The sequence below is a fragment of the Streptomyces sp. NPDC107559 genome, assembly GCF_055657365.1.
In genome coordinates, this window is record NZ_JBVKBD010000008.1 from 1 (window position 1) to 55471 (window position 55471).

At 70.7% G+C, this 55471-nt stretch carries 53 protein-coding genes and 4 pseudogenes (1 of these 57 cut by a window edge); 31 read left to right on the forward strand and 26 right to left on the reverse strand.

The annotated features are described in order from the left end of the window. The 8 genes and pseudogenes from ACZ7OY_RS23435 to ACZ7OY_RS23470 all read left to right on the forward strand — a co-directional run. A partial coding sequence (locus tag ACZ7OY_RS23435; protein WP_471913149.1) for a YncE family protein occupies positions 1-414 on the forward strand: 414 nt, incomplete at its 5' end. 166 nt (positions 415-580) lie between these two features. Continuing rightward, the gene (locus ACZ7OY_RS23440; protein ID WP_471913150.1) at positions 581-928 is read left to right on the forward strand and encodes a CU044_2847 family protein; all 348 of its coding nucleotides are present in this window, start codon (positions 581-583) and stop codon (positions 926-928) included. Position 929: 1 nt separating this feature from the next. Further along, the gene (locus tag ACZ7OY_RS23445; protein ID WP_471913151.1) at positions 930-3122 is read left to right on the forward strand and encodes a VMAP-C domain-containing protein; all 2193 of its coding nucleotides are present in this window, start codon (positions 930-932) and stop codon (positions 3120-3122) included. Further along, positions 3119-4090 carry an AAA family ATPase gene (locus tag ACZ7OY_RS23450; protein WP_471913152.1) on the forward strand — a complete coding sequence of 324 codons (972 nt, stop codon included), beginning with the start codon at positions 3119-3121 and terminating at the stop codon, positions 4088-4090. Before ACZ7OY_RS23445 ends, ACZ7OY_RS23450 begins: the two co-directional genes overlap by 4 nt. A 5-nt stretch (positions 4091-4095) precedes the next feature. Next, positions 4096-5577 (forward strand): annotated as a pseudogene (locus ACZ7OY_RS23455) (SAV_2336 N-terminal domain-related protein); the annotation flags it as partial. Between the two features lie 719 nt (positions 5578-6296). Further along, positions 6297-7944 (forward strand): annotated as a pseudogene (locus ACZ7OY_RS23460) (ATP-binding SpoIIE family protein phosphatase). A gap of 247 nt (positions 7945-8191) precedes the next feature. After that, positions 8192-8941, forward strand: coding sequence for a maleylpyruvate isomerase family mycothiol-dependent enzyme (locus tag ACZ7OY_RS23465; protein WP_471913153.1), 750 nt, complete (start codon positions 8192-8194; stop codon positions 8939-8941). A gap of 188 nt (positions 8942-9129) precedes the next feature. After that, positions 9130-9717 carry a Dabb family protein gene (locus tag ACZ7OY_RS23470; protein WP_471913154.1) on the forward strand — a complete coding sequence of 196 codons (588 nt, stop codon included), beginning with the start codon at positions 9130-9132 and terminating at the stop codon, positions 9715-9717. A gap of 30 nt (positions 9718-9747) precedes the next feature. Here ACZ7OY_RS23470 and ACZ7OY_RS23475 read toward each other — a convergent pair whose 3' ends face one another. The 3 genes from ACZ7OY_RS23475 to ACZ7OY_RS23485 form a co-directional block, all read right to left on the reverse strand. Further along, positions 9748-10773 carry an alcohol dehydrogenase catalytic domain-containing protein gene (locus ACZ7OY_RS23475; protein WP_471913155.1) on the reverse strand — a complete coding sequence of 342 codons (1026 nt, stop codon included), beginning with the start codon at positions 10771-10773 and terminating at the stop codon, positions 9748-9750. A gap of 1 nt (position 10774) precedes the next feature. Then, entirely contained in the window at positions 10775-11179 is a 405-nt protein-coding gene (locus ACZ7OY_RS23480) for a nuclear transport factor 2 family protein (RefSeq protein WP_471913156.1), read from the reverse strand. A gap of 76 nt (positions 11180-11255) precedes the next feature. Beyond that, entirely contained in the window at positions 11256-12248 is a 993-nt protein-coding gene (locus tag ACZ7OY_RS23485) for a LysR family transcriptional regulator (RefSeq protein ID WP_471913157.1), read from the reverse strand. Positions 12249-12335: 87 nt separating this feature from the next. Here ACZ7OY_RS23485 and ACZ7OY_RS23490 point away from each other — a divergent pair, with 87 nt between their 5' ends. Continuing rightward, positions 12336-13367 carry an EamA family transporter gene (locus ACZ7OY_RS23490; protein ID WP_471913158.1) on the forward strand — a complete coding sequence of 344 codons (1032 nt, stop codon included), beginning with the start codon at positions 12336-12338 and terminating at the stop codon, positions 13365-13367. Beyond that, entirely contained in the window at positions 13288-13584 is a 297-nt protein-coding gene (locus ACZ7OY_RS23495; protein WP_471913462.1) for a hypothetical protein, read from the forward strand. The genes ACZ7OY_RS23490 and ACZ7OY_RS23495 overlap by 80 nt, the downstream gene beginning before the upstream one ends. Positions 13585-13644: 60 nt before the next feature. Here ACZ7OY_RS23495 and ACZ7OY_RS23500 read toward each other — a convergent pair whose 3' ends face one another. Beyond that, entirely contained in the window at positions 13645-14235 is a 591-nt protein-coding gene (locus ACZ7OY_RS23500) for a TetR/AcrR family transcriptional regulator (protein ID WP_471913159.1), read from the reverse strand. 98 nt (positions 14236-14333) lie between these two features. Here ACZ7OY_RS23500 and ACZ7OY_RS23505 point away from each other — a divergent pair, with 98 nt between their 5' ends. Further along, on the forward strand, positions 14334-14765 hold the full coding sequence (locus ACZ7OY_RS23505; RefSeq protein WP_471913160.1) for a tautomerase family protein: 432 nt from the start codon (positions 14334-14336) through the stop codon (positions 14763-14765). Then, positions 14758-15792 carry a zinc-dependent alcohol dehydrogenase gene (locus tag ACZ7OY_RS23510; RefSeq protein ID WP_471913161.1) on the forward strand — a complete coding sequence of 345 codons (1035 nt, stop codon included), beginning with the start codon at positions 14758-14760 and terminating at the stop codon, positions 15790-15792. The genes ACZ7OY_RS23505 and ACZ7OY_RS23510 overlap by 8 nt, the downstream gene beginning before the upstream one ends. 6 nt (positions 15793-15798) lie before the next feature. On the opposite strand, the gene ACZ7OY_RS23515 is transcribed toward ACZ7OY_RS23510, so the two are convergent. After that, positions 15799-16485 (reverse strand): alpha/beta fold hydrolase, encoded by a 687-nt coding sequence (locus tag ACZ7OY_RS23515; RefSeq protein WP_471913162.1) that lies wholly within the window; start codon positions 16483-16485, stop codon positions 15799-15801. 236 nt (positions 16486-16721) lie between these two features. Further along, entirely contained in the window at positions 16722-17858 is a 1137-nt protein-coding gene (locus tag ACZ7OY_RS23520; RefSeq protein WP_471913163.1) for an ROK family transcriptional regulator, read from the reverse strand. A gap of 89 nt (positions 17859-17947) precedes the next feature. Between ACZ7OY_RS23520 and ACZ7OY_RS23525 the strand changes: the two genes are divergently transcribed. After that, positions 17948-19243, forward strand: a complete 1296-nt coding sequence (locus tag ACZ7OY_RS23525) for a DUF1479 domain-containing protein (RefSeq protein WP_471913164.1) — start codon at positions 17948-17950, stop codon at positions 19241-19243. A gap of 154 nt (positions 19244-19397) precedes the next feature. Here ACZ7OY_RS23525 and ACZ7OY_RS23530 read toward each other — a convergent pair whose 3' ends face one another. The 4 genes from ACZ7OY_RS23530 to ACZ7OY_RS23545 all read right to left on the reverse strand — a co-directional run bounded on the left by ACZ7OY_RS23530 (position 19398) and on the right by ACZ7OY_RS23545 (position 23128). Next, complete coding sequence (locus tag ACZ7OY_RS23530; RefSeq protein WP_471913165.1) at positions 19398-20375, reverse strand: CU044_5270 family protein; 978 nt, start codon at positions 20373-20375, stop codon at positions 19398-19400. Further along, the gene (locus tag ACZ7OY_RS23535; protein WP_471913166.1) at positions 20368-20985 is read right to left on the reverse strand and encodes an RNA polymerase sigma factor; all 618 of its coding nucleotides are present in this window, start codon (positions 20983-20985) and stop codon (positions 20368-20370) included. The genes ACZ7OY_RS23530 and ACZ7OY_RS23535 overlap by 8 nt, the downstream gene beginning before the upstream one ends. A gap of 779 nt (positions 20986-21764) precedes the next feature. Next, positions 21765-22754: an MBL fold metallo-hydrolase gene (locus ACZ7OY_RS23540; protein WP_471913167.1), complete on the reverse strand. Its 990-nt coding sequence runs from the start codon at positions 22752-22754 to the stop codon at positions 21765-21767. Next, positions 22751-23128: a PaaI family thioesterase gene (locus ACZ7OY_RS23545; protein ID WP_471913463.1), complete on the reverse strand. Its 378-nt coding sequence runs from the start codon at positions 23126-23128 to the stop codon at positions 22751-22753. The genes ACZ7OY_RS23540 and ACZ7OY_RS23545 overlap by 4 nt, the downstream gene beginning before the upstream one ends. A gap of 568 nt (positions 23129-23696) precedes the next feature. Between ACZ7OY_RS23545 and ACZ7OY_RS23550 the strand changes: the two genes are divergently transcribed. Together ACZ7OY_RS23550 and ACZ7OY_RS23555 are read left to right on the forward strand one after the other, a co-directional pair. Continuing rightward, positions 23697-24890: a hypothetical protein gene (locus ACZ7OY_RS23550; protein WP_471913168.1), complete on the forward strand. Its 1194-nt coding sequence runs from the start codon at positions 23697-23699 to the stop codon at positions 24888-24890. A 164-nt stretch (positions 24891-25054) separates the two neighbouring features. Continuing rightward, entirely contained in the window at positions 25055-25426 is a 372-nt protein-coding gene (locus tag ACZ7OY_RS23555) for a cupin domain-containing protein (RefSeq protein ID WP_471913169.1), read from the forward strand. A 429-nt stretch (positions 25427-25855) separates the two neighbouring features. Here ACZ7OY_RS23555 and ACZ7OY_RS23560 read toward each other — a convergent pair. After that, a pseudogene (locus ACZ7OY_RS23560) lies at positions 25856-26017 on the reverse strand (MmyB family transcriptional regulator); the annotation flags it as partial. Here ACZ7OY_RS23560 and ACZ7OY_RS23565 point away from each other — a divergent pair. Then, positions 26013-26108 (forward strand): annotated as a pseudogene (locus tag ACZ7OY_RS23565) (NAD(P)H-dependent oxidoreductase); the annotation flags it as partial. The pseudogenes ACZ7OY_RS23560 and ACZ7OY_RS23565 sit on opposite strands and share 5 nt — an antisense overlap. 265 nt (positions 26109-26373) lie before the next feature. After that, entirely contained in the window at positions 26374-27048 is a 675-nt protein-coding gene (locus ACZ7OY_RS23570) for a DUF4097 family beta strand repeat-containing protein (RefSeq protein ID WP_471913170.1), read from the forward strand. Positions 27049-27063: 15 nt separating this feature from the next. Here the strand turns inward: ACZ7OY_RS23570 and ACZ7OY_RS23575 are convergent, their stop codons facing one another. Then, a complete protein-coding gene (locus ACZ7OY_RS23575; protein ID WP_471913171.1) occupies positions 27064-27957 on the reverse strand; it encodes an endonuclease/exonuclease/phosphatase family protein in 894 nt (297 codons plus the stop codon). Between the two features lie 130 nt (positions 27958-28087). Here ACZ7OY_RS23575 and ACZ7OY_RS23580 point away from each other — a divergent pair, with 130 nt between their 5' ends. Beyond that, positions 28088-28912, forward strand: a complete 825-nt coding sequence (locus ACZ7OY_RS23580; protein WP_471913172.1) for a hypothetical protein — start codon at positions 28088-28090, stop codon at positions 28910-28912. A gap of 132 nt (positions 28913-29044) precedes the next feature. On the opposite strand, the gene ACZ7OY_RS23585 is transcribed toward ACZ7OY_RS23580, so the two are convergent. Then, positions 29045-30187, reverse strand: coding sequence for a DUF3103 family protein (locus ACZ7OY_RS23585; protein ID WP_471913173.1), 1143 nt, complete (start codon positions 30185-30187; stop codon positions 29045-29047). Between the two features lie 254 nt (positions 30188-30441). Beyond that, positions 30442-31170: a FadR/GntR family transcriptional regulator gene (locus ACZ7OY_RS23590; RefSeq protein ID WP_471913174.1), complete on the reverse strand. Its 729-nt coding sequence runs from the start codon at positions 31168-31170 to the stop codon at positions 30442-30444. Between the two features lie 240 nt (positions 31171-31410). Here ACZ7OY_RS23590 and ACZ7OY_RS23595 point away from each other — a divergent pair, with 240 nt between their 5' ends. Further along, entirely contained in the window at positions 31411-32163 is a 753-nt protein-coding gene (locus ACZ7OY_RS23595) for a hypothetical protein (protein WP_471913175.1), read from the forward strand. 47 nt (positions 32164-32210) lie between these two features. Here the strand turns inward: ACZ7OY_RS23595 and hchA are convergent, their stop codons facing one another. Both hchA and ACZ7OY_RS23605 read right to left on the reverse strand, forming a co-directional pair. Next, positions 32211-33089 (reverse strand): glyoxalase III HchA, encoded by an 879-nt coding sequence (gene hchA / locus ACZ7OY_RS23600; protein WP_471913176.1) that lies wholly within the window; start codon positions 33087-33089, stop codon positions 32211-32213. Positions 33090-33256: 167 nt separating this feature from the next. Then, positions 33257-35686 carry an ADP-ribosyltransferase domain-containing protein gene (locus ACZ7OY_RS23605; RefSeq protein WP_471913177.1) on the reverse strand — a complete coding sequence of 810 codons (2430 nt, stop codon included), beginning with the start codon at positions 35684-35686 and terminating at the stop codon, positions 33257-33259. A gap of 285 nt (positions 35687-35971) precedes the next feature. On the opposite strand from ACZ7OY_RS23605, the gene ACZ7OY_RS23610 reads away from it, so the two are divergent. From ACZ7OY_RS23610 to ACZ7OY_RS23620, 3 genes are all read left to right on the forward strand, one after another. Next, complete coding sequence (locus tag ACZ7OY_RS23610) at positions 35972-36535, forward strand: DinB family protein (RefSeq protein ID WP_471913178.1); 564 nt, start codon at positions 35972-35974, stop codon at positions 36533-36535. 247 nt (positions 36536-36782) lie between these two features. Then, positions 36783-37526 (forward strand): hypothetical protein, encoded by a 744-nt coding sequence (locus tag ACZ7OY_RS23615; protein ID WP_471913179.1) that lies wholly within the window; start codon positions 36783-36785, stop codon positions 37524-37526. 5 nt (positions 37527-37531) lie between these two features. Then, positions 37532-38011, forward strand: a complete 480-nt coding sequence (locus tag ACZ7OY_RS23620; protein ID WP_471913180.1) for a hypothetical protein — start codon at positions 37532-37534, stop codon at positions 38009-38011. 169 nt (positions 38012-38180) lie between these two features. Here the strand turns inward: ACZ7OY_RS23620 and ACZ7OY_RS23625 are convergent, their stop codons facing one another. After that, on the reverse strand, positions 38181-39011 hold the full coding sequence (locus ACZ7OY_RS23625) for a helix-turn-helix transcriptional regulator (RefSeq protein WP_471913181.1): 831 nt from the start codon (positions 39009-39011) through the stop codon (positions 38181-38183). 151 nt (positions 39012-39162) lie between these two features. Between ACZ7OY_RS23625 and ACZ7OY_RS23630 the strand changes: the two genes are divergently transcribed. Next, positions 39163-39942: an SDR family NAD(P)-dependent oxidoreductase gene (locus tag ACZ7OY_RS23630; protein WP_471913182.1), complete on the forward strand. Its 780-nt coding sequence runs from the start codon at positions 39163-39165 to the stop codon at positions 39940-39942. Positions 39943-40022: 80 nt separating this feature from the next. On the opposite strand, the gene ACZ7OY_RS23635 is transcribed toward ACZ7OY_RS23630, so the two are convergent. From ACZ7OY_RS23635 to ACZ7OY_RS23645, 3 genes are all read right to left on the reverse strand, one after another. Further along, the gene (locus ACZ7OY_RS23635) at positions 40023-40454 is read right to left on the reverse strand and encodes a PaaI family thioesterase (protein WP_471913183.1); all 432 of its coding nucleotides are present in this window, start codon (positions 40452-40454) and stop codon (positions 40023-40025) included. A gap of 179 nt (positions 40455-40633) precedes the next feature. Beyond that, positions 40634-41536, reverse strand: a complete 903-nt coding sequence (locus tag ACZ7OY_RS23640; RefSeq protein ID WP_471913184.1) for a methyltransferase domain-containing protein — start codon at positions 41534-41536, stop codon at positions 40634-40636. 133 nt (positions 41537-41669) lie between these two features. Then, positions 41670-43121: an amidase gene (locus ACZ7OY_RS23645; protein WP_471913464.1), complete on the reverse strand. Its 1452-nt coding sequence runs from the start codon at positions 43119-43121 to the stop codon at positions 41670-41672. Positions 43122-43316: 195 nt separating this feature from the next. Between ACZ7OY_RS23645 and ACZ7OY_RS23650 the strand changes: the two genes are divergently transcribed. Continuing rightward, positions 43317-44153, forward strand: a complete 837-nt coding sequence (locus ACZ7OY_RS23650) for a LysR family transcriptional regulator (RefSeq protein ID WP_471913465.1) — start codon at positions 43317-43319, stop codon at positions 44151-44153. A gap of 14 nt (positions 44154-44167) precedes the next feature. Here ACZ7OY_RS23650 and ACZ7OY_RS23655 read toward each other — a convergent pair whose 3' ends face one another. Then, positions 44168-45382, reverse strand: coding sequence for an SGNH/GDSL hydrolase family protein (locus tag ACZ7OY_RS23655; protein ID WP_471913185.1), 1215 nt, complete (start codon positions 45380-45382; stop codon positions 44168-44170). 38 nt (positions 45383-45420) lie between these two features. Between ACZ7OY_RS23655 and ACZ7OY_RS23660 the strand changes: the two genes are divergently transcribed. Beyond that, positions 45421-45561: a hypothetical protein gene (locus ACZ7OY_RS23660; protein ID WP_471913186.1), complete on the forward strand. Its 141-nt coding sequence runs from the start codon at positions 45421-45423 to the stop codon at positions 45559-45561. A gap of 42 nt (positions 45562-45603) precedes the next feature. Here ACZ7OY_RS23660 and ACZ7OY_RS23665 read toward each other — a convergent pair whose 3' ends face one another. From ACZ7OY_RS23665 to ACZ7OY_RS23675, 3 genes are all read right to left on the reverse strand, one after another. Continuing rightward, complete coding sequence (locus ACZ7OY_RS23665) at positions 45604-47127, reverse strand: FAD-dependent monooxygenase (RefSeq protein WP_471913187.1); 1524 nt, start codon at positions 47125-47127, stop codon at positions 45604-45606. A 55-nt stretch (positions 47128-47182) separates the two neighbouring features. Further along, entirely contained in the window at positions 47183-47881 is a 699-nt protein-coding gene (locus ACZ7OY_RS23670) for a TetR/AcrR family transcriptional regulator (protein WP_471913188.1), read from the reverse strand. An 82-nt stretch (positions 47882-47963) separates the two neighbouring features. Next, the gene (locus tag ACZ7OY_RS23675) at positions 47964-48542 is read right to left on the reverse strand and encodes a YrhB domain-containing protein (protein WP_471913189.1); all 579 of its coding nucleotides are present in this window, start codon (positions 48540-48542) and stop codon (positions 47964-47966) included. Positions 48543-48657: 115 nt separating this feature from the next. On the opposite strand from ACZ7OY_RS23675, the gene ACZ7OY_RS23680 reads away from it, so the two are divergent. Beyond that, positions 48658-49398: a DUF6193 family natural product biosynthesis protein gene (locus ACZ7OY_RS23680; RefSeq protein ID WP_471913190.1), complete on the forward strand. Its 741-nt coding sequence runs from the start codon at positions 48658-48660 to the stop codon at positions 49396-49398. A gap of 37 nt (positions 49399-49435) precedes the next feature. Here ACZ7OY_RS23680 and ACZ7OY_RS23685 read toward each other — a convergent pair whose 3' ends face one another. Then, positions 49436-50203 carry a hypothetical protein gene (locus ACZ7OY_RS23685; RefSeq protein WP_471913191.1) on the reverse strand — a complete coding sequence of 256 codons (768 nt, stop codon included), beginning with the start codon at positions 50201-50203 and terminating at the stop codon, positions 49436-49438. A gap of 179 nt (positions 50204-50382) precedes the next feature. Between ACZ7OY_RS23685 and ACZ7OY_RS23690 the strand changes: the two genes are divergently transcribed. From ACZ7OY_RS23690 to ACZ7OY_RS23710, 5 genes are all read left to right on the forward strand, one after another. Next, positions 50383-51117: a L,D-transpeptidase family protein gene (locus ACZ7OY_RS23690; protein ID WP_471913192.1), complete on the forward strand. Its 735-nt coding sequence runs from the start codon at positions 50383-50385 to the stop codon at positions 51115-51117. Positions 51118-51125: 8 nt separating this feature from the next. After that, positions 51126-51827: a response regulator transcription factor gene (locus tag ACZ7OY_RS23695; protein ID WP_471913193.1), complete on the forward strand. Its 702-nt coding sequence runs from the start codon at positions 51126-51128 to the stop codon at positions 51825-51827. Further along, the gene (locus tag ACZ7OY_RS23700) at positions 51824-53656 is read left to right on the forward strand and encodes a sensor histidine kinase (RefSeq protein WP_471913194.1); all 1833 of its coding nucleotides are present in this window, start codon (positions 51824-51826) and stop codon (positions 53654-53656) included. Before ACZ7OY_RS23695 ends, ACZ7OY_RS23700 begins: the two co-directional genes overlap by 4 nt. A gap of 223 nt (positions 53657-53879) precedes the next feature. Next, complete coding sequence (locus ACZ7OY_RS23705) at positions 53880-54110, forward strand: hypothetical protein (protein ID WP_471913195.1); 231 nt, start codon at positions 53880-53882, stop codon at positions 54108-54110. Positions 54111-54244: 134 nt separating this feature from the next. Then, positions 54245-55024, forward strand: a complete 780-nt coding sequence (locus tag ACZ7OY_RS23710) for an eCIS core domain-containing protein (protein WP_471913196.1) — start codon at positions 54245-54247, stop codon at positions 55022-55024. Between the two features lie 118 nt (positions 55025-55142). On the opposite strand, the gene ACZ7OY_RS23715 is transcribed toward ACZ7OY_RS23710, so the two are convergent. Continuing rightward, positions 55143-55471: the 3' portion of a COG1470 family protein gene (locus ACZ7OY_RS23715; RefSeq protein ID WP_471913197.1), read on the reverse strand. The gene runs 1051 nt beyond the window's last position; 329 of the gene's 1380 nt are visible here — the last part of the coding sequence; its start codon lies off the right edge, out of view; the stop codon is at positions 55143-55145.

The window sequence follows — 55471 nt, forward strand, 5'->3', positions numbered from 1 at the left end:
CTGAACGGTCGTGTGGTGGTGGTGGATGCGGTGACGGGGTCGGTGGTCGGGACGCTGGAGGATGTGGGGTTGTTGCTGCGGGGTCTGGCGCTTTCTGCGGACGGGGCGTCGTTGTATGTGGCCGATGCGCAGGCGCAGAAGGTGCTGGTGGTGGATGTGGGGCAGGGGGAGGTGACGGGGTCGGTGGATCTGCCGAATCCGTTCGGGCTGGCCATGGCGGGGGACGGGCGTCGGCTGTTCGTGACGTTGCCGGGGGAGCGCAGTGTGGCGGTGGTGGATCCGGTGACGCGGGCGGAGAGTCGTGCGCGGATCCGGCTGGAGTGCGCTCCTCATGGTGTCTGTGTGTCCGCCGCCGGCGATCTGTTGTATGTGACCGATCCTTCCACGGACACGGTGACCGCCGTGGAACTGTGAGAGGCCGACGCGCGGATCACAATGCACCCGTGACTGCTTCCTCCGGGGCCTTCGGCCGATGCCCGGCCCCAATTCGGCGGAAGCGGCGGGCGATCCGGAGCAACTGTCCCGGCGGAGTGCCCTGAACCCCCTCGCCTGTGGGCAGTTGATCGGCACAATGGTGTGCATGCCCGACTACATCGAAGTCAACCTGGCGGGGGCGGACATACGCCTGGAACTTGCCGAGGTGGGAGAGCCTCTTGGGGACGAGGGGGAGTGGACGCCGGTGTCGAGCGGCGGCGCCAGGGTGACGGCGATGGCTGCCGACGCGCTCCGGGCCACCCTGCGTCCGTTGGGACCGCTGCTTCAGCAGGTTCACGACGGGATCACGAACACCGGCAACCCGCCGCAGGACGTCTGCGTGGAGTTCGGCGTGCAGATCGGTCAGGATCTGAAACTGGGCATCGTCGGTGGCAGCGGCCAGGCCACCATGAAGATCACGGCGACCTGGCGGTCCGGCGGTCAGCCGAACTGACATGGGATGGTTCAGACAGGACGGTTGCCCCAGGCCCGTCATCTCGGTCCTCAGACTCGATCCCTCGCGCACCGGGCGGGGAGCGGGCAAGGCGGCGGGTACGGCGGTGCTGCTGGCACCGCGTCAGGTCCTCACCTGCGCGCACGTGGTCAACGACGCCCTGGGACTCCAGCCGCTGACCACCGACCGGCCGGCGGCGGACGGTCTGGAGATCGTGTTCCACACTTCGGGCGCCCCCCGACGGGCGGTGGGGCAGGTGACCGTGTGGGTACCGCCCCGCCGTCTGGCGTCGGGAGTCTGGCACGGCGATCTGTGCGTGCTGGAGCTGGCGGAGCCCGCGCCCGAGCAGGCCCAGCCCGTCAGCTGGCTGGACATGGCCGAGGGGCAGCGAGTCCGGGCCTGGGGTCCCGACGGCAGGACCGGCGGCTTCGCCGACACCGAGGTCAAGCTGGCCGACGAAGGCATCTACTACCTGGACGGCGCGCTCTCCGGAGCGGCCATCGCCCCCGGCTTCAGCGGTGGTCCGCTGTGGTCCCGGTACGACCCGGCGGTGGTCGGTCTGGTCGTCGCGAACCGCGAGACGCACGGCGCGCTGACCGGGCAGCAGGTGCTGCGGCGCAGCTGGGCGCTGCCCTGGCAGACCATCCGCCTCGAACTGCTGGCCGCGGGCGCGCACGATCTGGTCGAAGTCTGCTCGACCGCCGACACCCTGCGCGCCGACCCGTTCCGAGAGGCACTGGCGCCCCTTCTCTGGGAACTTCTCGCCGAACCGGCGGCACGGACGGAACACTCCAGGACGCTGGCGGCCGAACTGGGCTACAACCCGCCGGCGGACACCTCCTCGCCGAGCGTCGAGGAACTGGTGAACCTGCTGGCCATGACGGAACGTGCGCTCGCGACCCTGACCGAGTCCCTGTCCTCCGCCTACGCCGCCGGCACACGGCCCCCGGCGTTGGAGCGCTTGCTGATGGCGGGCAGAGCGAGCGGCAGTGCCCGGCTTCTGTCCCTCGGCGAGCACCGGAGTCTGGTCGAGAAGCTCAAGCGGATCGCCGCGAGCGATGCCTCGTTGCTTCCCCGTGCGGCACGAGAGGCGCTGCGGTACACACCGCTGCCCGCCGGACTGCGCGGTGCGCGTCTGTCACCCGAGGAAGTCGATGCGGCGGTGAGCGAACTGGAGGCGCTGCCCGACGGGGATCCGCTGCCCGACGGCGGCCCTGCGGTTCCCGCGCTGCTGAAGCTGATCGAGTTCGCCGCGGCGGCGCCGGCCGCCCCGCTGCGCACGGAGCTGCGGGTCTGGAACCAGCGGGTGGCGCGCCGCCTGGGCGTACACACGGCGGCTCTCGCCCAGCGCAGGGCGGACGCGACGGCCTGGGCGGCACAGCGGCCCGCTGCCGTGACCCGCATCATCGCTCAGATCAGTACCCTCCCCTCGGACCCCGCGGATCACCATCGGTGTCGCCTGTGGCAGGTGCGGGCCGGTGAACCCCCGGTTCCCCTCCCCGTCGACGAGCCGGGCCCGTTCACGACGGCCGGGATCGGCGCCCTCATCCGTGAGGCCGCCGAGTGCGCCGAGGCGGAGAGCGGCCAGGAGGTCAGGGACGTGGACGTCCTGGTGGACCGGGCAGGGCTGCATCTGCCGGTCGACGAATGGGACGCGGGCAGCGCCATCGAGTGGCTGGGGGGCGGCTCCGAACCACTCGGCATCGGCTATCGCGTCGCTCTGCGATGCCCCGAGATCACCGCTCACAACCCCAAGCACGCCCATATGATGCGCGCCCGCTGGCGGGACGCGGACTCGGCCGAGTCATTGACCGTGGGTGAGGAGATCGCGCATCCCGCGCAGCTGTACCGCACGCTCAGGACGTCGCACGAGCGCACCGGCAAAGTCGTTCTGCACGGCCCCGCCGAGGTCCGCAGGACACTGATCGAGATATGCCTGGCCTGTGGCGTTCCCGCGGTCCTCTGGGACCGGGCGGCCCAGTCGCACGAGGACGCCCACCACCTCGACGAGGTGCCGGCCCACGCATTGCTCCGTCAGCTCCCGGAACGCGTACGCGAGTTCCGGGGGAAGATCTGGATGGAGCCCGAGCGCTACCGCGCCCGCCCGTCGCTCGCATGGGAGACGGAGGATTCCACTCCGCCTCCCGCCCGGCACCGCTTCACGGATCCAGCGGAAGGAGCACAGACCCGATGACCGATCTCGGTGCCCTCGAGGGCCCGCGGGTCCCCGACGGCGACAGCTGGCGACTGTTCCGGGGCGACGGCCGACAACGGGACATCGTCCTGCCGCCGGCACCGCCCTGGCGTCGGTTCGACCGGAGCACTCGCATCACCGAACGGCCGTACCTCATCAGCGCAAGGGAAGCCGATGTGGTGAGCGCCGCCCTGCACCTGCGGCGCCCCCTGCTGGTGACCGGGCATCCGGGCACGGGAAAGTCCTCGCTGGCGTACGCCATCGCCCGGGAGCTGCGCCTCGGAGCGGTGCTGACCTGGCCCGTGAACAGTCGCAGCACCGTTCAGGACGCGCTGTACCAGTACGACGCCGTCGGCCGGCTCCGGGAGAGCAACGTCAAGGTCAGACGCAGAGCGGATTCGGGTATCGGCTCCTACGTACGTCTGGGGCCGCTGGGTACCGCGCTGCTGCCCGCCGACCAGCCCCGTGTCCTGCTCGTGGACGAGCTGGACAAGGGCGACATGGATCTGCCCAACGATCTGCTGACCGTCTTCGAGGAGGGCGAGTTCGAGATTCCGGAACTGTCACGGCTTCCGGAGGACCAGTCCGACGTGTCCGTCATGACATCCGACACCGGGTTGCGGGCCGAACTCGTACGCGGCCAGGTGCGGTGCCGTGAATTCCCCGTCGTCGTCATCACCAGCAACGGCGAGCGTGAGTTCCCGCCCGCCTTTCTGCGCCGTTGCATCCGCCTGGACCTGCCCGATCCCGACGAGGGCAAGCTGCGGGCCATCGTCTCCGCCCATCTCGGGGACGTGGAAGTGGCCGGACTGGACGAGTTGATGGCCGCATTCCTCAACCGGCGCGCCCGAGGAGAGCTCGCGACCGACCAGCTGCTGAACGCGGTGTTCCTGCGCATGGGCGGGGTCGGCCTGGACGCCGACCGGTTGCTCGACGCCGTGCTGCACCGGCTCGGCGGAGCCGTCTAGCGATGATGCCGGAACCGCTCCTGAGAGCACTGGCCGACAGCGGAGGCGACATCTCCGCCGTGGAACTGCTCGACATCCTGTGGCTGGCCCGGCAGCTGCCCTCGGATGCCGCCGCTCCGCTGGCCCGGGCGATCGACGGCGCGTACGAAGCAGTGCCGCCCCCGGCTGCCGATGTGCAGGCCGACACGACTCCGTCCGAGCGTCCCCGGAACCGGCCCGTCAGCACGGCGCAGCCAAGAGGACAGGTCGGCCCCGGCAACGGCGTCGGAGCCGACCACGAGCGCCGCTCGCGCCGCGGCGCGGAGCAGATCTCCGGTGCCCTGCACGCGAGCGGCGCGTCCCCGCATCAGCAGGCGCGCCCCGCCATCCCGCTTCGGGTTCCGGAGGAAAAGGTCCTTGCACAGGAGGAACTGCCGCTGAGCCGGGCACTGCGGCCGCTCAAACGCACCCGCGCGGACCCGCGTGCCCGAGAGCTGGACGAGAGGGCGACCGTGGCGGCGGCAGCGGAGACCGGACTCCTCGATCCCGTCATGCGCCCCGCGCGCACCCGATGGCTCGACCTGATGATGTTGGTGGACGACGGAGTCTCCATGCTCCTGTGGCGCCGTCTCGCCACCGAAGTACGGCAGTTGCTCGAACGCAGCAGCGCGTTCCGCACGGTGCGCGTGTACGGCCTCGACACCCGGGGACCGCACGCCCCGCGGATCACCTCCCAGCCTTACACCGGCGGCGACCACACTGCGGCACCCGCCATGTACACCGCCGACACCTCCGTCGGCAGCACACTGTTGCTGGTGGTGAGCGACGGAGTCGGCACCGCCTGGCAGGACGGACGGATGCACACCGTCCTCGCCCGGCTGGCGCAGCGCGGGCCGACCGCCGTGATGCACACCCTGCCCGAGTCCCTGCGCGAGAACTCGGGTCTGCACAGCCGGCAGTGGCAGGTCACCACCCGGCGAGCCGGGGCCGCGAACCACACCTGGGAGATCCGCGACCCCGTCCTGCCGCCCGGCCTGATCCCTTTCGACGGACTGCCGGTACCCGTCCTCGACCCGTCGGCGCCCGTCGTCGAAGCGTGGGCCCGGCTCGTCGGCTCCACCGGGGCCAGCGTGAACCTGCCGCTGCTGGCAGCGGTGCCCCCGGCCCTGCCCGCACAGGTCCTGCACGGCACTCGTGACGCGGGACAGGACGTTCTGCGTTTTCGCGCGGCGGTCACGCCGGAGGCCTATCGGTTCGCCGCGCACGTTGCCGCGGTCTCTCCCGCGACCGTGCCGGTCATGCGACTGCTCCAGCGGGTTCTCGGCGATCACATCCAGACCAGCCACCTCGCGGAGGTCTTCCTCGGCGGTCTGATGCATCGAACGGACACGGGCGGCGATGGGACGCACCCCGAGCAGCGCCTGTTCGACTTCACCGAGGAGACCCGCCGTATCCTGCTGAGCACCGTGCCTGCGAGCGAACTGCTGCGGGTGCACGAGGCACTCAACGCCCGCCTCTACGAACTGACCGGACGCGCACCGGCTTTCGCCGCCTGGCTGGCCCACGAACGCGGCACCGGCCGCATCGACGCACACGGACGGTCCTTCACCACCGCCGATGAACCGCTGATGCGGCGACTCGGCCTCACCGACTCCTTGCCGTCCCAGTCGCCCCCGTCCCCGCCCTCACCGCCCGAGCCCGAAAGGCCGGTGCCGGACGACCTGGCCCGGCCGGGCTCACCGTGGACATCCCTGCGGGACGAGGACCCCACGGCACTGGGCCCCTATGCCCTCGTGGCGCGCCGCGCCGTCCAACAGGGCAACGTCGTGCAGTACCTGGGACAGGTCAGCCCGCCGGACGCGCGGTCGAGCCCCTACGTGCTGCTGCGCGTCCCGCGCACCGGGGACCTCGCGGGCGACCGGGAGCTGGTCGTGCGGGAGGCGGCGGCACTCGGGCGGCTGATCGGATTGGGCGCGCCCGCAGTCTGGAACATGGCGACGGGCGACATTCCCTGGCTGGCCGTGGACCCGTTCGGCCTTCGACTCGCCGGACAGCACGATCTGGCGACGATCCTGAGCACCGATGTGGTCCTGGAACGGGCCGAATACCTCTGGACAGGCGCCAAACTGGCCGCCGTGGTGGCCCGCGCACACGGCAAGCGGATCGTGCACGGCGCACTCACGCCGCACTGCGTCCTCCTCGCGGAGAAGGAGGTGCTGATCACCGACTGGACGACCGCCACCATCGACGGCATCGCGAGCCGTCACCGCCTGCCGCCCGCCGCGGACAGCTTCCTGTTGCCGCCGGAGCTGAGGGCCGACGCCTCGGCCGAACCCACACAGGCGTCCGATGTCTACACCCTGGGCGCCATTCTGACCCTGGCCTACGACGCCCCGCCCCGAGACCTCCACCACCCCACCGGCCCGGACGCGGCCGACGGAGACCTCTTTCGCGTCCTGCGCCGGAGCATGGCTGCCGATCCGGATGCCCGCCCCTCCGCCGCGGAGGTCTCCCGAACGCTGCGTGCGCTGCTGCGTACGGCCCAAGGCGCACCGCCCGACCGGCACGGCGAAGCCGACCTCGCCGGCGAAGCGGACGAAGCGGCTCGGAGCGCACCGCTGCCGCAGCCGCAGCCGCTGCCGCAGCCGCTGCCGACAAGGCCGGCGGCCGGAGCCGGACCGGACCCGTCCGCCGAGACCGGAACACCGGGACGGCACCAGGGCGCACCACGCGAACAGGGCGGCCGGCTCGCTGTCGACGAGCGCCAGCGCGAGGCGGCAGCCACGTTGCAGCGCTCCCTCCTGCCACAGGAACTGGAAGAGCCCGACGACCTGCGCATCGCGGCCGTCTACCAGCCCAGTGGCACACACACGGTGCCGGGCGGCGACTGGTACGACGCGATCACTCTGGGAGGCGGCCGGGCGGCCCTGGTGATCGGCGACGTGATGGGCAAAGGCCTCGGCGCGGCAGCCGTCATGGGGCAACTGCGCACAGCGGTGCGTGCGTACGCCCGTCTGGATCTCCCGCCGCACGAGGTGCTTCAGCTCATGGACGGCCTCATATCGGAGATCGACGCCGAACGCATCGTCACCTGCGCCTACGCCGTCCACGATCCGAGCGAGGGCCGGTTGATGTACGCCTCGGCCGGCCATCCGCCGATCCTCGTTCGTGATCACCACGGAACCGTCGTAAGGGCCGACGAGGCAAGTGGGCCACCGCTGGGAACGGGCGGTTGGATGTACACGTCGGGTTCGCTCCCACTGGGCCCCGGCGCCACGGTGGTGCTGTACACGGACGGCCTCGTCGGAGGCCGTGACCAGGACATCGACAGTGGTGTCGCTGCCTTTGAACAGGCGCTGTCCGTGGCGAGCGGTCCGCCTCGGGTCGTCTGCGACCGGTTGCTCCGGCACCTCGGCGTCACCGCCGATCACGACGACGACGTCGCTGTCCTGGTCGCTCAGCGACCGGACCTCACCGGTCCGGACGGCGACCTGTTCCGCAGCGTGACCCTGCAGTTGCCGCTCGAGGCAGAAATTGCTTCCCGCGCACGCGCGTTCGCCTCCGGCGTTCTGACGGCGTGGGGCGTTGCGCCGGAGGTGCAAGACCGAGGCGTCCTTGCTGTGAGTGAACTGGTCACCAACGCTGTCGCGTTCGGCGCCTCACCCAGGCGACTGGAACTCCGCCGTACGAACCGTCGCTTGATCATCGAGGTGAGCGACGGCGACGAGCATCTCCCGCGTCGGCGAGAGGCGGGACCGCAGGACGAGTCGGGCCGGGGCATCCGGGTCGTCGCGGCGATCGCGTCGAACTGGGGGTCCCGGCGGACCCCGGGCGGCGGCAAGACGGTCTGGTGCGAGTTCATGCTGGACGCGTGACGGCCGCGGGCGCGGAGCGGCGCCGGCGGACGGGCCGGGCCCAGGGGTGCCGTGAGCGGTGGGAACAGCCGGTCCGGCCGGCCGCGGCGGGCCCGCCAGGAGGCCGGGGCTGCGGCAGGCGAGGCGGCAGTGCCCGGCGCGGCCGACGGCGCGGCCTCCAGCGGGTCCGGCAGCTCCGCCGGGCTGTCACCGAGGGCGTCACGAGTGCCGGGTGACCGACTCGTCAGCCGACCGTAAGGTGGCGGTCGTGACCGAGACTACCGACATCACTCTCGCGGACATCGATCTCCTCCTCGACGAGGTCCGGGCCTCTGCCGCGCGCGTCGACGCCGGTCTCGGCCCGTTGACCGATGTCCGGGCCCGTGAGCCGTCGGCGCTGCCGGGCTGGAGCCGTGGCCACGTCCTCACCCACCTCGCCCGCAGCGCCGACGTCTACCGGTGGCTGCTGACGCTGGCCCGCACCGGCACGGAGCCCGGCCCACGGGCGGACGCCGCCACCCTGGACCGTGCGCTGCGCGAGGGCGCCGATCGCTCCGCCGACGAACTCACCGCCGACCTGCGCGGCAGCCTCGCCCGACTGCTCGATGCGGCACAGGCCATGCCGGCCGAACGCTGGTCCGTCCTGGTCACCGCACTTGCAGGGTGGCGGCACCCCGCCTGGTTCACGCTCCAGCGCTGCCGGCGTGAACTCGAGACGCACCACGTCGACCTGGACCTGGGCTACAGCGCGGCCGACTGGCCATCCAGCTACGTCACATGGGCCCTCGACGACACCGTCGCCGCGCTCACCGCGCGCGACTTCCCGGTTGCCCGCATTCACGCCACCGACCTCGATCGCGCCTGGACCCTGGCCCCAGTCGGCGCCACGGTCACCGGCTCGGGTCACTCCGTCCTCGCCTGGCTCGCCGGGCGCGGTACGGACCCGCGGCTGCGCTCGGACGTTCCGCTGCCCACCCCGCCCAGGTGGCCCCTCCCGCCGGCACCGGGCTGGGCCTGAGGTCCTGGGGGTGGGGCGGCTGTTGTCCGTCCAGGTGAATGACCGGCCGCATCCGGGCGATCAGCGTCGGTCGGTGCTGTTCGGTGCCGGCCGGCGGGGCAGGCCTTGTGGTGATCTTGAGCTACGGCTCCGGTAGGGGCTGCCTTGATCTGTCCCGCAAATGAATTCTGAGTCGTGGAGAGTCGTTCATGGTGGCAAAGAGACGATCTGCGACGGTCCGGTTCATTGTTGCGAGTGCTGTTTCCATGATTGCGTTGACGGGATGTGCGATGACGGGCGTCGAAGCTTCGGGCGGCGAGGCGAGTTCTTCCGTGGCAGCCGCTCCGGCTCCGACGGGCGACGTCGACGCGGATGCGGCGAAGGCTCTGCGTCAGGAATTGTCGCGCGTCGGCGTCAAGAAATTCACCGGCGCGGACTACAAGCCGGGCAAGGTTCAGCACATTGTTCTTTTCCAATTCAAGCCGGGCACATCCGCAAAGGAACAGGCCGAGACGATGAGGCGGTTCCGCTCCCTGAAGACCGAGGCGGTCCGTCACGGCAAGCCGTACATCACGTCTCTGGAGTCAGGCACCCAAACAAGCGGGGAGGGGCTGGGCAGAGGGATGCAGCAGGGCTACATCGTGACGTTCGCATCCGAGGGGGATCGGAATTACTACGTGGGAAAACCTATTGTGACCGATCCGAAGTTCTATGACCCGGCACACGAGGCGTTCAAGAATTTCGTCCGACCGCTGCTTGAGGGTGCCATCGTCTTTGATTTCAGCCCCGGTCGTTGAGAACGCGGCCGCGGCGAGTCGATCCGGGCGTCAGCCGACGGTGAGGACCATCCGGAAGCGGGCCTTGCCGGCGAGCATCTTCTGGAAGGCCTCGTCCGCGCGGTCCAGTGGCACGGTCTCGGTCATCGGGCGGATGTTGTGCAGGGCGCTGAAGGCCATGGTGTCCTCCACGTCCTGCGAGGTGCCGGACGGGTGGCCACGGACGACGTAGCCGCTGAACAGGAGCTGGGCCGGGGTGATGCCGAGCGGCTCGGTGTCGGCTCCGATGACCACTAGCTCACCGCGGGGGGCCAGGCCGGACACGGCGGAGGTGATGGCCTCGGAGTTGCCCGCGGTGGCCAGGACGACCTTGGCGCCGCCGAGGGACTGGAGCGCCTCGGCGACCGGAGTGCCGGAGGTGCTGTCGACGTAGTGGTGGGCGCCGAGCTGCTTGGCGAAGTCGGCCTTCCCGGCGCCGCGCGCGATTCCCACGGTCTCGAAGCCCATCGCGGCCGCATACTGCACTCCCAGGTGTCCCAGGCCGCCGAGGCCGAGCACCGCGACCAGATCTCCCGGCTGTGCGGAGCTGCGCCGGAGCCCGTTGAAGACCGTGACGCCCGCGCAGGCCATCGGCCCCGCGTCGACCGCCGACAGCGCGTCGGGGATCCGGGCGAGCGCGTCCACGGGCGCGACGACCTTCTCGGCGAATCCCCCCTCGTACGCCCATCCCGGGACCTGAAGGCTGCGGCACACGATGAAGTCACCCTCACGGCAGGGCTTGCAGTGCCCGCAGCTGCCGCCGAACCAGCCGACCGCGACGCGGTCGCCGACCTGCCATCCCTGGTCCTGGGCGGCTGCACCCAGTTCCTCGATGCGGCCGGCGATCTCGTGTCCGGGCACCTCGGGGAACGACAGGCCCGGCAGCCCGTTGCTCACGAAGATCGCATCGCTGTGGCAGACGCCGCATGCCTCCACGGCGATCCTGACCTGGCGGGGTCCCAGCTGCGACGTCTCCCGCTCGGCGATTTCGAACGTGCCGTTCGGGGTGGTGACCTGCGCGACTCGATACGCACTCATCTCAGCGCTCCTCGGGGAAGTGGTCGCCGTACATCGGCAGTTGGCTCAGGGACTGTTCGCGGGTGGCTTCCTGCTCGATGACGTCCCAGTGTTCCGCCAGGACACCGTCCTCGATGCGGAGGAAGTCGACGGCGATCCACGGGGCGGCCTGGTCGTGTCCCGAGAAGCGGCCACGCACCATGACCATGTCGCCGTCGGCCATGACCAGTTCATGCTCGTGTCGCAGGTCCGCCGGGAGACTCCTGACGAGGTCGAAGAGCCCGTCCCGTCCGGGCGCGATATGGGCGCTGTGCTGGATGTAGCCGGGGGACCAGTAGCGTTCGGCCGCGTCGTAGTCCCGCTTGTTGAACAAGGTGTCGAAAGCGTCGAGGACGACAGCCTTGTTCTTCTCTTCGAGGGCGCTCATGGAGGGAAACCGCCTTCTGTATGCCGCCTGCGGAGTCAGGCGCAGGCAGCCGGAAAGCAATGCGGAGCCACGTCGATCAACGACGGTGTCCAGTGCCACGATACGTAGGTTTCGGAACATCCACAGTTTCGGGTTCTCCCGGTCGGAGATTCTCTCCTCGTCCGGTGTCGGCGGCGGGGTGGCGGTCCGGGCGGACGCCCAGGACCTCGAGCATGGCGCGGGTGGCGGGGCTGGGGTTGAAGCGGCTCCAGGCCAGGTACTCCATCCGGTGCGGCCCGTCCCGTACCGGGACCAGGGACAGGCCGGGATCCTCGGCGACGAGCGGGCGGATGAACGCCGAGGGCAGCAGGGCAACCCCGAGGCCACGCCCGATCAGCCGTGTGATCAGCTCCACGACACCGGACTCGTAGGCCACGTCACGCACCAGCCCGGCGGCGGCGAACGCCCGGTCCGACTGGGCACGGGCCGGGGTCCCGGCCACGAAGTCCACGAACGTCTCCCCGGCGATCTGCGCGAGTGTCACGCGAGGCGCAGCCGCCAGCCGGTGCCCGGCCGGTACGACCAGGACGTGCTCGTGGTGATCCAGGACGAGGGTCTCCACCCCGGCAGGCCGCTCGCCTTCCGGCAGGCCCAGGAACGCGATGTCCAGCTTCCCGGCGCGGATCGCGGCCGCCAGGTCGTCGCTGCGCCCGGAGCGCAGGACGACCTGTACGTCGGGATGCCGGGCGCGGTAGCGCTGGAGCAGCTCGGGCACGTCCACGGCCGCTGTCGTCGCGATCACGCCGACGGCGAGCTGCCCCCGTACCACCCCGGTCGCGGCGACGGCGTCCGCGACGGCCCGGTCGGCGGCGGCCAGACATTCGCGTGCGCCGACGAGGAACGCCGTGCCCGAGCTCGTCAGTTCGACCCGGCGACTGGACCGGGCGAACAGTCGTACCCCCAACTCCCGCTCCAGCGCGGCGATCCGGTGGCTGAGGGAGGACTGTACGACGCCGCAGCGCTCGGCGGCGCGGGTGAAGTTCAGGGTGTCGGCGACGGCGACGACGTACCGCAGCAGCTGAAGATCCATGGATCAATGGTTTCTGTTCATGACTGTTAAGGCAACCATGCTTTGGCGTCATGACCGCCCGCTGCCGAGACTTCCGGCATGGGTTTCATGCCTCGGTTTCAGACGCGGGCGGCCACTGTCGCCGTGACCGCGCTCGCCCCCGCCTCCTGGGGCACCACGTACGTGGTGACCACACGGCTGCTGCCTGCGGGGCACCCGATGTTCGCCGGACTGATGCGCGCCCTGCCCGCAGGTCTGATCGCGCTGGCGCTCACCCGGGTGCTGCCCCATGGGCGGTGGTGGTGGCGGACGGCGGTCCTCGGCGCGCTCAACATCGGCGCGATGCCGCTGCTGTTCGTGGCAGCCGAACGACTGCCCGGCGGGGTGGCGGCCACCCTCGGCGCCGCCCAGCCCTTGCTGGTCGGCGCGCTGGCCGTGGTGCTGCTGCATGAGCGGCCCACGGCCTGGCGGCTGGTCTGGGCCGTGCTGGGAGTGCTGGGGGTCGCGCTCGTCGTGCTCGGGCCGCGGGCCCGGCTGGACGCCGTCGGGGTGCTCGCCGGCCTCGGGCATACCGCGACCATGGCGGGCGGGGTCGTCCTGACCAAGCGCTGGGGCCGTCCCGAGGGGGTGAGCCCGCTGACGCTGGCCGGCTGGCAACTGACCGCAGGCGGGCTGCTGATGCTCCCGTTCACCCTCGGGGTCGAGGGAGTCCCGGGCCGGATCGACGCGGGGGCCGCGGGCGGATACCTGTGGCTGGGCAGCATGGGCGGGCTGGTCGCGTACACCCTGTGGTTCCGCGGGATCGGCCGGCTGCCCGTCGGTGCGAGTGCTCCGCTGGTGCTGCTGTCGCCCCTGGTCGCGACCGTCATCGGGGTCGCCGGAGGGGAGTTGCTGAGCCGGGCGCAGACGTTCGGCTTCGCGCTTGCGCTGAGCGCCCTGCTGGCCGCCCAACTCGACCCCGCGGAACGGAAGAAGACCGCACTCGAGAAGGAGAGACACGATGCAACAGCCCACCACGCCGACGCGGCGCATGACGATCGCCGTGTTCGGCGCCACGGGGATGGTCGGCAGCCGGGTGGTCGTCGAGGCAAGGACGCGCGGACACCGGGTGCTGGCGCTGTCCAGAAAGCCGGCGAGTGACAGCCGGGGAGCGGCACCGGAAGACCCGGGCGTGACGCCGCTCGCCGTCGACGTCACGGCCGACCTGAGTGCCGTACGCGGCGAGCGGTTCGCCGCGGCCGCCCGTGGCGAGATCGAAGCGGTGGTGCGCGAACTGCTGCCGCTGGACGAGGCCGTGCCGGCGCACCGGAAGATGGTCGCGGGTGAGGTCTTCGGCGGGATCGTGCTGACGCCGTAGTCCCCGCGCTCTCCGCGGGAGACGCCGACCGTGCCGTGGCAACGGCCGTGGGCGAGCCTCTCAGTCCTTGATCGTGACGGCGATGAGGGTCTGGAGCTGTGCTGTGGTGCGGTCCAGGGGTTCGGTGCTGCGCTTGGCGCGGCACAGGGCGACGGCGCCCTCGACGGCGGCGACGACGAGCGTGGCGACCTGCGCCGCCTGTTCGGTGTCGGCGCCGTGTTCCCGCAGGGAGTCGGCGAGCAGGCCCTCCCACCGGTTGAAGACCTCGGCCGCGGCCGCCAGGGCGGGCGGCACCTCGTCGGCCGGAGGCTCCTCGATGGCCACGGCCAGGACGGGGCAGCCGGCCTGGAAGTCGGTGTCGACGACGATGCCCCGCCACAGGGCCAGGAAGGCGCTCAGTCCGGCGGCGGGGCCCGCCGCGAGCTCCTTGCGCAGAGTGCGCGCGACCCACTCGCCCGTGTAGTGGACCGCCTCCGTGGCCAGTTGCTGCTTGCCTTCGGGGAAGTAGTGGTACGTCGAGCCGAGCGGCGCCTTGGCGTGCTTGGCCATCTCCCGGATGCTCGTTGCGCTGAGCCCGCGGCGGCTGATCATGTCGGCGGCACCGGCCACGATCCGTTCGCGGGACGGCGTACCGCCACTGCTTCTGGCCACCTGCACATCCCCTCTGGCTATAACGACCGTCATAGTCTAGCGTGACCTCTCGTTATAACGACTGTCATAACGAGAGTCGCCGAAACCGAGGAGCCTCCATGCCGTTGATCCGGTTGACCGTCCCGACCGGCGCCCTGACCGAACAGGGCCGTACGACGATCCAGCGGGATCTCGCCGCCGTGCTGCTGCGGTGGGAAGGTGCCCCCGACACGGCCTTCTTCCGGGCCCAGGCGTGGAGTCACCTGATCGAGCTGCCCGAAGGGGCACAGGCCACCGCCGAGGACGAAGCGCCCCGCCTCCTGGTGGAGGTGACGGTTCCGCAGGGCGCCCTGTCCGAGCGGCGCAGGGCGGGCCTGGTCGAGGATGCCACCACCACCGTGCTCGCGGCCGCCGGACTGGCCCCGGCCGAGGCGCTGCGGGTGTGGGTGCTGGTGCACGAGCAGCCCGACGGCACCTGGGGCGCGGGCGGCTCCCTCGTCCGCCACGCCGACCTGGTCGCCCTGGCGAAGGGGCAGCGGGCCGATGCGTGAACTGACCTACATCGCACGGCACGCGATCGAATGGCGCGAGGCACCCGACCCCAAGATCCGCTCGGCCCAGGAAGCGATCGTCGCTCCCGTCGCCGCCACCCCCTGCGACGTGGACTCCTCCATCCTCGCCGGGCACGGCTTCATCGATCCGCCGTTCGCCCTCGGCCACGAATGCGTCGCCCGTGTCACCGACATCGGCGACCACGTGACCGGTGTGGCCCCCGGCGACCTGGTCGTGGTGCCCTGGTCCATCAGCTGCGGCACCTGCGCCCCCTGCCGCGGCGGGCTCACCGCGCACTGCGCATCGGTCCCGCACATGGCCATGTACGGCGCGCCGATCGGCGGCAGTTGGGGAGGCCTCTTCTCCGACCTGGTCCGCATCCCTTACGCGGACGCCATGCTGGTCCCGCTGCCCGCCGGCCTCGACCCGGTCGCCATGGCCTCGGCGAGCGACAACTGGTCCCTGTCCTGGCGCCTCGTCGCCCCCCATCTCAAGGCCCGTCCCGGCGCCCGGGTGCTGGTCGTCGCCCGCGGCAGCATCGGTCTGTACGTGTGCGACATCGCCCGCGCCCTCGGCGCCGGCGACATCCTCTACGTCGACCCCGACGCCGAGCACCGCCGTCTCGCCGCGGCCTACGGCGCTCGCACCGCCGAGGCGATCGAGCCGATCCCGCACGGCTTCGACCTGGCCGTCGAGGCCACCGGCCGCGTCGACCAACTCGCGCTCGCCGTCAGGTCCCTCGCCCCCGAAGGCGTCTGCGAGTCCGCGGGCAACCACTTCCGGCCCGGCGAACTTCCCCTGCTCGACATGTACCTCACCGGCGTCACCCTGCGCATCGCCCGCGACAACGTACGCGCGCACATTCCCGACGCCCTCGATCTCGCCGCCTCGGGGAAGGTCGCGCCCGGCCGCGTCGTCTCCCATGTCCTCGACTGGGAGCAACTGCCCGAAGCACTGCCGCAGAAGCACCTCAAGCCCGTCTTCGTCCGCGACATCACTGCGCCCCGGAGCCCGGACCCGAGCTGAGCTGCCCTAGGCCTCCAGCGTCGTCGCCGCGTCGCGGATGACATCGAGGACGAAGCCGGGGTGGGAGAGCATGGGCACGTGGCTGCTGTCGACGTCGAACGTCTTCGCACCCATGCGCTCGGCGGCGGCCCGTTCCAGGTCCGGGTTCACGGTCCGGTCGTTGTTCGCGACGATGTACCAGCTCGGCTTCGTGCGCCAGGCGGTGCCGGGAACCTGCTGGTTGAACAGATCGGCGACCGGTACGGCACCTGTGGCGAGCACCAGCTTCTGTTCCTCGGCCGGCAGATCGCCGCAGAAGTCGCCGATGCCCGACTCGCGCAGCCAGACGCGGTCGTCGGCGATCTCGACGTGATCGAAGATGGGCGTGTGGGGGAACTTGTCCTGCTGGCCCTGTGAGGTCTCGTCCTCGTCCGGGGCGAGCGCGGCGATGTAGACGAGAGCGCCCACGCGGTCGTGGAGACCCGCCTTGGTGATCAGGGTCCCGCCGTAGGAGTGACCGACGAGCACGACCGGGCCGGGTACGTGGTTGATGGTGCGGGTGACGCACGCGACGTCGCCCTCGAGCGAGTCGAGGCCGTGCTGCGAGCTGAGGACGTTGTGGCCTTCGGCCAGGAGCGTGGGGACGAGCTTGTTGAAACACGAGCCGTCGGCCCAGAGGCCGTGAGCGAATACGACGCTTGCCTTGCCGGCCATGACCTTCTCCTCAGCGGACACCAACTCGCGGAGATCACTACCTTGAGTGCGTTCGCCGTCACTCTAGGTGGGAGAGGCGGGTGCCGCTCGGCGTCGGTTGTCCTACGGCATGCCGTGGAGGTGACTGGTACGGGGTCGCGTACCGGACGTGCCCTCGGTGGCCGTCGCCGAAGTGCGGGCCCGGCCGGGGTCGTCGGTGGGCCGGGGGAGTGGTCCGGTGGCGGGCAGGGTGCCGGTCAGGGGCGTTCCGGGTGGGCGCTGCGGATGATCAGTGACCGCAGTTCCTCCACCGCCCGGACCCGGGCGCCGGCCAGCTCGGGTTCGTCCACGGTCGCGGCGACGACCGGCACGGGGCGGGGCGAACGGGTGAAGTGTTCGCCGATGGCCGTGACCACATCGGGCCGCAGCCCCCATCCGCCGCCGACGACGATCAGCTGGGGATCGGCGAGCGAGACGGCTGCCGCCAGCACGCCGCCGACGGCGCGCGCCAGTGCGTCGAGTGTCCGCCCGGCCCGTGCCCCGTCGCCGGACAGTGCCTCCCGTACGGCGTCGGTGTCGATCGCGGTGGAGGCGGGGCGGCGCAGGCCCAGGGCGGCGAAGACCTCCGTCAGCGGCATCGCGCGCCCGTCCGGTCCGACGGTGGTCAGGTGCGCCGTCTCCCCGACGAGGCCGCGGTGGCCGCGGCGTACCACGCCGTCGCTGACCACCGCGCCGCCCAGGCCCTCGCCCAGATGCAGGTAGAAGAAGTCGTCCACGCCCTGCGCGACCCCGCGGCGGTGCTCCGCGCGGGCCGCCCAGTTGACGTCGTTGTCGACCAGGACGGGACCCGTCACCTGGGGTGCGAGGATCTCGGACGGGTCCAGCTCGCCCACCAGGAAGGGCGCATCGGGCAGGTGGACCAGTCGGCCGGTCGCCCGGTCCACCGGATCGGCCGCGCTGACCACGGCCACGCGCAGCGCTCCGGCGTCTTCCGCCGCCAGGGCCGCGGCGGCGCGAGCCAGTGCGCTCGCCGCCACGTCCGGGCCCGGCGCCGGGTCCAGCGGCACGGTGTGCCGGCCGTGTCCCGTGCCGTACGCGTCGACCGCCTCGGCGACGACACCGTGCGGGGTGATCGAGGCCACCAGTGCCCGTCCGTGCCCGGCCAGTGCGTAGTACGAGCCCACCCGCCCCCGGCCGGTGGTCCGCTCGCCGGTGTCCACGACCAGGCCCGACTCCTCCAGGCGTCCGACCGCCTCGTAGATCGTGGGCTTGGAGATCCCGGTGTGCGCGGCGATCTCCGCGCGGGTCAGGCGCCGGTGCTCCATCAGCGCGCGCAGCACGTTCTCGTCGGTCAGCGCGCGCAGCAGGTCCAGTGACGGCTTGGTCGGCGTCATGTCCGCCATTCTAGTCAGGAGTGTTGCCTAAAAGGCCACGGGCGCCTACGGTCGTATTAGTTAGGAGTCCTGATCAAAGGAGTCGGGCGTTGACGCACGCAACCGAGACCCACCCCGCCACCGGCCTGCCGCACTGGGAGACCACGCCCGACGACCTGGCCGGCGCCATCCGCGAGATCAAGGCCGCGCTGAGGGCCCGCATCGAGTCCTCCGGCCGCACCGTGGCGGAGGTCTTTGCCGCGGTCGAGGCCCGTGTCGAGGCCCGCATCCGTGAGATCGAGGCCGACCGCGCCCGCGGCGAGGAGGTCTGGCCCGTCCTCGGCTACGAGGCGATCGAGAACGGCACGGTCACCCCCGAGCAGACGGCCAAGCTCAAGCAGCGCGGCTGCCTGGTCGTGCGCGGCCACTTCCCCCGCGAACAGGCGCTGGCCTGGGACGCCGACATCGTCGACTACGTCGAGCGCAACCAGTTCTTCGAGAACTACACCGGTCCCGGCGACGACTTCTTCGGCAGCGTCGGCTCCAAGCCCGAGATCTACCCGGTCTACTGGTCCCAGGCCCAGATGCAGGCCCGCCAGTCCGACCGCATGGCCACCGTCCAGTCCTTCCTGAACTCCTTCTGGAAGGACACCGGCGACGACGGCACCCAGTGGTTCGACGCCGACCGCGACGCCCTCTACCCCGACCGCATCCGCCGCCGCCCGCCCGGCGCCGACTCCTCCGGCCTGGGCACCCACTGCGACCCCGGCACCCTGGACCTGTGGATGACCACGGAGTACCAGAAGGCGTTCCGCCACCTCTTCGACGGAACCGCCGAGCAGTACGACCCGTGGGACGCCGCCCACCGCACCACCGGCCCCCAGTACCCCGGCTCCACGATGTGCTCGGCCTTCCGCACCTTCCAGGGCTGGACCGCCCTGTCCGACATGGACAACGACCAGGGCGTCCTGCACACCGTCCCGATTCCCGAGATCATGGCCTACCTGCTGCTGCGCCCCCTGCTGCCGGACGTCCCCGAGGACTCCATGTGCGGTGTCCGCACCAACCAGGTCTTCCCCGTCACCAAGCGCTGGCACCCCGCCCTGTACCGGGCCCTGTCCCCGATCCCCGACGTCAGGGCCGGCGACTCCGTGTGGTGGCACTGCGACATGATCCACAGCGTCGCCCCCGTGCAGGACCAGAAGGGCTGGGGCAACGTCATGTACGTCCCCGCAGCTCCCTGGTGCGCCCGCAACGAGCGCTATGCCGCCGAGGTCCGGGAGGCCTTCGTCACCGGCTCCAGCCCCGGCGACTTCCCCGAGGAGCACTACGAGCGCGCCTGGACCGGCCGCTTCACCGCCGACCAGCTCAACGAGACCGGCCGGCGCGGCCTCGCCCTCGACTGAGGACGCCACCACGCACGTTCGCAACGGATGCTCCACGCCGTGGAAGTGCCCTCCGCCCGGACTCCGGGGACAGGAAGGCACTTCCACGGCTCCGTACCGACGACGGCAGCGCCCGAACGGAACAACGGAACAACGGAACAACGGAACAATCGGGCTATGGGCGCTCCTTCATCCGGTCGACGATCGCCCACTCCACCACATGCGACAGCTGGATGTAGGTCTTGTCGCCGGACGCCGAGGTCCGTTCGTCGCGGAAGCCCAGGAATTCATAGGACTTCGGGTCGAAGATGAGGTACTTGCCCTCCGCGAGCGGACTCTTGGGACACGCGATCCCCACCCCGGTGCGCCCGGCGGAGTCCTTCACCCCCGGGATCGCCTCGACACCGGGCACCAGGGCCAGCGCCTTGTACGCGGCGGGACGCAGCCCCTGGGGCAGCACCGGCCACTTCAGGAGCTCACCGAGCATGAAGTAGGCGTCGAACCAGTCCATTTCGCTGAAGTCGCTCGTCGACCTGCTGGACGAACCGAGGTCGGTGATGACCGGAATGAGTTTCTCCGGGTCGGTGGGCAGCTTCTTCAGCTCGCTCCACTCCCGGGGCGGCCACACGCCCTCGCCCCTCTTCAAGGGCTCCTCCCAGATCACCCGGCCGAGTTCCATGGTCAAGGAGCGCTTGGAACCGTCTACGGAGTCCCAGTTCACGTCCTCGTAGGTCTTGACCGCGCCGCTCCCGCGTTCCGTCTCCTTGATGATCCGCTTCGAGTAGATGAACTGGTCGTCGCGCGGCGCCACGGGCTTCTCGTTCCGGCCCGTCTTTGCTGCCGCCCCGTTCAGCACGGTGACGGCGCCGACGTTGCTCATCCTCGGGGTCGCCGTGCCCGATACGCGGTCGGAGCGATCGCCCCTGTCGGCGCCGCCCTCGGCGATCAGTACCGCCCCTCCCGTGACCGCCACGGCGACCACCGCGGCGGTCGCGAGCCGGAGCGCGTGGCGTCGGCTGGGCGCCGCGTCGGAGTGCCGTTGCGCGCGCACAATCGTGTTCAGCAGCCGGTGGCGGGCCTCCGCGCGGGCCGGGTCGGTGAGCGCGGCGGCGTCCGTGTCCCAGTCCCGCAGGAGTTCGAGTTCGTCAGTCATGGCCGGGTACCTCTCGCAGTGTCGTCGGGTCGGATCCGCCCAGCGCTTCCCGTAGCTTGCCGCGAGCCCGGTGCAACCGTGATCTGACGGTGCCGACGGGGACATCGAGGGCCTGGGCCACCTCCTCGTAGCCGAGACCGCCCCACGCCACCAGCAGCAGCACGTCCCGGTGCCGTGCGGACAGCGCGGCCAGCCCCGCCGCCAGTTCACGGCGTACGGCCTGTGCCCCCACCCGGGCCGCGGCACGGTCGGCCAGCGGCTCCTCGTGATCGGCCGGAGCCGGGACGCGGGCCATGGCCTTGAACCGGCGACCCTCGGCCCGTCGGTGTCGGCCGACCAGGTTGGTCGCTATACCGAACAGCCAGGGCCGGGCACCGTCCCCCGTCGACCGCGAGGGGTCGTACCGGTGCCGCTGCTGGAAAGCGGTGGTGAAGGTCTCTGCCATGAGGTCGTCGGCCGGCTCGCCACCGAGCCTGCGGGCCAGATAGCGATGCACCTCATCCGCGTACCGGTCGAAGAGCACGGCGAACGCTTCGGGCTCGTCCCGGGACCGCGCAATCACCGAGGCATCGCTCTCCGCCCCCGTGCGGACGCCTGGCTCCACGGTCATCGGGGCTCCTCTCGTTCAAGGGAACATGCTTCGAAGGCTTGGGCTTTCACCACTCCTTCGCCGCTCGCCCCCGCTGAGTTCCCTCGGCCGCCGGTCGTGCCCCTCGACGTGCAGCGCGAGTGCGTCGAGCGGTTCCCATCCCAGCCGTCCTCGTGCTGTCGTGCACGAGCGTTCAAGCCCCCGCCGTCCGCAAGGCGCACGCTGGACCCATCGGCTCGATCAGCCAAGGAAGCGCAGCAATGACCGAGAACGCCTCGACAGCACCGATGGGCCTTGACGCGACGGAGAAGGTCCGCCTGGCCGTCTACCACGGATTCGCACGTACCGGCCGGGCTCCGGGCCTGTCCGAACTCGCGGCACTCACCCGGCTCGGTCCCGACCAGGTACGTCAGGAGTTGCGCACCCTTCACACACGTCATGATCTGGTCCTGGATCCGCAGGACAGCGACCACGTCGTGATGGCCCACCCGTTCGCCTCCGTGCCGCTCGGCCTTTCCGTCATGGGCGCGCACACCCTGTGGTGGGGCGGCTGTGCCTGGGACTCGTTCGCCCTGCCGCACATGCTCAAGGACGAGCCCGACGTGCTGGTCGCCACCCGCTGTCCCGCCTGCGACACCCCGCATGCCTGGGTGGTCGGCCGAGCGGCACCCCCGAAGGGCGGCCAGGCGGCCCATTTCCTCATCCCGCGGCCGCCAGTGCCTACTTCGCCGAGGTCGGCCTGCACGGCTCCTTCTGGGGCCTGCCCGACTGAGATCCGGATCCCGCTCTCCGCCCTGTGCTCAACGCGGCTCCACGCCCGGCCAGGCGTGCGGGTACGGCACGCACAGTGTCTCGGGCGCCACGGGAGTGTGGTCCGCGGCGGCGTGCAGCCGGCCGTCGCGCACGACGACGGCTCCGCTGCTGCGCATGGCCGTGACCAGGTCGTCGGCGAGGGCTTCGGGCGCCAGGTCCAGCAGCCGGGCGGCGTCGGTCAGCCAGGCCCGGGCGTGCAGGTACGGTTCGATCTCGTCGGCCGGGATGCCGTCGCGGATCATCAGGGCGAACGCGAGGATGCGGCGGGCGCCGTACCAGACCGCCCCGTCCGGGTCGTCGACGAGCCGCTGGGCGCGGTGCAGAGCGGCGGCCAACGCCGCGTCGGCGTTGGCCGGGATCGGTCCGTGGGAGGGAAGGAGTACTCGGGGGGCGAGGTCGGCGAGGCGTTCGAGGGAGCTGAGCGCGGTGGCCGCCGCGTCGGGGCCGTCGAGCGCGAGGTTCACCCAGCCGACGTCGTAGTCCGACAGCGCGTCGCCGACCACGAGTAGGCGCTCCTCCGGCTGCCACAGAGCCAGGTGCCCGGGGGTGTGCCCAGGGGTGCGGACGACCTGCCAGTCGGCGTCCCCCAGGCGAAGGACCTGCCCGTCGTCGAGCGGGATGTCGACGGTGTACGGGGCGACGGGCTGGTCGAGGTACTCGGCCGCGCAGCAGCCGGGATCCCGCCTGCCGATCGCCTCGGCCTCCGGGGCTCCGGCGGCGATGGTGGCGCCCTTGGCCTGGAGGAGGGCGTTGCCGCCGACGTGGTCGGAGTGCCAGTGGGTGTTCACGACCAGGTCGATGTCCCCGGCGTGCGAGCGGGCCCAGGCGGTGGTCTCCTGCGCGTGCCCGACGAACCCGCTGTCGATCAAGGCTGGTTGCCGTCCGGGCAGCAGGAGGGTGTTGGCGTCGGGGAAGGGGCGCTGCCACCAGGTCAGCCAGGACGGCAGGGCGGGAGCGGGCGGCTGGGGGCGGCTCATTCGGCGGGCCTGTGCAGACGGAAAAGCGTCTGCTGGCCGTTGGCGACGAGCGTGCGGGCGCCGTCGGCCCGGACGCCGTACACCTCCAACTGGCAGACAGTCAGCGTACGTCCGGACTTCAGGACCGTCCCGATCGCCTCCAGGTGGTCGCCCGCGGCGGGCGCGAGGAGATTGATCTTGTACTCGACGGTGACGACGTCGGATTCCTCGTCGAACAGGGTGAGCGCGGCGTACCCGCCGGCGCTGTCCGCGATGGCGCTGGTGGCGCCCGCATGGACGTAACCGTGCTGCTGGGTCACCTCGGGGCGGGCCGGGAGCACGATGTGTACGCGGCCGGGCCCGATGTGAGTGATCCGCGCGCCGAGGTGGGACATCAGGCCCTGTCGGTCGAAGCTGTCCTGGACACGCTTCTGCACCGCGGGACTTGCCTGTTCGTGTTCCTGCTGCGTCCGGTCTGCCACGTACGTGTTCTCCCTCGGATCCGTGTCGGGTGGAGCGGGACGGGTTCTCAGTCGGCCGGGCGTTCCATGTCCGGCGCGGACGGCCGCCCCGGATCAAGGTTGGCGGCTTTCCGGCATCGGCTGTCCGGTCGCCGGTGGTAGGCATCGCCGCAGGCTTTCACAGTGCTGGGCAAGCGTCGCAGCCGGCCGAGCGGCGCCCTCGTGCGCGGCCCCGGCCGCGACTCGGCCCTCGTACTGATCGAGGCCCGGGCCTGGGGGCTGTGCCTGGTAAAGAGGCAGGGTGAAGCGGCCGGTGCGCTGCGGCCGTTCAGTGGCGGGAGCGTCGGTGGCTCTGGTGACAGAACTGTCACACTACGCAACACAACTGGCTGCCGGGCCGGGGGGTCTAACTGTGCATGACGACGGCACATTGCCTGACAACGGCACATTGCCTGACGACCGAGCGCGGCGACACCGCGCGACACATGCACCGGGGGACACGTTGAACACGCTTGCACGCAAGGCCCGTACGTCGGTGGCGATTTCGGGGACGGCCCTGCTGCTGGCCGCCGCAGGCTTGGGGCTCGCGCCGGCCGCTTTCGCGGACGAGTCGCAGCCGCCCACGCTGGCGGTCGCCACCGCCGCGCCGGCGGAGGTCGGACTGGCCGGCCTGCCGGTCGCCTTCACCACCAAGGTCTCCAACACCGGCGCCTACGACTCCTCATCGACCCGGCTGATCTACCGGATCGACGGCGGAGCCGGCCTGCCGCCGAACGCCGTCAGCCTCCAGTACCAGCTCAGCGGCACAGAGTGGAAGACGGTGCCGCTGACGTACGCCGACGGGAAGTTCTCCGGGGAGATCCCCGAGACCTTCGCGCTCGCCGCGGGCCAGTCCCGCACCGTGCAGCTGCGCATCGGCGTACCCATGGGCACCCCGCACAACGGCGACAGCGACGGCGGGACCCAGCAGCTGAAGCTGACCACTCTCGTCTCCCACGGCGCCTCCGGAGCGGCCTCCGACACCGACGACGACACCATCAAGGTCGACGGCCTCGGCACCGCGCTGTCCGGCGTCCCCGCGACCGTGACCGCCGGCGGCCCTGCCGTCGGTTTCGAGGCCACGGTGACCAACCCCACCCCCTCGGGGTATGAGAACGTCACCGACACGCTGATCACCAACAGGTACGCCTCCGTGCAGGTGCTGCGCTCCGGGACCTGGAAGACCCTCACGCCGGTCACCTCGGACGCCGAGGCCGACGTGTACGGATTCGACGTGATCGGCAAGGACGCCTCCCTTGCCGCGCACAGCAGCACGGTCGCCAAGGTCCGGGTGACGTACCGCAAGGACACGCCCGCCGGAAAGGCCACCGTGCAGTCCTGCGTATTCGTCAACCAGGGGTCGACACCGTTCCGCGGCACCACGTTCTGCGGCGAGCGCGCGACCCTGACGGTACTTCCGGCGGGCTCCGCCGGAAGCACGTCGACCCCGACCCCGACCGCCTCCGCGTCCCCCTCCTCCTCCTCCTCGACCCCGACTCCGTCCGCGACCTCGAGCACGTCCGGGGCGGGCACGCAGCTGGCCGAGACCGGAAGCAGCGGGACGTCCACGATCGCCGCGGCCGCCGGTGCCTTCGTGCTGGCCGGCGCGGGCGCACTGGGCGCCGTGGCTCTGCGCCGCCGCCGCACGCGGGCCTGACCCGCAGGCAGCCCAGGCACCTCCCGCCCGGCCAGGACGGGAGGTGCCTGTGCTCGGCTGATCACCCGAGCGCCCGCCAGACGCTGATTCGCGTCCGGAGCTGACTGCCAGTCATGCAAGGAACGTACAAGACCAGGGGAGAGCAGTAGCCGCACGCTGGTCACATGACCGAACCCCATGCAGCCGTGAACCTCGCCCACAAGCTCTCGCTGTTCGATGAGCTCTGGGCGCAGAAGAAGATCGCCGATCTGAACGACTACGAGGTCAAGCTCGCCAAACTGAAGGGCGAGTTCGTCTGGCACACCCACGAGGACACCGACGAACTGTTCCTCGTCATCAGCGGCCGGCTCACCATCCAGCTCAGGGACGGGGACGTCGTGCTCGAACCGGGTGAGCTGTTCGTGGTTCCCCGGGGCGTCGAACACTGCCCCGTGGCGGAGGAGGAGACCGCCATCCTGCTGCTGGAACCGGCAGGGGTCCTCAACACGGGTGACGCGGGCGGCCCGCTCACCCGGGCTGCCGAGCCCCTTGGCTGACTTTCGTTCTTGCGGCGTTCACCGTCATGGGAGGCGCCGGCGCGGTGGCATTCGCCGAAGACGGCACCACCCCGGCGGGTTCAAACGGCAGGGTGTCTCGCTCGCCTACCTGACGGACGCGCAGAACAGCCTGGGCACAGCCCTGTTGCAAGTGGCTCTGCGCGCCGGCGGCCTCGAGACCACGGAGAAGATCCGCCTCCTCAACAAGGCGGCCGGTGAAACCGTGCCGCCGTCTCCTGCTCGCATCTGCACCGTCTCACCCTCGGTGGGACGTCCGAGACGTACGAGACGCGGCACGGACCGGGGCCGGTGAGGTGTTCCCGGCGGTGGGCGGGTGTCGAGGAGTGGCTCCCGGCCCTGGGTATCGAGCGTGGGATGGGTGTCTGTGCTGTTTATGCCCGGGCGTGCGAGGCTGTCTGTGCCCAGGCGTGCGAGCAGGCGCAGGTGCCCGACCACGTCGAGAGTGCAGTTCTCCCAGTGCGCGTAGAGACCGCGCTCGGCCTCCTCGAGGAAGATGTGCCGGGCGGTGTTCAGGCCCGGCATCGGCCGCCGGCCGAAGAGGAGTCCGGCGAGGCGGTTCCCGGCGAGCACGACCGCCGGCGGCCCGTAGTCGCACTACGCCGCTCGCGGGATCAACGGCCCCGTCGACGATCTGCTTTTCGCCATCCATCACGGCATCCTCTGCTGGGCTGCACGTGCGCGGCTGACCGCCGGCGCTGAACAGGACGAGCCGGGGTGCGCCCTTCTCGTGGCGGAGCCAGTGCGTTCACTCTCAACTCAATGCAACGTTCCCGGTGATGCTCGTTGCTTTAGGTTCAGAATCGTTGCAACGAAATCACGGCATCTGCCTGGGAGAATGCCGTAGTTGTGCAACATGCATGTTGCCTGATGTCTGAATGCAACGTAGCGTTTCTCTCATCGGAAACAGCAAGTCGAAGGAGTGCATCATGCAGAAGTTCGCCACCCCCGCCCCCGTCCAGGCCGTCCTGGACATCCCGGCCGGGCGCATTCAGCTCATCGCCGCCGACCGCGACACCACCACCGTCGAGGTCCGGCCCGCGGACGCTTCGAAGGGCCGTGACGTGAAGGCGGCCGGACAGGTCCGGATCGCCCACGAAGACGGCGTCCTGCGGATCGAGGCCCCGCAGGCGAAGAACCGCATCCTCGGCAACATCGGTTCGGTCGAGGTGACCGTGCAACTGCCCGCCGGCTCCCGCGTCGAGGCGAAGTCGGCTGCCGCCGAACTGCGCGGTGTGGGCCGCCTCGGGGACGTCGTCTTCGACGGTGCGCACGGACCGGTCGAGCTCGACGAGGCGGCGGGCATTCGCCTCACCGGTCTGGACGCCACCGTCTCGGTCGGCCGTCTGAACGGTTCCGGCGAGATCAGCACCCTCAAGGGCGACCTGACGATCACCGAGGCCGCGGGCGGCACACTCACCCTGAGCACCCAGCAGGGCGACATCACCGTCGGCGCCGCCCGCGGCGTCTCGGCCACCCTGGACGCCGGCACCGCCTACGGCAGGATCCACAACACCCTGACGAACACCGGCAGCACCGCCGGCGCCGGTCTGACCGTCAAGGCGACCACCGCCTATGGCGACATCACCGCCGGCAGCCTGTGACACATCCACCGGAGATCACTGGATGAGCAACCCCGCCGCCGTGCTGGACGGCGATCCGCTCAAGTGGCCTCGGGAGGTGTCGACGTCGCTGTACACGAGGTGGTGATCCGAGTACGGGCTGGGGTGCGTACCTTGTGCGAGCGGGACGACGTCGCGCAGGAAGATGTAGTCGAACTTGCTCTGCCAGTCGGTGGTCGGCTTGCAGGCGCCTCCTGACGCGGGACGGCACTGAGGGTCCGCGTCCGCGGCCAGCGACCACAGGGGAGCGAGTTCGGGCGCGTCCGGCACGGCGTTGAAGTCGCCGAGAACGATCGCGCGGTCGTACCGGGCGATCTCCGCGGCGAGCACGCGGCCCTGGTCCGCCCGGACCGCCTCCTGACGTCGCTGAGCGAGATGCGTGGCGAAGACCCGGACGGACCTGCCGCCCACCACGGTGCTGACGGCCATGTACCCGCGGTCCTCGGACCCTCCGTCGGGGTATTCCACGCTCACGCGATCCGTCATCGGCGCCGCCGACAGGACCGCCTGGCCGAAGGCTCCCGGGCTCCATGGTGCTCCGCCGCAGCGGCTCCAACTGCGAAGGACCATGCCGTACTCGACGTGGTAGACCAGCCCGTAGAAGCTCTCCAGATAGTCCCGGATCCTGTCGACGTCACGTACGCACGCTTCCTGCAGGGCGACGACCTGGGGTGCGTACGTGGCGATCTCCGCCGCGCGGTCGACGTTGCTCCGGGCGCAGGGGTTGCAGAGGTTCCACGTCATGACCCGGTTCGACACGACGTCTGCGGCGGCGCCGGCGGGCAGCGGTCTGGCGGAGGGGGCGCCGCTGGGCGCGCTGGGGCCGACGAGCACCACGCAGGCCACGGTCATCGAGGCCGCCAGCAACCGCGTGCCGCTTCCGAACACCATCGCCTCCTCGCAAGTGGCACCCGATGGCATCTGACGTCTCCTCGCACGAGGTTACTGGGGCGGGCCGGTCGGTCGACAGAGGGGCCGTGCGGTATCCGTCCCGCCCGGATGATGGCGATACCTTTCCGGCATGTGCATTTCGACAGGCGAGGCCGCGTTCTCCGGCACGATCGTCTACTGCGGGCGACAGCACCACCAGGTGCACGGCCTCGTCCACGTCCTGGGCTACCAGAACACCGCGGTCAACCTGGCGGACGGCCCCAACGCCATGTTGCTGCACCTGCCCACCAGGCAGCTCACCCCCCATCACTTCCTCTCCACAGGGCGCGACGGCGACGTTCTGCACCGTATGGTGGCCGCCGTGGAACGCGGCGCCGCCACAGACGACGGCATGGCCTGGATGAGTGGGGAACCGCAGACGGTCCAGGTCTTCGACCACGACGTCTACACGGTGCTTGTGGCGCACGACCCCACCGCGGTCCTTGCCGCGCTCCAGCAAGTGCCGCCGCACCGGCGCCCCGATCTCGAGCCGGACCTTCTGGCCTTCTACGCCGACCGCTTCCCCGACCACACCATCGCTGTGTGCTGCTTCGACAACGCCGACGCGCAACGCGCCAAGCCCCTGCTGTTGTGGTACGCGCCCCTCGATCCCGATCGGCTGACCGTGCCGGCGCTGGACAGCCACACCGGCAAGGCGCCGGACCTCGACGCCGACGTACCTGTGGACCACTGGGTCCTGCTGTCCACCGACCAAGCCTCCGCCGACTGGGGCACCCCTGTCGACTACCCCGGGGACATGCGTCACCGTCTGCGCACCTTCCTGCCCTCCGCCGTCATGGGCCGGCGCTACGGCGAAGGGCAGGTCCTGCCCAACGGAGACTTCACCATCAGCCACCGCGACCTGCTCGCCGGCGACCTCGACCGCATCGAGCGCCTGCAACCGGCCCACCGCTGAAGGGTCTGACGGCCACAGCCACGGCACGTCGGCCGAACCCGGCAGCACCCGATGCCGGGGACGGGAGCGGGGGTGCAGGGCCTCGATCTCCCGGCACCCCCGCCGGTCAGTCGTGCTGGTACGCGGGTGGGGTCACAGCTCCTCGACGAAGTACGGCTCGACCGTCATCCAGCCGTTGCCCGACGCGCCGTTGAGACGGCCCGAGGAGTTCTTGGCCAGGGTGTACCACGACTCGACGTAGTCGGGGTCGTCGGTGAACCAGGAGTCGGGGATGGCGCTGAGGAGCGCGTTCACCAGGGGGATGTAGGTGCCCTGGTCGGTGACGGTGAGCAGGGCCGTGGTGATGGCAGTGGCCAGCGCGCGGTAGTTGGTGCCGTCGTCGTCCTCCATCATCACGACGTCGGCCAGGTTGTACTTGTAGTTCGACCAGTTCACCAGGATCTGGTTCGGGTAGTAGGTGGTGCCGTCGTAGTCCAGGTACGGCATGTCCACCGAGTCGACGCGTGCCTTGCCGTCCAGGCCGAAACCGGTGACCAGGGAGAACATCTCGGCGGCGCCCTTGAACCAGGGCTCCTCGTCGTCGTTCACCTCGATCGCGTCGACCTTGGTGGCCCACCAGCCGCCCGTGTCCTGCGCCTTGGCGAGGCCGGCCTGCGAGGTGAGGCCCTTGGCGGCCAACGCCTTGTCCAGGACCGCGAGTCCGGCCCGGTGGGCCTTGGTGACGTCGATGTCCAGGACGTACAGGGGACGGTCGGGCACGCGGGCGGTGCTCACGGTGTGGGCGCGGCCCTGACTGTCGTAGGCGGTGAGGGTCTTCGCGTCATCGTCCGTCGCCGCGACGGCGACCCAGGGGGTGGTGTCGGTCTTCAGATGCGCGCGCATGGAGGGCGCGCCCAGGCGTACCCGCAGCAGTGAGCCGGTCGAGGCAGGCAGCCCCTTCAGTTCTGCGAGGCGCCGGTCGGCGGCGGAGACCGAGGCGGTCAGCTTCCGCCCCGCGGGTCCGGCGGACTTGCCGGCCAGGGCCTGCAGGTCCACCTCGTCCGTGGCGAGCGAGGCCGTGCGTACCTGCGCCCGCCACTGCGAGTCGTGCAGCGACGAGGCCAGCGACCGGGCGATCTGGTTCTCGATGTCACGGACCGGGGACTTCTGCTGGGCCGTGGCCGGGCTGTCCGTGGCGGTCGCCGCCGAGGCGATGGCCGGCTGGACGCTGCCGCCGATGACCGCGCTCAGCATGACGCCGATGAGGGCGCCGCGACGCTTGCTTGCTCTGCTCACCTTGCTCCTTGGATTGTCGGTGAGTGCCGCACCGCGGGGGCGGGCGGCCGTCTGTGGGGTGGGCGGCTCCGGGTCTTGCCGGTAGCCGGTGGTGTCAGGGCTGCGCACCCGGTGCCGGCCGGCAGGGTCGGCACCATGAACCATTTAGTTAGCCGGTTCATGACATATGACGCGCGTAGAATCAGTGCATGAACAGATGGCTACGGACCACCGCGTCGGCCGACGCCGGGCCGCGCGGCCGAAGAGGCCCCGGGCTAGCAGGAGTTGTTGTCGGCCGGACGTCGGCGGTCGTGCTCCAGTGAACTCAGCATGATTTTCTCGGTGCCGCGCAGATACACCTCGGCCGCGCGCTGAGCGTCCTCGCTCTGCCGGTCGACGACCGCGCGCACCACCGGCGCGAGCCGTTTCCACGCCTGTGCCGGGTCCTCGAACGGCGCCCGCAGCGCAGCCCGCACGGGGAGGTAGGCGTTGAACAACGTGTTGGTGAGGAGTACGTAGACCCGGTTGCCGGTCGCGCGTGCCAGCTCCCGGTGCACCTCCACGTCGGCGAGCTGGATCGTGGCCGCGTCCGGGGCGTCGGCCACCAGTTGGAGCAGTTCTTCCAGGCGCCGGGCCTGCCGCGCCGTGCGCCGGACGGCCGCCCGGCCCGCGATAAGGATGCCGATGTGCCGGCGTGCCTCGAAGATCTCCCTCAGCCAGCCGGGGTCCTGCGCGGCCAGCATGGGGAGCAACTCGGCGCCGCCGAGCCGCAGATAGTCGAGGATGCGGGTGCCGATGCCGTGCTTGGTGCTCAGCAGACCCGACTTCTCCAGCCGTGTCAGGGCGTGTTTGAGGGTGGTGCGCGTGACACCGTACCCGGCCGCCAGCTCCCGCTCGGGGGGCAGCAGGGAACCGGGCTCGTGAGTGCCGTTCAGAATGGCCTCACGCAGCCGTGCTTCGAGCAGGTCGACCACGGTTTGGCGCGGAATGCTGTCGACGGCCACGGAGGATCTCCCGAGACTGCAATCGGATGGTGCGGCGGCTCACTGGTTGAGTGGCTCAGCCACCACCACAGTGAAGCAGCCTCCGTCTGCGCCGTCAATTACCTCGCATCACAAGGGAGTTGCCGACGGAGGGGCGGGCATCCGTGCTGCCCGTGGCCGGGATGGACAGCCGCCTTCGTATCCTCGTACCGACGCTCGTACCGACGCACAGGAATGCGGGCCGACCGGGAGGGGAAGCGGATGGCCTTCGGAAGGCAGAAGCGCGACGAGCCGTTCGAGGCGGTGCACTGGGACGAGATCACTCGGTTCACGGTGGGCACCGTGATGCGGAACACGGTTCGCAGGTCGAAGCGCGGCGAGGGCCCGCACGCCGTGCGGTTCATGAGGACACGCGCAGGCGACGAGTACATGGTCCCCGGCGTCTTCATCATCCCCCTGGAGCCGGCCCGGCCGCTGTCGAAGGGTGGATTCCGCCTGTACGAGGACGAGGACAGCCGACTGTTGCTGTGCACGGTCCTCCCGGACGGCTCCGACCGCTACCGGGTGACCGACGCCGCCGGCCTTGAACTCGGCTCGGTCCGCCGCACCCCGGTCGCGAAGCGGCTCACCCAGCAGAGCCTGTGGATGGAACAGCCCGGGTATCCGCCCGTCGTGGCTCTCCGTAACTGGGCCAGAGGCGGTCCAGGGGCTGCTCTGGGCCGCGGGGTGGGGCATGTCCTCGAAGGGGTCGTCGACTCTGTGCTGTCCTTCGGCTCCGACGAAGTGGCGGACTCCGGTTCAGCTCCCAAGCCGGTGGTCTGGACGGTGGGCGCAGAAGCAGCGGAAGAGGGGGGCCCGGACGGAGGGTACAGAGAAGCCGTGTTGACCTGTCCGCGAGCGAACCAGAGGCACACGTGGTACTTCGTCATGCGGGAAGGCTGGTTGGACAAGCGCCTTGCCTTCGCACTCGTGGTGCTGCGCGAGAGTGAGGCTTTCGGGGCCGACCGCCGTTGACGGACCCCGAGCGCCCCGCCTCGCGCTCGGGGCACCGGAGTACGGCGTCAGCCGTTGTTCCGTACCTCTTGGAGCAGGGCCTCGGCCGCGAGGAGCCCGAGGCTGTGGGAGGCCAGAGGGCTGTCGCCCGTGAGGAGCTTGCGGTCCTGGTGGGTCCTGCCGGTCATGTCATCGTTGACGACATGCATGCCCTGCTCTCTCAGCAGACCGGCGACGAGCCACTGCAGGCGGCCGGGGAGGTAGCCGATGTCGAGATTCGGTCCCTCGTCGAGCGAATCGGGGAAGACGCAGACCGAGTACCCCTTGAAGGGCGACTCCTTCTTGCCCAGCGAGGCGGCGAGCAGCGCGGCCGGCCCGTGGCACAAGGTGATGACGAACTTGTCGTTCGCCAGCGCCCAGTCCAGGGTCCCGGTCACTGCCTCGCTGGTCGGCAGACCGACCACGGCCCCGTGTCCGCCCGGGATGAAGACGGCGACGTAGTCCGAATCCTCGCCGAGGTCGTTCTCGACGACATCGGCAAGGTTCCTGGGCGCCTTGAGCTTCGGCTTGAGGGCCTCGTACGTCGCCTTGACGGCAGCGTCCTCGTCCGGCATGGCCCACAGTTCGAGCTTCGCCGGGTAGCCCCCCACCGTGGCGACGTCGATGTCGAAGCCCGTCTCCATCAAGTGGTGAGCCGGCAGCAGCATTTCCACGGGATGGTTTCCGGTGGAGAACATCTTGCCGTTCTCCAGCAGAACGTAGCGTTCCGCCGCCGCCACCATGAGGACCTTCAGCTTCCCTTTGTAGGCGCCCTTGTGCTTCACCCCATCGAAGTCGGTCTTCGGCGCGGTGTACTGACTCAGCGAATACGGTGAAGGGAAGTACGCGTTGTCCTCGGCCGGATCTGGGGTGGGGTCCCTGCTCAGATCTTCCGCGGCAGAAGGCATGCTGACGACCTGCTTTCACAAGCGGCTGAAAGTCTCGGCAGTGACGGTGAAAGGGGCGCACTGCCGGAGAGGGGCAGAATCGACTGTCCCTTCGAGATGATCCATGACGATGCTAGCGCGCCCCTTTCGACCCGGCAGGTGGATCTTGTGGCGGAACGGGGCGTGGTTCAGGACACCACGGGAGCGGCGTCCGTGACCTCGCTCAGGCGGACCGTGCACAGCCCGCGCGGCTCGCTCTTCACCTCCGTCACCTTGAGCTGGGTACCCGGCGTGAGGATGTATTCCTCCTCGCCGGTGAAGGCGGAGAAGCTCTTGATCCCGACCGCCCGGGCCGGCGTCACCTCGAAGAGGGTCCGCTTGCCGCGACTGCCCAGGAACGCCCTGGCCACCTGCAGCTCGGAGGTACACGAGGAGACGCCCCACCAGGTCACCGTCCGGCCCACCGGGTACTGCGCCCGAAGGTCCAGCGACACCCCGCGCCACAGCGGCTGCGTGTAGGCCGGCAGCTCCGAGACCGCCGAGAACAGCAGCCGCAGGTAGGGCAGGTAGGGCGTCAGCCCGGTGCGGTCGGGGGAGCGCAGGACGCTGTTGATCTCGCGGTAGAAGGCTGACTCACAGGTGTAGAGGTGGAGTGCGGCGATCGCGTCGGCGGACAGGCCGCCGCCGGCCTCCTGGTCCGCCCGCCGCTTGCCGAAGTCGTGCGAGCGCCGTATGTGTCCGGCGAGCCCGGACAGCACCGCGGAAGCCGGGGCGACGGCGTTCTGGAAGTCCATCAGCGCAGTGTCGAAGACACCGGTGATCGCCGGCAGGACGAGGCCCTCGTCCTTGACGCCGGTGAGGCGCTCCAGGTACAGCTGGTGCAGGTTCATGGTCGACTCGATGAAAGCGCCCATGCGCGCCGCGACACCGCCGTCCGCACCGCCCGCGCCGGTGGCCGTTTCGTTCCATCCCTTGCTCGGCAGCCAGTCGATGCCGTCGGCGCCCAGCGAGGCCAGAGCGTCGTTGACCTGGGTGAAGTGGTCGCCCTCGCAGAAGATGTCGCCCTGTGCCGCCGGGTTCGCGTGGTCGAGGTGGCGGACCTCGACGTCCGGGTACTTCTGCTGGAGCCGCAGGACGACCCGCTTCAGGCTGCGGGCATGCGCCCCCCACCACGCGAACACGACGCCGCGGTCCTCCTCGGGCGCGTCCTGCTTGGCCTTGAGGATCTCCTCGACGATCCGCTCGGCGACCGGCCGCCAGAACGCCGTGTGCTGGTCGGCCCCCATCGCCCCGTCGCCGCTCGCGGTCAGCGACGCGTTCAGCAGCAGCACGCCCTGCGTCAGCATCGCCTGGAACCACTCCGGCGGCTGGACCGTGTCCCGCTCCTTCAGCAGCGCCCGCACGTCGGCGATCGGGGTCTTCTTGGCGATGCCGTACTTCCACATCGCCGCCGCCTTGATGAGGCACCTGATGCTGACGACGCGGCCGAACTGGCTGTCCTTCCAGTCGCTGAAGGTGTTGTCGAACATGGCTATGCCGGTGGCGCTCTCCGGCCGCGGATACGGGTTCTGGCCGAAGACCACGACCTTCCACTTGTGCGGCGGGTTCGGCTTGAGCGCCTGGAACGTCAGCTCGCGGACCGGGACCACCTCGTGGCTGCGGCCCTTGCCGATGAACCGCGCGGCGTCCGGCTGCGCCTCGATGACCGGCTTCAGCAGCGGGAGCCAGGCCTCCCCGCCACCCTCGAAGAGCTCGGCCAGGGCGAGGGGGTCGTTCATATCGGGCTGGGACTGGGGCTGGGACTGGGGCTGGGAGTGCTGCGGCTGGCCCGGAGCCGGGACGCCGGTCGTCGATCCGGTCATGGCGATGGCGCTTTCGCTCGTCGTGGCGGGAGGAGAGGCGGGAGTGGGAGCGGCAGCGGGAGTTTCGGGCGTCGGCGCGGGGGCGACAGGCGTGACGGTCGTCGGCGGCACGATACGTACCCGCTGGTCGACGGGCGCGTTCTCGATCCCGTGGAGCTGGGAGACGATGGTGGAGCGAAGCTCGTCGTCGTCCTCGAACCAGTGGTCGTGGAAGAGCGTGTAGCCGGTCCACATCAGGTTGGCGCACACCCGGGCCGGCACCTGGCCGGTCTGCGCCCCCAACCCGACCAGTGCCACGGACCGGATACTGCCCGGCTTCTTCCGGTTCTGCCGGTGGACGGCCTGGAAGGCGGCCGCGCACGCCAGCGCCACGTTCAGCGTGGCGCTCACGTTCTGCGAGGACCGCACCATCGTCGGCGTCGATATCAGGTAACGGGGGACGGTCGCGCCGGACGGGACGCAGACGGCGCTGCCCACCGGCATGGGTCCGGCGAACCGGTCACGGATCGCCCGCTGGACACGCACCTGGATGCCGGACCCCAGGTACCGCTTGATGACGGCGTCGACCCCGCCGTCCATCCGGCCCCGGGAGTTCGTGGGGGTGACCCAGGCGTCGACGTCCTCGTCGAGGATCGAGCCCTTGCGGATCTCGATACCGGGGGTGTCGGCGAACGCGGCGCGCCACGCCTCCACCACATGCTCGTTGACGTCCGTCAGTACCACCCTGAGCGTGGGCAGCACAGTGCTCTCGGTCATCGTCCACTCCTGTTGTGCAACAGCGGTTCCAAGACCTCGAACGTATCCCCTGCCACTGACAACGCAGCCCCGACAAGGGACCGGTGACCTGCCGTCAGGATCGGGGCGGGATCCCGGGCCTGTTGCAGGGCCTGGAGGCGTGGCGCTCGCTCGGGGTGGTCATGCTGATCAGGGGCGGGCGTCGGCGATCTCGATCATCCGTCATGTCATCGGTCGAGACAGTTGCATCCGGGACATCGAACCCAGCCCGGCCGGCCAGGTCTCGGTTGTATGTAGTGTGCGGAAATGACAAGAAGCGTGCGGCTCGCGGAGCAGTTGGACTGGTACTGGCGCAAGAACCTGCGGCCGCGGCTGGACGGTCTTACCGATGAGGAGTACTTCTGGGAGCCGGTGCGCGGCTGCTGGAACATCCGCCCACGTGGCACGTCGGCCGCACCGATGTCGGCGGGTTCGGGGGAGTGGACGATGGACTCCGCGTCCGCTGATCCGGTGCCGGCGCCGGTGACCACGATTGCCTGGCGGCTTGCACACATCATCGTCTCGTGCCTGGGCTATCGAGTCGGATGGCACTTCGGCGGCCGGGAGGCCGACTCCCATACATTCGCCTACGCGGGGACCGCCGGCGAGGCGCTGATGCAGCTCGATGAGACGTACGGGAGATGGAACGCGGGGGTCCGCGCGCTCTCGGACGCCGACCTGGAGAATCCGCCCACGGCGGGGCCCGAGCGGCGTCCCATGGAGGGCATCGTCCTGCACGTCAACAGGGAACTGATCCATCACGGCGCTGAGATTTCCCTGCTGCGCGACCTTTACCGCTGGCAGGACGGAGCCGTACCCCACCGAACATGACTTTTCGGTGACCGGCGATCCGGCCGCGGAAGGGTACATGGACTCCGTGACGCTCCGTGGCTGCTGGATTCTCGGCGCGCGCGGTGCGGCTGGAGCAGGCAGTGACCCGGGTGCCACCACTCGGCGTCGGGTTGCTGCCATGGCCAGAGATCAAGGACGGCAGTCCCCCTCGGATCCCGCAATGAACCAGGCCGGTGGGGCGGGAAATTCGGGTGTCCTGTTGGTGCGGCCGTGCGAGCATCGGCGGGTGATCGACGATGAGGAGCTCATTCCCGCCGACCTGATCGGGAGGCGACTGCTGAAGGCGACCACGGCTTGGCATCACCACGCTGACGACGAGCCGTCGCTGGTGCACCTGTGGCTTCACCTGGAGGGGCTGGGCCCGGTGCTGTTCCACACGCCCTCGACGGGTGTGGATGTGCGGGCCGACCAGCCGCACGGACCGTACTCGACGGAGGCGCACGGAAGCGTCTTCGTGGCCGACGACTCGCCGGATGTTCCGGTGACCCGGTTTGTCGGACAGCCGATCCGCTCGGTCCGGCAGATCCACTACGACGACGGCCACGTCGGCTTCACGGCCGGCCTCACGCTCCAGTTCCCCGGCGGGAGCATCCGTTTCCTCGGACTCGATGACGACCTCCTCATCGCCCACAACCGGCATCTGGGTGCTGTCGAGGCCCACCTGCACGAGGACGTGATCATCGCGCGAGCAGTACAGACCTGCGGGAGCTGCCCGTCGCAGTGGGACGCCTGGACGACCACGGGCCAGTACCTGTACCTGCGGTACCGGCACGGCCAGGGAACCGTCGAGCAGCATCCGAGCGGGGACATCGACACCTGGGACGGCGAGGAGTCGAGCCTCTGGACCAGCTGGGATGACGGAACCAACGGTGGCCGGATCGAACTCGCCGATTTCCTCGCCATGGCCGGCTTGCAGCTGGCTCCGGACGCCGAGGTCCACACCACGCCGCTGCTCGTCCCGAAGGCCTGAGAACGATGGTCACGCACCCCAGCCGCGATTACGCGATCACCGCGATGTACTCCGTGCCCGACGACGCCTGGTACCTGGAACTGGACCTCGTCCGGGAGCAACGGGCCGTGGTGACCGCGGTCATCCCCGACGAGGACCCGGCACGCGAGCCGACGGTGTGCTTCGATCCCCGAGGACGGCACCTGGACATCCCGTACGAGATCATGCGCTGGTTCATGGACCAAGTCGCGGATGAGATCCGGACGTCCCGCGCCTGGATGCGGCTGAGGCCCGAGCTGGTGCAGGTCATCCACCGCTTGCGCCAGGAGTATCTGGGCGCCATCGATGACGCCGACTTTCCCGACGTTTTCGCCGAGCTGGGCGTCGCCGTCCCCGAGGCCGATCTCCCCATCGTGCTTGCGGCCGCCTTCGGGCTGCATCCCGATGGCACCCCCATGGACGGCATGCAGGCGTTCCAGCTCGTCGCCGCGGGCGCGGTGGAGTGATCACCGTCCCGCCGTCTCCGCGTCCGAGGTCAGCGGCTCGTGTCGAGTCGGCTGATCAGTTGCCGGTCGGCGGCCCGCCGACCAGCCGAGGTGGGCGACGCTGTTGCGGACGCGTCGGACCAGGGGGACGCCGCCTGCGGCCGGCGGCTACCTCTCCGGCCTTGGACGGTCAGCCGGTGAACAGCTGCGTCCCTATCACGGCAAGGAGCGCCAGGCGGTCGGCGTCCTCGGTCCCGGGCTGGGCTGTGTAGACCATGATGCGCAGGTCGCTGCCGACTGCACTGAGCACGTCGCAGTCCAGCGTCAGTGCGCCGACCTGGGGATGGTCGATGGTCTTGCGGCCGGCTTCGTGCTCGCCGACGGCGCCTGATTCCCACAGGTCGTTGAAGTGGTCGCTGCGGCGGCGCAGTTCGGCGATGAAGGACTGCAGGTTCGCATCGTCGGGATAGCGGCCGGAGGTGCGGCGCAGATCGGCCACGAGCGCCGCCTGCAGTGCGCTTCTGGAATCGGCGGTGTGGCGTACGCGGCTGTCAGGGTTGAGGAAGTTGCGCCAGACCCCGTTGAGGTCATTGCCGTGCCATTCCCCCATGAGTGCCGTGTAGAGGGGGTTGGCGAGCAATTGGTTCCAGGCGGCGTCGAAGACGGCGACGGGCGTGCCGGTCAGCCGGTCGAGCATGCGGTGGACCCCGGGCGTGATGTGCCGAGGCACCGTGCCGGGGCCCGGTGGGACGAGACCGGCCAGACGGAAGAGGTGGGCTCGTTCGCCCTCGGTGAGTCGCAGGGCGCGGGCCAGGGCCTCGACGATCTGAGGTGAGGGCTTGGTGGCGCGTCCCTGTTCCAGCCGGACGATGTAGTCCGCGGACACGCCGGCCAGCTGAGACAGCTCCTCACGGCGCAGTCCGGCGGCGCGCCTGCGTCCGCCCATGGACAGACCGACGTCCTGGGGCGAGACACGATCGCGCCAGTGACGCAGGGCCGCCCCGAGTTCTGTGGTCGCCATGCCCTCGATTGTGGCAAGAGAGACGTTTGCCTGTCCTGGTACTGCCGTTCCCAGGAAAACGGGTCTCCTGCCTAATCGTCCGCTTCTCGCCGACCGTGGAGACATGACAGAACCGCGCCGCACACCCCGACCCCCGAAAGGAACAGCACTCATGAACAAGCTCGCCCTCGTCACCGGCGCCACCTCCGGCATCGGCCAGGCATTCGCCGAACGCCTGGCCACGGACGGCTACGACCTGATCGTCGTCGGCCGCAACAAGGACCGCCTCGAGGAGTTCGCCGCCAGCCATCCCGGCGTCAGCGTTCGCACCGTCGCCGCCGACCTGTCCACCGACCTCGGCGCCGACACCGTAGCCGGGATCTGCGCCGACGAGCCGCTGACCATGCTCGTCAACAACGCCGGCGTCGCCCACTACATGCCGCTCGCCGAGCTGCCCGCCGACAAGGCCCGCGAACTGGTCCACGTCAAGGTCGTCGCCCCCACCCTGCTCACCCGCGCCGCCGTCGCCGGCATGCAGGAACGGGGCCATGGAAAGATCATCAACGTGGCCGGGATGATCGCGTTCAGCGGCCCCGCCGACCCGTCCGTCATGCCCCGCCGCGCCGCCTACGCCGGCTCCCTGGCCTACCTCGTCGCCATGTCCCAGACCCTCAGTGCCGAGCTGGCGGGCACCGGCGTCCAGGTCCAGGTGCTGTGCCCCGGCGTCGTCGCCACCGAATTCCACACGCGTCAGGGAATGGACCTGAGCACCGTGCCTCGCATGTCCGCCGAGGACGTCGTCACCGCCGGCCTGCGCGGCCTCGAGCTCGGCGAGGTCGTCTGCGCCCCCGGTGTCGAAGACGCGGGCCTCCTCGACGCCGTCTTTCAGGCCGACCTCGCCGCCTTCGGCGGACAGAGTCCCGAACTCGCCTCCCGCTACCGAGCCGACTGAACCAGCCTCGTCGCGCAGCCCCGGACAGCTGGGCGGTCACGCGCCGGGGAGCGGCCCGGCCACGCGGCTCACCCTCGGCGTCAGGTTCCCTGTGCGGGTTCGGGGACCGCGATGGTCCCCTGTGCCACCGCGCACAGGGCCTCCGTCCCCGCGCCGTCCACGACCGACAGGTCGCAGCGGCACACGACACGGGAACGGCCCGCCCGTACGACCCGCGCGTGGGCGCGCAGGAGTACGCCGTCGGCGGGGCGCAGGTAGTCGATGGTGAACCCGGCGGTCAGCAGCCGCGTGCCGATCACCGTGCCTGCGGCGAAGGTCAGCGTGTTGTCCGCCGCGTAGGCGAGCACGCCGCCGTGCAGGAAGCCGTTCTGCTGGCGCAGGTCGTCACGGATGTCCACCTCCAGCGTGGCCTCGCCTTCGCCGAAGGCCACCAGGCGGGCGCCGAGCAGATTGCTGAAGGGCTGGGCCGCCAGGACCTTTCGTGCGAGGGCCAAGTCCGGCGTGTACGTCACATCACACCTCGTTCTCGGTGGTCGTCCGGTGGCTCGTGGTCTGTTCCGCGAGGGCGTCGGCCCAGCCCTCGGCCCGGTGGTCGAGACGGCTGAGGGCGCGGTAGGCGTCCTCCCGAGGCATGGGCGGCAGGCTCTCGCAGTATGTCGCCGCACAGGGCGGCGCGCGGTGATCCGGCAACTCACGACACCTCACCGGGCGCCGGCGGGCCCTCGGGCGGGCGGCGTCCCCAGGCCGAGATCAGCGGTGCGAGTGTCAGGTCCAGTCGGCCCGCGTGGATGGCGGCCAGGTGCGCGTCGATCTCGGCGTCGTCCGCCAGGCCCGCCGAGAGCAGCTCGCCGCGCACGTGCCGGATAGTCGCCGCCTCCAGCCGGTCGCAGGCCGGCCCGCCGACCGGGAAGAAACCCGCCGCGGCGACATCCACCAAGCCTGCCTCACGCAATGCCCGCGGCAGTGTCCGGCCGAAGCGCAGGTCCGCGCCGCGGCGCGTCAGCAGCTCCCGGACCGCGTCGCGCAGCCGGTTGGCCCGCTGCTGCGCAGGGCCGCTTGCGTCCACGCATGCCAGGGGCTGCAGAGCGGTATCGGCGTCCTCGACCAGCAGCCACCCGCCGGGCCGCAGAGCTGCCGCCATCGTGGCCAACGCGCGAGCCCGGTCGGGCAGATGGACCAGCACGAGCCGGGCGTGCACCAGATCGAATGTCCCCGGCTCCGGGGGCGGATCAGCGACGACGTCGTGCCGACGCACCTCGTACCCGTCGCCGGTCTTCAGCCACGACGGGTCGATGTCCGTGGCCAGCACGTGCCCGCTCGGGCCGACGGCCGCCGCGAGCGCCTCCGGGACACCGGGGCCACCGGCCCCCACTTCCCAGCAGCGCGAGCCGGCCCCGACCCCCAGTCGATCGAAGTGCCCGAGTGTCACACCGTCGAACAGCTCGGCCAGCCAGACGAATCGCTCGCCCGCCTCGGCGCGAGCGTTGTCCAGCAGGTACCCGCGGGCGGCAGCGGACTCTTCACCGAACGCGCCGGTCCCGGTTGTCGGATCCGGTCGGCCACCGACGTGCGGCGGGAGGGGCGAGGGCGTCATGGCTCCATGGTCGACCTTCCCGGGCCACCAGCGCTACGACGACGGGAGCGGGATGCCTCACACGGTCAGGGCCGGGCCCCGGCCCTCGCGCGACATCCGCCTCTCGGCCTCGACGGACACCCGGTAGTACGCCCTACCTCGGTGCCCGGAAACCGCCGATCTCCCGCTCGAGCAGTTCGGCCAGCCGCAGCGGGGTGCGGTCCTCGAACATCGGGCCGATGAGCTGCACTCCCACCGGCAGACCCTCGGGGGACCTGCCCGCCGGTATCGCGGTGGCGGGCAAGCCGGGCATGGTGGCCAGACCCGCCCAGACGAGCTGGTCGAAGTACGGGTACCCGACGCCGTTGATGTCGATCCGGCGTTCCATCACATGAGGGTTGTGGTCGTGCGGGAACGCGGGAGTGGGTGTGATCGGACACACCACGGCATCGAACTCGGCGAAGAGCTGCCGCCAACCGTGGCGGTGGAGTTCGCGAGCGCTGTTCGCCTCCATCCAGTCGCGGTGGCTGAACACCATGGCACGCAGCCGCGTCGCGCCGAGGCTCTGGTCGTCCGCGCTCAGTGCGGCGGCGCGGGCCCGCAGCTGCTCGTACCCTTCGACGGGAAAACGCGCGACGGAGCTCGAAAACAGCAACTGCGTGTAGAGCGTCGCGGCTTCGGTGAGATCGGGCAGCAGCGGAGTGTGCCGTGCGACGTGGGCGCCACCGTCGGCAAGGGCATCGGCCACCCGGTTCACGCCCGCCCGCACAGCGGACCCGGTCGGAATGAGCGGATGCTCGTCGACGACCAGGACCCGGAAGTCGCCGAGCCGCTCGTGGCGGGCGGGCGGCAGGGTCAAGTCGTGCGCCTTGCCGAGCGTCAGCGGGTCCGGTCCGGCCATGACGTCGAGCAGGAGCTCGAGGTCGCGGGCAGTGCGCGCCATCGGACCTACGACGGCGAGGTCGAGGTCGACCGGCAACGGCGGTGTCGGCGGCACGACCATGCCGCGGGTTGCCGCCAGTCCCAGCGTCGGCTTGTGCGCATAGATGCCGCAGAAATGCGCGGGGGTGCGCAGCGAACCAGCGAGGTCGGAGCCGATGGACAGCGCGCCGAATCCGGACGCCAGGGCCGCCGCTGATCCGCCGGAGGATCCGCCGGACGTGCGCGCGTGATCCCACGGATTGTTGGTGGTGCCGTACATCTCGTTGAAGGTCTGGATGTCTTGCAGCCCCAAGGGCACATTGGTCTTGCCCAGCACCACCGCGCCCGCGGCCTTGAGCCGCGACACCTGTACCGCGTCCTCGGCCGGCATGTAGTCCCGATGTTGCGGCATGCCCCAGGTCGTGGGCAGCCCCGCCATGTCGTAGGACTCTTTGACCGTCACCGGAATACCGAGCAGCGGCCGGATCTCGCCGCGTGCGCGAGCCCGGTCGGCACTGCGTGCGGCGGCCCGCGCACGGTCGAAGTCCGGGACACAGATCGCGTTGATCGCCTTGTCGTCGCGCTCGATACGGGCAATCGCCTCATCGGTCAGTTCCGCCGAGGTCACTTCACCGGCACGTAACGCGGCCGCCAGCTCTTCGGCCGTCTGAAAGCTCCATTCCATGAATCCGACGCTAGCGGCCTCTGAAAAAGGCCACGAAATGCCGCTTCGCGCAAGGGCGGACGCCTTGCCGGCGGGCCCATGGAGCTGCTCGTCGGTCATGGTCGCGAGTTCACCGTCGACGCCCTGAGGCTGGCCAAGACCCATCCTGCGGCGCCGATACCACCTGGGTATCGTTGCAGCGTGGAGCTGCGGACCTTGCGCTACTTCGTGGCGGTCGCCGAGGAACTCCACTTCGGCCGGGCCGCCACCCGACTGCACATCAGCCAGCCGCCGCTGAGCCGGGCGATCAAGCAGTTGGAGGCCGATGCCGGGGCCCTGCTGTTCACCCGCTCGCCCACAGGAGTCACGCTCACACCGGTGGGCTCGGTGCTGCTCGACGAGGCGCGGGCCCTGCTCGACCACGCCGACCGTGTCCGGGCACGCGTGAGTGCGGCGGCCGACGTCGCGACCCTCACGGTCGGCATCCTGGGCGACGGCACTGACCCGGGCGTGGCCAGGCTGGCCGCCGCCTACCGGCGGACGCGCCCCGGCATCGACATCCGCGTCCGCGACACCGATCTGACCGACCCGACCTGCGGGCTGCGCGCCGGACTGGTCGATGTCGCCCTGACCCGGGCGCCGTTCGACGAGACCGCCCTGACGGTGCGTGAACTGCGTACCGATCCGGTCGGCGTGGTCCTGCGCGCCGACGATCCGCTGGCCCGCCTCGACGGGCTGCGGCTGGCCGAGCTCAACGACCGCCGCTGGTTCCGGTTCCCGCCGGACACCGACCCCGCCTGGCAGTCGTACTGGCACGGCGGCAGACCGCGCGAGGGACCGGTGGTGCGTGCCGTCCAGGAATGCCTGCAGGCCGTGCTGTGGAACGGCACGGTCGGCCTGGCCCCGCTCGGCCACGACCTGCCCGCGGAGCTGACCGCGGTGCCGCTGACCGACATGGAGCCGAGCCGGGTGGTGGCCGTGTGGAACGAGGGGGACGCCAACCCGTTGATCCGGTCCTTCGTCGAGATCGCGACAACCGCGTACCGCCACTGAGGGGGACCGGGAGGTCAGTCGAAGAGGGAGAGGTCGATGGATTGCGCGAGGGTGGCGTAGCCTGCGTCGTTGCCGTGGAGGTGGTCACCGCTGTGCAGGTCGCTGCGGATGTGGGTGGGGTCGGCGGGGTCGCGCCAGACGGCGTCGAAGTCGAGTACGCCGTCGAAGGCGTCGCTGGTGCGGATCCACGCGTTGACTTGCTCGCGGGCCTTGTCACCGTCGGCCGAGTACATCTCCGAGCCGCCGTAGGGGGCGATGGTCGCGGCGTGGGCCTTCACGCCGTGCGCGCGGGCGCGTGCGGTCAGTTGGAGGTGGGCGGCGATGATGTCGTCCACGCCGGCGGGTGGGCCGGGGAACATGGAGAGGAACGCGGTGTTCTCCTCGGTGGCCGGGGCGAAGGAGAAGACGAGGTCGTTGCCCACGGCGATCACCACGTGGCCGAGGCCGGGCGTGGCGAGGATGTCGCGGTCGAAGCGGGCGAGGGCGGCGGTGCCGATGCCGTCGGTGAGCATGCGGTTGCCGTTGATGCCCTGGCTGACCACACACCGTGCCGGTCCGGGGCGGGCCGCCAGGCGTTCGGCGAGCCGGTCCGTCCAGCGTCGGTCGGTGCCGGGGGTGGATCCCATGCCGTCCACGCGGGAATCGCCGATGACGGCGATGGCCCGGGTCGGTGTCTCGGGCTGTACCTCCACGGCTGTGATCAGGGCTTGGGCCGGTAAGGGGGCGGCCTGTGCGGGCAGCCGTACGAGGGCGGTGGCGTCGCCCGGGATGAGCCAGCCGAGCGCGTGGAAGGTCCCGTGGCAGGTCGCCGTGTCGACGCGGCCGGGCAGGTAGAGGCTGATGGTCAGCCGGGCCAGCCCGGTGGCCCGCAGATCGACGGGGTCGCTGAGGACCGGTGCGCCCGCCGGCACGGTGACGGTCGACCGGCCGCCGAAGGTCACCGCGTGATCGCTTCTGGGCTGGATCGCGTCGTCGGTGTCCGTGAGGGCGACACGGGCGGCGCCGACGGTCAGCGGTGCGGTTCCGTACTCGTTGCTGATGCGGAGGCGGATGCGGTGCCCGCCGCCTGTGATGCGGACGATCTGCCGCAGCGTCGCGTTCTCGAAGGGCTCGATGCGGCTGACGGAGTCGTCCGGCGCCTGCGGGGAGGCGCCCCAGGTGCGAACCCACGCACCTGAGTGCGGAGTTGGACGTTCAAGGCTGGAGGGGGTGCTGATGACGCTGTCCACGGTCGTTGCCCTTCGGCTGTCGGGTATGGCGGCGCTGCATGTCGGTGTCGGTGTCGGTGCTCGACGAGTTCGGTGTCGTGGCCTTGCCTGATGCGGGTGCGCGGGCGCTCGCCTCGGTCGCGGCCTTGCGCATGCAGACCGATGCTCCGGCGCAGGGGAGGCCGATGGGCGGCGGGTGAACGGCGACGCGCCGGGAACGGGCCGGAAGGCGGCCGGTCGTTCTAGCTCCGCGGCGCGCCGAGCCACCGGGCAGCGGCCTGCTCGAACCCCTCGCGGTCCGGTGCGGGCTCGCCGGTCCAGGCGACGATGCCGTCGGGCCGGATCAGTGCGGCAGCCAGCCCGAGGTCATTGCGCGCCGGACCGGCCGCGTAGTGGATCCGCCCCGCCCACCCCTTGGCCGCGGCCTGCAGCGCCCGGTCGGTGCTGAAGTCGAGCACCACTGCCCGCGCTTGGCGCAGCAGTTCGCCGAGCCGGGTGCCGTCCTCGAAGCGGAAGTCCGGGGCGCTGCAGCCGACGAGGGTCTGCTCGCCGCCCGGGTCGTAGCGGTGGAACAGCCCCGACGTCTGCCGGTACACATGGGTCGTTCCGTCGGTGGTGCGCATCAGATCGTGGACGAGGCGGCGCAGCGCGGGGGCGTTGGGGCCCGGCTTCATGGTGGCGACCTGGGCGCGGGACCAGTCGAGTACGGCGGCGCCGACGGGGTGCCGCTCGCTGGTGTAGGTGTCTAGCAGACCCTCGGGCGCCCAGCCGCGCACGGTGGCGGCGAGTTTCCAGCCCAGGTTGACGGCGTCGCCGATGCCGAGGTTCAGGCCCTGGCCGCCCAGGGGCGAGTGGATGTGCGCCGCGTCGCCGGCGAGCAGCACCCGGCCCTGGCGGTACGTCGTCGTCTGCATCGCGCGGTCGGTGAAACTGGAGGCGAGATGGACCTCGCTCAGCGTCACGTCGGTGCCGCTGATGCGGCGCAGGACCGTCTGGAGGTGTTCGCGGGTCAGCGGCCGGGATCGGTCGAAGGCGGCGCCGTCGAAGTCCATCACGCCCAGGTGCCCTTCGAAGGGCGTACGCAGATACATGCCGTGCGGCGTCAGATGGAACCCGAGGGGCAGCTGTCCGGGGTCGGCGAAGGCGACCTTGGCGGCGTACCCGGTGAACAGCGGCTCGGTGCCCACGAATTCGAATCCGGCGAGCTGACGTACGGCGCTGCGCCCGCCGTCGCAGCCCACCAGCCAGCGCCCGCGGTACTCCTGGCCGCCTGCCGTGACGAGGACGGATCCGGCATCCTGCGCCACGGCCGTGACGGGAGCATTGCGGATGATCTCGGCTCCGAGCGCGGTGGCCCGCTCGCACAGGACCGATCCGGCCGCTTCCAGGCTCGTCATGAACCCCTCCATCGCCGGGCCGGGCAGCCGGGGCGGCAGGGCGCCGGTGTCGATGTCGGCCGCGGCGAGCGTCATGCCCGCGAAATGACTCACCTCACGGGGGCCGGGCGCCTCGACCGCTTCCGGATCCGCGCCCAGCTTCTGCGGTTCGACCCCCGAAGCCTGCGCCATCGCCTCCAGCAGGCCGCGGCGGTGGAACGTCTCGGCCGACCCGGCGTTCAGCCCCCGCAGCCCGAGCGGTAACGCCTTCAGCGGCGAGGCGGGTTCCGGATCCCGCTCAAGGACCACGACCGAGCAGCCGGACAAGGCCAGCTCGCCGGCCAGGAACAGACCGACCGGGCCGCCGCCCGCGATCACGACGTCATGCATGAGAGGTGTCCCTTCGGGAAGCGAACGACAAGGTCACCCGGCCGGATCGGCCAGGTCAGCGCAGCCGGGCGAGGCCGTCGAGGATGACGGCGATGCCGGTGAGGAACTGCTCGCGGTCGTCGTGCTCTTGCATCTGGCCGACGACGGCGTGCATGAACGGGTAGGCCTCCGGGTCGAGCCCCTGCCACGCCGCCGACGCCGCGTCGACGAACGCGTCGCGATCTCCGGCGGGGTCGATCCCCGAGGTGTCTCCTTCGATGCGGGCGTTCTGGCTGACGGCTCCGAGGATGTAGTGCACGAGGGTCGAGGCCGCGTCGAACCAGGAGGCCCGCGGCACGCCCAACGCGCCCATCTGCCCGCCGATCCGCTCGAAGATCACCACCGTCACCGGGCCGACCGGATTCCGGACGATCTGCAGGGTCAGCCGCGTGGCGAGCCACGGGTGAGCGGCGATCGCGTCGAACAGCGCCAGGGCTACGGCACGGATCTCGTCCCCGGGCGTGGCCGCGGCCCCGGCGGGCCGGGTCGCCAGCGCCGCGCCGATCACGGCTTCCGTCGCCGTGTCGAGCAGGTCGTCACGGGTGCCGACGTGGTAGTAGATCGCCCCGGAACCGGTGGACAGCCGTTCGGTCAGCGCCCGGATGGTCAGCGCGCCCTCGCCGCCCGCATCGAGCAGCCCGAGCGCAGTGTCGATGATCTGCTCCCGGGAGAGCACCTGGTTGCGCCGCTGTGGCCGGCCCGCTCGCGTCGTCATACCTCGATGGTGCCACGTTTGGTACGGCGATCCAAGTTGGTGCGTCGTACCAAAGTGGCCGCGGGCAAGACCGGTTCTCCGGTCATCCGTCGGGACTTTGACCGGCTCGGATCGCCGCCCCGTGCAGAACGGTCTTCACCGCGTAGACCGGGTCGAGGGGTTCCACAAGTTCCTTGGTGGCGACGGCGACGAGGGGCGCGGGTGCGGTCCCGTCCGGCAACGCGCTCACGTATGTGATGGCTTCCGCAGGCGAGAACACGGGCAACCTCTGGCGCAGTGTCCGCGCGGCGTGCATGCGTCCACGCGCCGCGGCAACTCTGCACAGGTCATCGTGCAGATCGTCCACTGCGGTTCGCGCCGGCAGCCCGCGAATCCGGGCCCGGTAGTCGGCCTCCCACGCCCCGGTTTTCGCGGAGACGACGGCGATCCGGTGCAGTCCGCCGTCGACACGGTCGACCAGGTACGGCCCGTTTCCGACCAGCGGGGAGTTCCCGGTGCGGACGAACTCCTCGGACTGCCAGGAGACGATCCACACCAGCTCGTGCTCCCGGACGTTGAGCACAGCCATGCGCATCGCAGCCACACTGGTGGTGCGCCATTCCTGATAGTCGCGCTCCAACTGCTCTTCGACAGCCTGAACTGCGGCGTCTCTCTCCACCATGGATGCAGCATCCCGTACCGGCCCTTTTCACGACCAGCGAATTCGTACCGTCGAGAGCGGCTCGAGGAGGCGGGAACGGGCCGTGGCGGCGCGTAGGTCTGGCAGACTCGATCGCATGTCCGAGCAGCTTCCCGGCGCGGCGCCGAACGGTCCGGTGAGCGGGTTTGCGACGCTCTATCCCGAGGTGGCGCAGGCAGGTTCACTACAAAGAGCTTTGCAGGCAGCGGTAGATCGCGCGGGCTACGGGTTCGTGGTCGAGTTGACCACGTCACCGGGTTGGCGCCGCGTGGCGGCCCGGGCGGCAGCCGGGGGCCGCTCGGTGAATGTCCTGATGGCCGAGCAGGAGCGCTGTTTCAGCGTGGACTGCTGGGCCGATGGAGTTCACATGGCCACGGGCTCCGCCGAAGACCTGTCCCAGGTGGCCGGCGCGATGGACTCCTGGCTGCGGGCACCGCGGGTACGCGAGCTCGTGGAACAGTGGCCCTGTCTGCGTACCTGGGAGCTGGCCGAGGCCCACGAACGGGGCGAGGCCGTGTCCGTGCGCTGGCGCCAACTGCGCGCAGCCGCCGTACGCCAGCAGGACAGCGCTGTGCACGAACTGGTGGAAGCCGCCTTCGAACAGCCGCGCCTTCGGGCTCTGTCACCGGGGCGGAGCATGTACTGGCTCACCTTCAGCCGCCGGGCCGCGCCGCCGATCTGTCGTGACCTGCCGGGGGTGATGTCGATCGGACAGGGCCGCTACCGGGTGCGATTCGCCGACGGCCGACTCCAGGAGGTCGACGGTGCTGCGCAGGCCGTCGCGGTGATCCTGGACAGCCTTCCGAGCGATGCTGTCCCTCCTCCAGCCGTCGGATGAAAGCTATGCCTCGGACGGGTACATATCTGCATATGTGTCAGGTGCGGACTTGAGCAGGCAGTTGTGTCCGCCCAGTGCCCTCTGCTGCGGCCTGGCGATCTTCACATGCGCCGTAGCCGAGGGCGTCGGGGGTGCGGGAGGGAAAGTCCGACTCCCCGTAGAAGCCGGTCTCCTCACTGCTCACCGACACGCCGCCCCCGTCCTGCCGGCCGATGTGGCGCGAGACGCCGCCGTCCCCTGCCGACTGGAAGACCTCAAGCTCGGCGCGGCCGTCGTGGTCGTGGTCGGTGGCCCGTGCTTCGTAGACGAACGACGACGAGCCGATACGGATGGTGCCGGTGCGGTCGCTGCTCAGGTCGCGGGCGAGAGGCCCGTAATGCACCTCGTGCGCCACCATGTTGTGCTGCGGTGAGTCGCCGTCGTTCGGCTGGCTGTAGAACACGGCCAAGTCGAGGTAGCCGTCGCCGTCGAAGTCGCCGATGGCTCCGCGTGTCTTCATGCCCTTCGTCCATGAGCCTCGCAGCTTCTGCCAGAACCCACGGGCGTCGTCGACTTCGACCACGGTCCGGTGACCGTCGCTCCGGAAGTCCACTGAGCCGGTGTTCCCGTTGATCTCGTCCAGGTGTCCGTCCGCGTCCACGTCGGCGCGCAGGGTGGAGCCGTCAACGGTGCATATGACCATGGGGGCGTGGTCGCCGGGCCGGGGTCCGGTGCCCGGCACAAGCCACGTACCGCCGGCGATCACGGCGAGACCGCCTGCGACAGCGGTGGTGAGCCGTCGGCGGTGGGTACGCGGTCGCGGCACCGACGAAAGCATGCCCCAGGACGTGGCGTGCTTCGGGGCGGTGGAGGGCGGCATGCCGAGACCTTGCTGCTCGTGGATGGGTCACGCGGGGCGCGTTGCGGTCCGGGCGCGGTCGGCCGCGGCCAGGATGTTTCCCGGACCTGACAGGTTTCTCACATGTGTCGGTGAGAGTCGGCGGCATGATCAATCGCAGAGCCGCCGTCGGGCTCCTCAGCACCTCCCTCCTGGTCAGCGCGTGCGGCAGTACTACCGCGGCGGCCGGGCGCGGGGACGCCCCCGCCGTACCGGCACGCACGCCCGCGCCACGCACACCGGCCCGTGCCGCCTGGCGGCCGATCCCGGGCCTGGGCCCGGTGACCACGGCGGCGATACCCGGCCAGGCGCGGCAGGCCGTCGTGGTGACCGGACGAGGCCGGGACTCCCCGGTGTCCACCGCCGTCCTGTACGAACGCACCGAGGCAGGCTGGCAGTCCGGCCAGATCTGGCCCGCGCACAACGCGCTGCACGGCTGGAGCGGCCACCACACGGCCGGTGACCTGCGTTCACCCCTCGGCGTCTACACTCTGAGCGACGCCGGCGGACTGCTCGCCGATCCCGGCAGCCGACTGCCGTACGACCGGTCCTCCGGGTTCGTCTCACCCGGCACCGGATTCGAGGGGGAGCCGCTGGCCGGCTCGTTCGACTACGTCGTCGCCATCGACTACAACCGCCGACCGGGCACGTCACCCCTCGACTGGACCCGCCCGCTCGGCCCGGGCCGCGGCGGCGGCATCTGGATCCACGTCGACCACGGCGGCCCCACCCACGGCTGCGTCAGCATCGGGAAGGCACACATGAAGGCACTACTGCGCGCACTGGACCCGGACCGGCACCCCGTCGTCCTCCTCGGGTACGCCGACTGGCTCGCCCGCTGAGCCGCCCCATGAGCGCACATGTCCTGGTCGCCGAGGACGACGAGATGCAGGCCGAGCTCATCCGCCGGTCCCTGCTGGCGCAGGGTCACACCGCCACCGTGGTGCACGACGGCGCGGCCGCGCTGGACACGGCCCGCCGGCTCCGGCCCGACCTCGTGATCCTCGACCTGATGCTCCCGGCCGTGGACGGCTTCGAGGTGTGCCGACTGCTGCGCGCCGGCCACCAGGACATCCCCGTACTGATGCTCACCGCCCGCTCCGACGAGGACGACCTGCTGCTCGGCCTCGAACTGGGCGCCGACGACTACATGACGAAGCCGTACAGCCCGCGCGAGCTGATGGCCCGCGTCCGCACCGTCCTGCGGCGCAGCGCACGCGGCGCCGGCCCGGGCCGGGAGGAGCCCGCCGTGCGGGCCGGCGCCGTCACCGTCGACCCCGTACGGTACGAAGTGCGCTGCGACGGCGTGCCGGTGGAGTGCACGCCGGCGGAGTTCCAGATCCTGCTCGCCATGGCCGGGGAGCCGGACCGGGTCTTCTCCCGGCGGCAACTGCTGCAGTGCACCCGCGGCTTCGACCGGGCCTCCACCGAACGCGCCGTCGACGTCCACATCATGAACCTGCGCCGGAAGATCGAGGCCGACCCACGCCGCCCGGTGCGGCTGTTGACCGTGTTCGGCATCGGCTACAAGCTCAGCGGCGGCCGCGGATGAGACGCCGGATACCGCTGCGCAAACGGCTGCTCGTACGACTGCTGATCTCCTCCGCCCTCATCGCGCTGTGCTCGGTGGCCGCGACGGCCTGGCTCGCGGTCGCGACCACCACCAGCGCCCTGAAGGAGGAGCAGGGACAGGACCTGGCCACCGACAGCGGCATCCTCACCCAGCTCAGCGGCTACGCCGCCACCCACCCCGACTGGTCGCAGGCCGGACGCACCGTCCGCGCCCTGGCGGCCAGGTCCGGCCGGCGCATCGCCCTGACCACCGCCGACCGCACCGTCATCGCCGACTCCGCCCGGCCCGGCACCCCGCTGCCGCCCCGGCCCGCCGCCACCGTCGACCCCCTGCACACCGACACCTACAGCGAACAGGGGGCGCAGCTGAGCGGCATCGACCCCCGTGCGGTCGGCCCGTACCGGCTGACCGCCGCCGAGCGGCTCCAGGTCGACGCCCTGGCCAGGAAGCGGCAGCACTGCTACGGCGCGTACGGCATCACCGTCACCGTGACGCGCACGCCGAGCGGACGTGCGGCCCTCGTCGGCACGGACGGGCAGGACCCCCTCTCCTACGTCCCACCGGAGTGTGCCGACGGACGGCTGAACACCCCCACCGCCACCGAGGACAAGGCGCTGGCCGCGCTGACCGCCCGGACGCGGGCCTGCCTGGACCGCCAGGGCCTGACTCTCGTCGCACCGCTGTACGTCACCTTCGACGTCACCGGGAAGGACCCGCTGGACTTCCGGCCCGTGATCAAGGGCAAGGGGCGTGACGGTTCCGAGACCGAGAAAACGGTACAGAACTGCGCCCACAGCGCCCGCCGCGCGCAACTCGACCCCTATGTCGCACCCTCCGCCCAGCTGTTCCTCGGCATCGGAGACCGAACCACCCCCCGCTTCGACGTGTCCCCGGCCAACAAGGCCAAGGTCGCCGGCGCTGCGGGTCTCGTCCTGGTGGTCACCGTCGCCGTCACCGCCGTGGTCGCCGGCCGGCTGGTGCGTCCCCTGCGCGCACTGACCGAGGCCGCCCAGCAGCCGCCGGACCTGCATGTGCGGGTTGCGGTCACCACCCGGGACGAGACCGGCATCCTGGCGGAGGCGTTCAACGACCTGACCGAGCGCCGGGCGCGCCTGGAGGCCCAGCGCAGGGCGATGGTCAGCGACATCGCCCATGAGCTGCGCAGCCCGCTGACCAACATCCGCGGCTGGCTGGAGGTCACCCGGGACGGTGTCGTCGACCCTGACGCCGCGCTGCTCGACTCGCTGCACGACGAGGCGCTCGTGCTCCAGCGTGTCATCGACGACCTCCAGGACCTGGCGGCCGCGGACGCCGGCACCCTGCGCCTGCACCGCGAGCCGGTACGCGCCGACGAACTGCTCGACCAGGTCGCCGCGGTCCACCGGGTGGCCGCCGACACGGCCGGCGTCACCCTGCGCACCGATGCCGGCGCCGTCCTCTGGCTGGACGCCGACCCGGTGCGGATGCGGCAGATGCTCGGCAACCTGGTCTCCAACGCGCTGCGTCACACACCCCCCGGCGGTACGGTCGCGCTGGCCGCCCGCCGTGCCGACGACGGCGTCGTGCTCACCGTCGCGGACACCGGCACGGGCATCGCGCCCGAGGACCTGCCGCATGTCTTCGAGCGGTTCTGGCGTGCGGAGAAGTCCCGCAGCCGACGCACCGGCGGCAGCGGCCTGGGCCTGTCCATCGTGCGCCACCTGGCCGTCGCCCACGGCGGTACGGCAGAGGCGGCGAGCGAGCCGGGACACGGCGCCGTGTTCACGCTCCGGCTGCCGGGTGCCCCGCCGCCGTCCTGCGACGAGTGAGCCGCCTGCCGGGCCGCCGGTACGACCGGACGGGTGGCTTTGCCGGAGGATTCGGCAGGTCGGCAGGTCGGCAGGTCGGCAGGTCGGCAGGTCGGCAAGTCGGCAGGTCGGCCGGCCAGGGTGCCGTATTGCGGAACGGCCATGTCCGGGGCACGGATGGGCCACGCACCGTCACGATCGGGCCGTCAGCAGGGATCATGCCGTCATGCTGGCCTGTGGATGCATGAATCTGATGGACATCATGGCGGCCCTGACGGGGTACGGCCTGCTGGGCCTCGCCGGACTCGCAGTCGGCCTGGTCTGCCTGTTCGGGCTGCTGCTCGGTGTGATCGTCACCATCGGGCATCTGACCCGCCGACGGCAGGGTGACGGTGAGCCCGAACCGGAGACACCGGGTCGGCGGAGGGACGGGTCACCCCTTGGCTCCTTCCGCTGGGAGGACTCAACGGAATAGAGGGATCCGGTGTCTGCCTCATCGGGCAGTGGTGGCTGCACTCCCGTGGACAGGCGCATGCCTGTACCCGGCGCACGCACTGAGGCAGTGTCAGGGTGAGAGAGGTCTGCCGCCAGCCGTCCCAGGGAGTGAGAATGCCCGATCACATACACGACCACGATCACGACCATGACCACGACCACCGGCAAGCCGACCACGGGCAGTCCCGGACCGACGACTCGCAGCTGTTCAAGGCGGCGGCCGCGGGCCGCCCCGATGTCCTGGGCCCGTCCGGCATGGGCACCTTGCAGCGTGCCGTCGGCAACAGCGCGGTGGGCGCCATGCTGCAGCGGGAGCAGGACGAGGAGAACCCCTCGGCGCAGCGCTCACCCGTGCACGACGTCGTCGGATCCGGCTCCGGGCAGGCTCTCGGCGCCGATGTCCGCTCCGACATGGAGGCAAGGCTCGGGGCGGACTTCTCCGACGTACGGGTGCACACGGGCGACGCGGCGCACGAGTCCGCGAAGTCGGTCGGAGCACATGCCTACACCGTCGGCAGCAACGTCGTCTTCCAGCGGGAGGCCTACGACCCGTCGTCCCACGCCGGGCGTACCACGCTCGCCCATGAACTGACCCATGTGATCCAGCAGCGCAGCGGCCCGGTCGACGGGACCACCGCACCCGGTGGGATCCGGGTCAGCGACCCCTCGGACCGGTACGAGCGGGAGGCCAGCGCGAACGCCGAACGCGTCATGTCCGCCCCCGCCCCGGCTCCGGCCGCGCAGGCCACGGAGGCGCCGGCGGCCGTTCCCGCGCCGTCCGCGGCGGTCCAGCGGGAGGCCGAGCAGCAGGACGAGGAACCCGCCGATGTGCAGGGGCTGTTCGTGCAACGGGCCGAGGAGGAGCAACAGGAGGACGAGTCGGGTGATGCGTGAACGGTATGGCCCCGGGCTCGTGCGAGCCCGGGGCCATACCGTTCGCCGTCCCGGGCGGCTCGGCCCCGCCTGCCCGGACTTCGTCCCGGCCGATGGGGCCCGCCGTCCTCCGGCCGGCTCAGGCCGTGGTGGGGGAGGGGCTGGGCGCCGGCCTCAGAGTCCCGCCGACCAGCACCGACTCGGCGCACTGGGCCGGAGTCGGACTGCCCACCGGCTTTCCCACCTCCGTGCAGGTCACCGTCATGGTGATCCGCCCTCCGGCGGGCACCACGATCGGGGTGACGAAGTGGTAGTCCTGGTCACGGAAGTTCTGCAGCGCGAGCCGCAGCAGGGTCCGGTCCTGGGCGGCGATGACGACGGTGCCGGAGTCGCCCTGCGGGTTCTGCGCCACCAGGTCCGTCAGGTCGAACGCCTGGCCGGCCGGGACGGTGAACACCGTGCCTGCCG

Coding starts and splice junctions, on each gene's coding strand:
- ACZ7OY_RS23440 (WP_471913150.1), top strand. CDS start 581: ATGCCCGACTACATCGAAGTCAACCTGGCGGGGGCGGACATACGCCTG.
- ACZ7OY_RS23445 (WP_471913151.1), top strand. CDS start 930: ATGGGATGGTTCAGACAGGACGGTTGCCCCAGGCCCGTCATCTCGGTC.
- ACZ7OY_RS23450 (WP_471913152.1), top strand. CDS start 3,119: ATGACCGATCTCGGTGCCCTCGAGGGCCCGCGGGTCCCCGACGGCGAC.
- ACZ7OY_RS23470 (WP_471913154.1), top strand. CDS start 9,130: ATGGTGGCAAAGAGACGATCTGCGACGGTCCGGTTCATTGTTGCGAGT.
- ACZ7OY_RS23475 (WP_471913155.1), bottom strand. CDS start 10,773: ATGAGTGCGTATCGAGTCGCGCAGGTCACCACCCCGAACGGCACGTTC.
- ACZ7OY_RS23480 (WP_471913156.1), bottom strand. CDS start 11,179: ATGAGCGCCCTCGAAGAGAAGAACAAGGCTGTCGTCCTCGACGCTTTC.
- ACZ7OY_RS23485 (WP_471913157.1), bottom strand. CDS start 12,248: ATGGATCTTCAGCTGCTGCGGTACGTCGTCGCCGTCGCCGACACCCTG.
- ACZ7OY_RS23490 (WP_471913158.1), top strand. CDS start 12,336: ATGCCTCGGTTTCAGACGCGGGCGGCCACTGTCGCCGTGACCGCGCTC.
- ACZ7OY_RS23495 (WP_471913462.1), top strand. CDS start 13,288: ATGGTCGGCAGCCGGGTGGTCGTCGAGGCAAGGACGCGCGGACACCGG.
- ACZ7OY_RS23505 (WP_471913160.1), top strand. CDS start 14,334: ATGCCGTTGATCCGGTTGACCGTCCCGACCGGCGCCCTGACCGAACAG.
- ACZ7OY_RS23510 (WP_471913161.1), top strand. CDS start 14,758: ATGCGTGAACTGACCTACATCGCACGGCACGCGATCGAATGGCGCGAG.
- ACZ7OY_RS23515 (WP_471913162.1), bottom strand. CDS start 16,485: ATGGCCGGCAAGGCAAGCGTCGTATTCGCTCACGGCCTCTGGGCCGAC.
- ACZ7OY_RS23520 (WP_471913163.1), bottom strand. CDS start 17,858: ATGACGCCGACCAAGCCGTCACTGGACCTGCTGCGCGCGCTGACCGAC.
- ACZ7OY_RS23530 (WP_471913165.1), bottom strand. CDS start 20,375: ATGACTGACGAACTCGAACTCCTGCGGGACTGGGACACGGACGCCGCC.
- ACZ7OY_RS23535 (WP_471913166.1), bottom strand. CDS start 20,985: ATGACCGTGGAGCCAGGCGTCCGCACGGGGGCGGAGAGCGATGCCTCG.
- ACZ7OY_RS23540 (WP_471913167.1), bottom strand. CDS start 22,754: ATGAGCCGCCCCCAGCCGCCCGCTCCCGCCCTGCCGTCCTGGCTGACC.
- ACZ7OY_RS23545 (WP_471913463.1), bottom strand. CDS start 23,128: ATGTCCCACCTCGGCGCGCGGATCACTCACATCGGGCCCGGCCGCGTA.
- ACZ7OY_RS23555 (WP_471913169.1), top strand. CDS start 25,055: ATGACCGAACCCCATGCAGCCGTGAACCTCGCCCACAAGCTCTCGCTG.
- ACZ7OY_RS23570 (WP_471913170.1), top strand. CDS start 26,374: ATGCAGAAGTTCGCCACCCCCGCCCCCGTCCAGGCCGTCCTGGACATC.
- ACZ7OY_RS23575 (WP_471913171.1), bottom strand. CDS start 27,957: ATGGTGTTCGGAAGCGGCACGCGGTTGCTGGCGGCCTCGATGACCGTG.
- ACZ7OY_RS23580 (WP_471913172.1), top strand. CDS start 28,088: ATGTGCATTTCGACAGGCGAGGCCGCGTTCTCCGGCACGATCGTCTAC.
- ACZ7OY_RS23595 (WP_471913175.1), top strand. CDS start 31,411: ATGGCCTTCGGAAGGCAGAAGCGCGACGAGCCGTTCGAGGCGGTGCAC.
- hchA (WP_471913176.1), bottom strand. CDS start 33,089: ATGCCTTCTGCCGCGGAAGATCTGAGCAGGGACCCCACCCCAGATCCG.
- ACZ7OY_RS23605 (WP_471913177.1), bottom strand. CDS start 35,686: ATGACCGAGAGCACTGTGCTGCCCACGCTCAGGGTGGTACTGACGGAC.
- ACZ7OY_RS23610 (WP_471913178.1), top strand. CDS start 35,972: ATGACAAGAAGCGTGCGGCTCGCGGAGCAGTTGGACTGGTACTGGCGC.
- ACZ7OY_RS23620 (WP_471913180.1), top strand. CDS start 37,532: ATGGTCACGCACCCCAGCCGCGATTACGCGATCACCGCGATGTACTCC.
- ACZ7OY_RS23625 (WP_471913181.1), bottom strand. CDS start 39,011: ATGGCGACCACAGAACTCGGGGCGGCCCTGCGTCACTGGCGCGATCGT.
- ACZ7OY_RS23630 (WP_471913182.1), top strand. CDS start 39,163: ATGAACAAGCTCGCCCTCGTCACCGGCGCCACCTCCGGCATCGGCCAG.
- ACZ7OY_RS23640 (WP_471913184.1), bottom strand. CDS start 41,536: ATGACGCCCTCGCCCCTCCCGCCGCACGTCGGTGGCCGACCGGATCCG.
- ACZ7OY_RS23645 (WP_471913464.1), bottom strand. CDS start 43,121: ATGGAATGGAGCTTTCAGACGGCCGAAGAGCTGGCGGCCGCGTTACGT.
- ACZ7OY_RS23660 (WP_471913186.1), top strand. CDS start 45,421: ATGTCGGTGTCGGTGTCGGTGCTCGACGAGTTCGGTGTCGTGGCCTTG.
- ACZ7OY_RS23665 (WP_471913187.1), bottom strand. CDS start 47,127: ATGCATGACGTCGTGATCGCGGGCGGCGGCCCGGTCGGTCTGTTCCTG.
- ACZ7OY_RS23670 (WP_471913188.1), bottom strand. CDS start 47,881: ATGACGACGCGAGCGGGCCGGCCACAGCGGCGCAACCAGGTGCTCTCC.
- ACZ7OY_RS23675 (WP_471913189.1), bottom strand. CDS start 48,542: ATGGTGGAGAGAGACGCCGCAGTTCAGGCTGTCGAAGAGCAGTTGGAG.
- ACZ7OY_RS23680 (WP_471913190.1), top strand. CDS start 48,658: ATGTCCGAGCAGCTTCCCGGCGCGGCGCCGAACGGTCCGGTGAGCGGG.
- ACZ7OY_RS23690 (WP_471913192.1), top strand. CDS start 50,383: ATGATCAATCGCAGAGCCGCCGTCGGGCTCCTCAGCACCTCCCTCCTG.
- ACZ7OY_RS23695 (WP_471913193.1), top strand. CDS start 51,126: ATGAGCGCACATGTCCTGGTCGCCGAGGACGACGAGATGCAGGCCGAG.
- ACZ7OY_RS23700 (WP_471913194.1), top strand. CDS start 51,824: ATGAGACGCCGGATACCGCTGCGCAAACGGCTGCTCGTACGACTGCTG.
- ACZ7OY_RS23705 (WP_471913195.1), top strand. CDS start 53,880: ATGAATCTGATGGACATCATGGCGGCCCTGACGGGGTACGGCCTGCTG.
- ACZ7OY_RS23710 (WP_471913196.1), top strand. CDS start 54,245: ATGCCCGATCACATACACGACCACGATCACGACCATGACCACGACCAC.